This window comes from Streptomyces sp. NPDC048636, from assembly GCF_040650655.1.
Classification (GTDB): Bacteria; Actinomycetota; Actinomycetes; order Streptomycetales; family Streptomycetaceae; genus Streptomyces.
Map to the genome: position 1 here is coordinate 56,560 of NZ_JBEZHR010000003.1, position 55,469 is coordinate 112,028.

General features: G+C 71.3%; 51 protein-coding genes, 2 pseudogenes and 1 riboswitch (1 of these 54 running past the window's edge). Of the genes and pseudogenes, 19 read left to right on the top strand and 34 right to left on the bottom strand.

The features are described 5' to 3' along the window. The 4 genes from AB0C66_RS10845 to AB0C66_RS10860 form a co-directional block, all read right to left on the bottom strand. On the bottom strand, positions 1 to 905 hold the 5' portion of the coding sequence (locus AB0C66_RS10845) for a CoA transferase (protein ID WP_362435756.1). The gene continues 496 nt to the left of window position 1, outside the view; 905 of the gene's 1,401 nt are visible here — the first part of the coding sequence; it begins with the start codon at positions 903 to 905; its stop codon lies off the left edge, out of view. 120 nt (positions 906 to 1,025) lie between these two features. Next, positions 1,026 to 1,907, bottom strand: coding sequence for a D-alanyl-D-alanine carboxypeptidase (locus tag AB0C66_RS10850; protein WP_362435758.1), 882 nt, complete (start codon positions 1,905 to 1,907; stop codon positions 1,026 to 1,028). A 142-nt stretch (positions 1,908 to 2,049) separates the two neighbouring features. After that, a complete protein-coding gene (locus AB0C66_RS10855) occupies positions 2,050 to 3,447 on the bottom strand; it encodes a gluconate:H+ symporter (RefSeq protein WP_362435760.1) in 1,398 nt (465 codons plus the stop codon). Between the two features lie 23 nt (positions 3,448 to 3,470). After that, a complete protein-coding gene (locus AB0C66_RS10860; protein WP_362435762.1) occupies positions 3,471 to 3,986 on the bottom strand; it encodes a gluconokinase in 516 nt (171 codons plus the stop codon). Between the two features lie 133 nt (positions 3,987 to 4,119). Here AB0C66_RS10860 and AB0C66_RS10865 point away from each other — a divergent pair, with 133 nt between their 5' ends. From AB0C66_RS10865 to AB0C66_RS10880, 4 genes are all read left to right on the top strand, one after another. Continuing rightward, the gene (locus AB0C66_RS10865; RefSeq protein ID WP_362435764.1) at positions 4,120 to 4,845 is read left to right on the top strand and encodes an FCD domain-containing protein; all 726 of its coding nucleotides are present in this window, start codon (positions 4,120 to 4,122) and stop codon (positions 4,843 to 4,845) included. Between the two features lie 79 nt (positions 4,846 to 4,924). Next, complete coding sequence (locus AB0C66_RS10870) at positions 4,925 to 5,737, top strand: helix-turn-helix transcriptional regulator (RefSeq protein WP_362435766.1); 813 nt, start codon at positions 4,925 to 4,927, stop codon at positions 5,735 to 5,737. After that, positions 5,734 to 6,045, top strand: a complete 312-nt coding sequence (locus AB0C66_RS10875) for a DUF397 domain-containing protein (RefSeq protein ID WP_362435768.1) — start codon at positions 5,734 to 5,736, stop codon at positions 6,043 to 6,045. The genes AB0C66_RS10870 and AB0C66_RS10875 overlap by 4 nt, the downstream gene beginning before the upstream one ends. Further along, positions 6,038 to 6,793: a hypothetical protein gene (locus AB0C66_RS10880; protein ID WP_362435770.1), complete on the top strand. Its 756-nt coding sequence runs from the start codon at positions 6,038 to 6,040 to the stop codon at positions 6,791 to 6,793. Before AB0C66_RS10875 ends, AB0C66_RS10880 begins: the two co-directional genes overlap by 8 nt. 21 nt (positions 6,794 to 6,814) lie before the next feature. On the opposite strand, the gene AB0C66_RS10885 is transcribed toward AB0C66_RS10880, so the two are convergent. From AB0C66_RS10885 to AB0C66_RS10900, 4 genes are read right to left on the bottom strand one after another with little or no spacing between them, the layout of a single operon-like run. Then, positions 6,815 to 8,188: an LCP family protein gene (locus AB0C66_RS10885; protein ID WP_362435772.1), complete on the bottom strand. Its 1,374-nt coding sequence runs from the start codon at positions 8,186 to 8,188 to the stop codon at positions 6,815 to 6,817. A gap of 17 nt (positions 8,189 to 8,205) precedes the next feature. Then, a complete protein-coding gene (locus AB0C66_RS10890; protein WP_362435774.1) occupies positions 8,206 to 10,293 on the bottom strand; it encodes a bifunctional polysaccharide deacetylase/glycosyltransferase family 2 protein in 2,088 nt (695 codons plus the stop codon). Then, positions 10,290 to 10,613, bottom strand: coding sequence for a hypothetical protein (locus tag AB0C66_RS10895; RefSeq protein ID WP_362435776.1), 324 nt, complete (start codon positions 10,611 to 10,613; stop codon positions 10,290 to 10,292). Before AB0C66_RS10895 ends, AB0C66_RS10890 begins: the two co-directional genes overlap by 4 nt. Positions 10,614 to 10,673: 60 nt before the next feature. Further along, a complete protein-coding gene (locus AB0C66_RS10900) occupies positions 10,674 to 12,128 on the bottom strand; it encodes an amidase (RefSeq protein WP_362435778.1) in 1,455 nt (484 codons plus the stop codon). A gap of 180 nt (positions 12,129 to 12,308) precedes the next feature. Between AB0C66_RS10900 and AB0C66_RS10905 the strand changes: the two genes are divergently transcribed. After that, positions 12,309 to 12,455 (top strand): SCO1431 family membrane protein, encoded by a 147-nt coding sequence (locus AB0C66_RS10905; RefSeq protein ID WP_362435780.1) that lies wholly within the window; start codon positions 12,309 to 12,311, stop codon positions 12,453 to 12,455. On the opposite strand, the gene AB0C66_RS10910 is transcribed toward AB0C66_RS10905, so the two are convergent. Continuing rightward, complete coding sequence (locus tag AB0C66_RS10910; RefSeq protein WP_362435782.1) at positions 12,456 to 13,685, bottom strand: hydrolase; 1,230 nt, start codon at positions 13,683 to 13,685, stop codon at positions 12,456 to 12,458. Positions 13,686 to 13,851: 166 nt separating this feature from the next. On the opposite strand from AB0C66_RS10910, the gene AB0C66_RS10915 reads away from it, so the two are divergent. Continuing rightward, positions 13,852 to 14,565, top strand: coding sequence for a phenylalanine--tRNA ligase beta subunit-related protein (locus AB0C66_RS10915; protein WP_362435784.1), 714 nt, complete (start codon positions 13,852 to 13,854; stop codon positions 14,563 to 14,565). 24 nt (positions 14,566 to 14,589) lie between these two features. Here AB0C66_RS10915 and AB0C66_RS10920 read toward each other — a convergent pair whose 3' ends face one another. From AB0C66_RS10920 to AB0C66_RS10930, 3 genes are read right to left on the bottom strand one after another with little or no spacing between them, the layout of a single operon-like run. Continuing rightward, on the bottom strand, positions 14,590 to 14,802 hold the full coding sequence (locus tag AB0C66_RS10920) for a hypothetical protein (RefSeq protein ID WP_362435786.1): 213 nt from the start codon (positions 14,800 to 14,802) through the stop codon (positions 14,590 to 14,592). Positions 14,803 to 14,816: 14 nt separating this feature from the next. Further along, a complete protein-coding gene (locus AB0C66_RS10925; RefSeq protein ID WP_362435788.1) occupies positions 14,817 to 15,446 on the bottom strand; it encodes a hypothetical protein in 630 nt (209 codons plus the stop codon). A 47-nt stretch (positions 15,447 to 15,493) separates the two neighbouring features. Further along, the gene (locus AB0C66_RS10930) at positions 15,494 to 17,083 is read right to left on the bottom strand and encodes a methylmalonyl-CoA mutase family protein (protein ID WP_362435790.1); all 1,590 of its coding nucleotides are present in this window, start codon (positions 17,081 to 17,083) and stop codon (positions 15,494 to 15,496) included. Positions 17,084 to 17,210: 127 nt separating this feature from the next. Between AB0C66_RS10930 and AB0C66_RS10935 the strand changes: the two genes are divergently transcribed. Then, positions 17,211 to 18,125, top strand: a complete 915-nt coding sequence (locus tag AB0C66_RS10935; protein WP_362435792.1) for a peptidoglycan-binding protein — start codon at positions 17,211 to 17,213, stop codon at positions 18,123 to 18,125. A gap of 251 nt (positions 18,126 to 18,376) precedes the next feature. Here AB0C66_RS10935 and AB0C66_RS10940 read toward each other — a convergent pair whose 3' ends face one another. The 4 genes from AB0C66_RS10940 to AB0C66_RS10955 all read right to left on the bottom strand — a co-directional run bounded on the left by AB0C66_RS10940 (position 18,377) and on the right by AB0C66_RS10955 (position 23,159). Continuing rightward, a complete protein-coding gene (locus AB0C66_RS10940; RefSeq protein WP_362435794.1) occupies positions 18,377 to 19,501 on the bottom strand; it encodes a hypothetical protein in 1,125 nt (374 codons plus the stop codon). Continuing rightward, positions 19,501 to 20,184, bottom strand: coding sequence for an RNA polymerase sigma factor (locus AB0C66_RS10945; protein ID WP_362435796.1), 684 nt, complete (start codon positions 20,182 to 20,184; stop codon positions 19,501 to 19,503). Before AB0C66_RS10945 ends, AB0C66_RS10940 begins: the two co-directional genes overlap by 1 nt. 51 nt (positions 20,185 to 20,235) lie before the next feature. Next, positions 20,236 to 21,111 (bottom strand): DUF4328 domain-containing protein, encoded by an 876-nt coding sequence (locus tag AB0C66_RS10950; RefSeq protein WP_362435798.1) that lies wholly within the window; start codon positions 21,109 to 21,111, stop codon positions 20,236 to 20,238. A 437-nt stretch (positions 21,112 to 21,548) separates the two neighbouring features. Then, positions 21,549 to 23,159: a glycoside hydrolase family 20 protein gene (locus AB0C66_RS10955; protein ID WP_362435800.1), complete on the bottom strand. Its 1,611-nt coding sequence runs from the start codon at positions 23,157 to 23,159 to the stop codon at positions 21,549 to 21,551. A 265-nt stretch (positions 23,160 to 23,424) separates the two neighbouring features. On the opposite strand from AB0C66_RS10955, the gene AB0C66_RS10960 reads away from it, so the two are divergent. The 5 genes from AB0C66_RS10960 (at position 23,425) to AB0C66_RS10980 (ending at position 27,446) form a co-directional block, all read left to right on the top strand. Continuing rightward, positions 23,425 to 23,904, top strand: coding sequence for a 2-oxo-4-hydroxy-4-carboxy-5-ureidoimidazoline decarboxylase (locus AB0C66_RS10960; RefSeq protein WP_362436628.1), 480 nt, complete (start codon positions 23,425 to 23,427; stop codon positions 23,902 to 23,904). Between the two features lie 135 nt (positions 23,905 to 24,039). Then, positions 24,040 to 24,420 (top strand): succinate dehydrogenase, cytochrome b556 subunit, encoded by a 381-nt coding sequence (gene sdhC / locus AB0C66_RS10965; protein WP_176182458.1) that lies wholly within the window; start codon positions 24,040 to 24,042, stop codon positions 24,418 to 24,420. 3 nt (positions 24,421 to 24,423) lie between these two features. Next, a complete protein-coding gene (locus AB0C66_RS10970) occupies positions 24,424 to 24,894 on the top strand; it encodes a succinate dehydrogenase hydrophobic membrane anchor subunit (protein WP_362435802.1) in 471 nt (156 codons plus the stop codon). A gap of 24 nt (positions 24,895 to 24,918) precedes the next feature. Next, a complete protein-coding gene (sdhA, locus tag AB0C66_RS10975) occupies positions 24,919 to 26,673 on the top strand; it encodes a succinate dehydrogenase flavoprotein subunit (protein WP_362435804.1) in 1,755 nt (584 codons plus the stop codon). Then, a complete protein-coding gene (locus tag AB0C66_RS10980; RefSeq protein WP_362435806.1) occupies positions 26,673 to 27,446 on the top strand; it encodes a succinate dehydrogenase iron-sulfur subunit in 774 nt (257 codons plus the stop codon). Before sdhA ends, AB0C66_RS10980 begins: the two co-directional genes overlap by 1 nt. Before the next feature lie 90 nt (positions 27,447 to 27,536). Here the strand turns inward: AB0C66_RS10980 and AB0C66_RS10985 are convergent, their stop codons facing one another. From AB0C66_RS10985 to AB0C66_RS10995, 3 genes and pseudogenes are all read right to left on the bottom strand, one after another. Then, a complete protein-coding gene (locus AB0C66_RS10985) occupies positions 27,537 to 27,800 on the bottom strand; it encodes a TM2 domain-containing protein (RefSeq protein WP_362435808.1) in 264 nt (87 codons plus the stop codon). 128 nt (positions 27,801 to 27,928) lie between these two features. Then, positions 27,929 to 28,348 carry a DUF2752 domain-containing protein gene (locus tag AB0C66_RS10990; protein WP_362436630.1) on the bottom strand — a complete coding sequence of 140 codons (420 nt, stop codon included), beginning with the start codon at positions 28,346 to 28,348 and terminating at the stop codon, positions 27,929 to 27,931. Positions 28,349 to 28,364: 16 nt separating this feature from the next. After that, a pseudogene (locus AB0C66_RS10995) lies at positions 28,365 to 28,761 on the bottom strand (TM2 domain-containing protein). Positions 28,762 to 29,011: 250 nt separating this feature from the next. Here AB0C66_RS10995 and AB0C66_RS11000 point away from each other — a divergent pair. Continuing rightward, positions 29,012 to 30,400, top strand: a complete 1,389-nt coding sequence (locus tag AB0C66_RS11000; protein ID WP_362435810.1) for a serine/threonine protein kinase — start codon at positions 29,012 to 29,014, stop codon at positions 30,398 to 30,400. A gap of 77 nt (positions 30,401 to 30,477) precedes the next feature. Continuing rightward, the gene (locus tag AB0C66_RS11005) at positions 30,478 to 31,758 is read left to right on the top strand and encodes a VanZ family protein (RefSeq protein ID WP_362435812.1); all 1,281 of its coding nucleotides are present in this window, start codon (positions 30,478 to 30,480) and stop codon (positions 31,756 to 31,758) included. Here the strand turns inward: AB0C66_RS11005 and AB0C66_RS11010 are convergent. Together AB0C66_RS11010 and AB0C66_RS11015 are read right to left on the bottom strand one after the other, a co-directional pair. Further along, positions 31,724 to 33,550, bottom strand: coding sequence for a metallophosphoesterase (locus AB0C66_RS11010; RefSeq protein WP_362436632.1), 1,827 nt, complete (start codon positions 33,548 to 33,550; stop codon positions 31,724 to 31,726). The genes AB0C66_RS11005 and AB0C66_RS11010 overlap by 35 nt on opposite strands. A 111-nt stretch (positions 33,551 to 33,661) precedes the next feature. Next, positions 33,662 to 33,913, bottom strand: coding sequence for a hypothetical protein (locus tag AB0C66_RS11015; protein ID WP_362435814.1), 252 nt, complete (start codon positions 33,911 to 33,913; stop codon positions 33,662 to 33,664). Positions 33,914 to 34,163: 250 nt separating this feature from the next. Here AB0C66_RS11015 and AB0C66_RS11020 point away from each other — a divergent pair, with 250 nt between their 5' ends. Beyond that, on the top strand, positions 34,164 to 35,375 hold the full coding sequence (locus AB0C66_RS11020) for a D-alanyl-D-alanine carboxypeptidase (RefSeq protein ID WP_362436634.1): 1,212 nt from the start codon (positions 34,164 to 34,166) through the stop codon (positions 35,373 to 35,375). Between the two features lie 49 nt (positions 35,376 to 35,424). On the opposite strand, the gene AB0C66_RS11025 is transcribed toward AB0C66_RS11020, so the two are convergent. The 3 genes from AB0C66_RS11025 to trpS all read right to left on the bottom strand — a co-directional run bounded on the left by AB0C66_RS11025 (position 35,425) and on the right by trpS (position 38,528). Continuing rightward, complete coding sequence (locus AB0C66_RS11025; protein ID WP_362435816.1) at positions 35,425 to 36,396, bottom strand: YihY/virulence factor BrkB family protein; 972 nt, start codon at positions 36,394 to 36,396, stop codon at positions 35,425 to 35,427. Between the two features lie 324 nt (positions 36,397 to 36,720). Further along, entirely contained in the window at positions 36,721 to 37,320 is a 600-nt protein-coding gene (locus tag AB0C66_RS11030; RefSeq protein WP_362435818.1) for a 2'-5' RNA ligase family protein, read from the bottom strand. 194 nt (positions 37,321 to 37,514) lie between these two features. Beyond that, the gene (gene trpS / locus AB0C66_RS11035; RefSeq protein WP_362435820.1) at positions 37,515 to 38,528 is read right to left on the bottom strand and encodes a tryptophan--tRNA ligase; all 1,014 of its coding nucleotides are present in this window, start codon (positions 38,526 to 38,528) and stop codon (positions 37,515 to 37,517) included. Positions 38,529 to 38,574: 46 nt separating this feature from the next. On the opposite strand from trpS, the pseudogene AB0C66_RS11040 reads away from it, so the two are divergent. Continuing rightward, positions 38,575 to 39,159, top strand: a pseudogene (locus AB0C66_RS11040) (sigma-70 family RNA polymerase sigma factor); the annotation flags it as partial. Positions 39,160 to 39,752: 593 nt separating this feature from the next. Here AB0C66_RS11040 and glyA read toward each other — a convergent pair. Continuing rightward, complete coding sequence (glyA, locus tag AB0C66_RS11045) at positions 39,753 to 41,024, bottom strand: serine hydroxymethyltransferase (protein WP_362435822.1); 1,272 nt, start codon at positions 41,022 to 41,024, stop codon at positions 39,753 to 39,755. Between the two features lie 41 nt (positions 41,025 to 41,065). Next, positions 41,066 to 41,163: riboswitch (ZMP/ZTP riboswitch) on the bottom strand. A 144-nt stretch (positions 41,164 to 41,307) separates the two neighbouring features. Between glyA and rocD the strand changes: the two genes are divergently transcribed. Next, positions 41,308 to 42,525 carry an ornithine--oxo-acid transaminase gene (gene rocD, locus AB0C66_RS11050; RefSeq protein WP_362436636.1) on the top strand — a complete coding sequence of 406 codons (1,218 nt, stop codon included), beginning with the start codon at positions 41,308 to 41,310 and terminating at the stop codon, positions 42,523 to 42,525. Between the two features lie 11 nt (positions 42,526 to 42,536). Here the strand turns inward: rocD and AB0C66_RS11055 are convergent, their stop codons facing one another. The 3 genes from AB0C66_RS11055 to AB0C66_RS11065 all read right to left on the bottom strand — a co-directional run bounded on the left by AB0C66_RS11055 (position 42,537) and on the right by AB0C66_RS11065 (position 45,569). Beyond that, a complete protein-coding gene (locus AB0C66_RS11055) occupies positions 42,537 to 43,721 on the bottom strand; it encodes a glutathionylspermidine synthase family protein (RefSeq protein WP_362435824.1) in 1,185 nt (394 codons plus the stop codon). 3 nt (positions 43,722 to 43,724) lie between these two features. Next, on the bottom strand, positions 43,725 to 44,057 hold the full coding sequence (locus AB0C66_RS11060; protein ID WP_362435826.1) for a hypothetical protein: 333 nt from the start codon (positions 44,055 to 44,057) through the stop codon (positions 43,725 to 43,727). A 72-nt stretch (positions 44,058 to 44,129) separates the two neighbouring features. After that, entirely contained in the window at positions 44,130 to 45,569 is a 1,440-nt protein-coding gene (locus AB0C66_RS11065; RefSeq protein ID WP_362435828.1) for a PLP-dependent aminotransferase family protein, read from the bottom strand. 47 nt (positions 45,570 to 45,616) lie between these two features. Between AB0C66_RS11065 and AB0C66_RS11070 the strand changes: the two genes are divergently transcribed. Both AB0C66_RS11070 and AB0C66_RS11075 read left to right on the top strand, forming a co-directional pair. Continuing rightward, on the top strand, positions 45,617 to 46,093 hold the full coding sequence (locus AB0C66_RS11070; RefSeq protein WP_362435830.1) for a carboxymuconolactone decarboxylase family protein: 477 nt from the start codon (positions 45,617 to 45,619) through the stop codon (positions 46,091 to 46,093). After that, the gene (locus tag AB0C66_RS11075; protein ID WP_362435832.1) at positions 46,090 to 46,812 is read left to right on the top strand and encodes an isocitrate lyase/phosphoenolpyruvate mutase family protein; all 723 of its coding nucleotides are present in this window, start codon (positions 46,090 to 46,092) and stop codon (positions 46,810 to 46,812) included. Before AB0C66_RS11070 ends, AB0C66_RS11075 begins: the two co-directional genes overlap by 4 nt. An 86-nt stretch (positions 46,813 to 46,898) precedes the next feature. Here the strand turns inward: AB0C66_RS11075 and AB0C66_RS11080 are convergent, their stop codons facing one another. From AB0C66_RS11080 to AB0C66_RS11105, 6 genes are all read right to left on the bottom strand, one after another. Further along, entirely contained in the window at positions 46,899 to 47,876 is a 978-nt protein-coding gene (locus tag AB0C66_RS11080; RefSeq protein ID WP_362435834.1) for an ABC transporter substrate-binding protein, read from the bottom strand. Position 47,877: 1 nt separating this feature from the next. Beyond that, on the bottom strand, positions 47,878 to 49,890 hold the full coding sequence (locus AB0C66_RS11085; protein ID WP_362435836.1) for an ABC transporter permease subunit: 2,013 nt from the start codon (positions 49,888 to 49,890) through the stop codon (positions 47,878 to 47,880). Between the two features lie 49 nt (positions 49,891 to 49,939). Next, on the bottom strand, positions 49,940 to 51,049 hold the full coding sequence (locus AB0C66_RS11090) for a glycine betaine/L-proline ABC transporter ATP-binding protein (protein WP_362435838.1): 1,110 nt from the start codon (positions 51,047 to 51,049) through the stop codon (positions 49,940 to 49,942). Further along, entirely contained in the window at positions 51,049 to 52,623 is a 1,575-nt protein-coding gene (locus AB0C66_RS11095; RefSeq protein ID WP_362435840.1) for a GMC oxidoreductase, read from the bottom strand. Before AB0C66_RS11095 ends, AB0C66_RS11090 begins: the two co-directional genes overlap by 1 nt. Positions 52,624 to 52,810: 187 nt before the next feature. Next, the gene (locus tag AB0C66_RS11100; RefSeq protein WP_362435842.1) at positions 52,811 to 54,313 is read right to left on the bottom strand and encodes an aldehyde dehydrogenase family protein; all 1,503 of its coding nucleotides are present in this window, start codon (positions 54,311 to 54,313) and stop codon (positions 52,811 to 52,813) included. 137 nt (positions 54,314 to 54,450) lie between these two features. Next, positions 54,451 to 55,365: a serine/arginine repetitive matrix protein 2 gene (locus AB0C66_RS11105; protein WP_362435844.1), complete on the bottom strand. Its 915-nt coding sequence runs from the start codon at positions 55,363 to 55,365 to the stop codon at positions 54,451 to 54,453. Between the last annotated feature and the right edge of the window lie 104 nt (positions 55,366 to 55,469).

Sequence of the window (55,469 nt, forward strand, 5' to 3'; positions counted from 1 at the left end):
AAGCGGTCCAGCGCACCGGGGCGGTAGCCGCTCACCACCACATCGGCGCGGTCGAGGAGTTCGCCGACGGTCCGACGGTCCGCCGGGTCGGTGAGGTCCAGCCGGGTGGACCGCTTGCCGAACCCGGTGTCCGTATGGGTGTCCTGGTCCTCGGGCAGCTGTGGTGCGTCGACGCGCAGGACGTCGGCGCCCAGCGCGGCGAGGGTGCGGGTGGCCACCGGCCCGGCGAGGACCCGGGTCAGATCGAGCACCCGCACCCCCTCGGCAGGCAGCGGCGCGGCGGACAGCGGACGCGGTCCGGCCTCCGGTCCCGGCCGGGACTCGACCAGCGGCAGCCCGTCCAGCGGCATATCGGTGGCGCCGGGCTCCGCCATGGCCACGGCCAGGGCGCCCCTCGCGTACGCCGTCTCCTGCACCTCGCGCGCCGGACGGGCCGCCAGCTCGGTCCGCACCCGCTCCACCAGCTGCTCCGGGGTGCCGCGGGCGGGGATGCCGAGGGCGGCCAGCAGCCGGGCGCGGTGGTGCGGATAGTTGGCGTGGGTGCGGACCCAGCCGTCGGCCGTGCGCCAGAAGCCGGACAGCGGGGCGAACGCCGTCGGCTGCCGTCCGGCGATGCGCAGCTCCCGCTCGCTGTGGAAGGCGGTGCCCACCGCGGCCTCGGCCACCCGGATCCCGCCCCACTCGGCCACCGGACGGCCCGAGCGCCGGGCGGCCAGTTCGGCGGCGGCCAGCGAACACACCCCCACGGTGGCCCGCGCGAACTCCCGCACCGGCAGCCGGGCGGGCAGCACCCCGGCCGACGGCGCGTACGTCACCGTGGCGGCCGGCTCCGGCGCTCCGCCGAGGGCGGCCCAGGCGTGCGCGGTCGCGGGATCGGTCGCGGGATCGGTCTGCACGTCGTCCATGGGCTGATTCTGCGCCGGGGAGATCGCGTCCATGCGGCGGCCGGATGTGACGAAGGCCCGGGGCCCGCCCGCCGACCGGTGCGGTCGGCGAGCGGGCCCCGGGCCCGTACGGCGGAGGGACTACTTCTTGAAGCCGTAGTCCATCAGCTTCTTGGCGTCGGAGGTGCGGGCGTCCACCGAGGTGGAGGCGAGCACGGTGCCGATCATCGTCTTGCCGTTCCGGGTGGCGGCGAAGACCAGGCAGTACTTGGCCTCCGGACCGGAGCCGGTCTTGACGCCGATCGTGCCCGAGTAGCCGCTGAGCAGGTTGTTGGTGTTGCTCCACGACATGTAGCGGTAGCCACCGCTCTTCGTGGACACCTTCTGCTTGGTCGACTTGGTCTTCACGACCGACCGGAACGTCGAGTACTTCATCGCGTTACTGGCCAGCTTGGTCAGATCACGCGGAGTGGAGTAGTTCGCCCCGTGCCCGATGCCGTCGAACGAGTCGAAGTGGGTGTTGGACAGCCCCAGGCTCTTGGCGGTGCTGTTCATCTTGCCGATGAACGACTTCACCCGGGCGGACCGGGTGGATCCGCTGCCGAACTTGTCCGCGAGCGCGTACGCGGCGTCGCAGCCGGACGGCAGCATCAGCCCGTACAGCAGCTGGCGGACGGTGACCTTGTCACCGACGATCAGCCGCGCCGAGGAGGCGTAGTTGTTGTCGACGATGTAGTCGCTGTACGCCTTCTGGACCGTGACCTTGGCGTCAAGGTTGAGGTTCGGCTGGGCGAGCACCACCCGAGCCGTCATGATCTTGGTGGTGGAGCCGGTGGAACGACGGGTGTCCGCGGCCTTGGTGTAAAGGCTCTTCCCCGTGCCGTTGTTCATCACATAGCCGCCCTTGGCGGCGATCGAGGGCGTGGCGACCGCGGCTGCCTGCGCGGTGGCGGAGAACGCCCCCGCCGCCAGCACGGCTCCCGCGGTGACGACCGCCGCGGAGACGCGACGTACGCTCTTCATGCCGGTTTTCAAGATATATACTCCAAATGCCCCTGCCGTACGGCGGCATAACAATGCCGCTCCACTTGATGACGCGCGACAGGGGCCATTGGATGTGCTCCGTGCGGATATTTTTTCAGAACCTTCCGAACGCCCCGGCGCCTCAGAGCACCAGTGAGAGCAGCAGCACAAAGCCGAGCCCGGTCACCGAGATGATCGTCTCCATCACCGACCAGGTCCGCAGGGTCTGCCCCACGCTCATCCCGAAGTACTCCTTGACCAGCCAGAACCCCGCGTCGTTGACATGGCTGAAGAACAGCGAACCGGCGCCGATGGCCAGGACGAGCAGGGCCGTATGGGTGGTCGACATATCGGCGGCCAGCGGCGCGACAAGCCCCGCCGCGGAGATGGTGGCCACCGTCGCCGAACCGGTCGCCAGCCGGATGGCGACCGCGATCAGCCAGGCCAGCAACAGCGCGGAGATGTTCCAGTCCTTGGAGAAGTCCATGATCATCTGACCGACGCCGATGTCGACGAGGGTCTGCTTGAAGCCGCCGCCCGCGCCGACGATCAGCAGGATCCCGGCGATCGGGGCGAGCGAGCTCTCCACGGTCGAGGTGATCCGGCCCCGGGTGAAGCCCGCGGCCCGGCCGAGCGTGAACATCCCGACGATGACCGCCGCCAGCAGCGCGATCAGCGGCGAGCCGATGACGTCCATGGCCCGCTGGACCCCGGCCTCCGGGTCGTCCACCACGATGTCCGTGAGCGCCTTGCCCAGCATCAGCACCACCGGCAGCAGCACGGTGGCCACGGTGGCGCCGAAGCCCGGCCGCCGCTTCAGATCCTCCGAGGGGCGCTGCGGAATCATCCGGTCCGGCGGGGTGATGTCCACCCAGCGGGCGGCGTACCGGGCGAACAGCGGTCCGGCGATGACCACGGTGGGCAGCGCGATCAGCACCCCGAGCGCCAGGGTGACGCCCAGGTTGGCGTGGACGGCGTCGATCGCGGCCAGCGGGCCGGGGTGCGGCGGCACCAGACCGTGCATCACCGACAGCCCCGCGAGCGCCGGAATACCGATGCGCATCAGCGAGTAGTTGCCGCGCTTGGCGACCAGCAGCACCACCGGGATCAGCAGCACGATGCCGACCTCGAAGAACAGCGGAAGTCCGATCAGCCCGGCGATCAGCGCCATCGCCCAGGGCATCGTCCGGCCGCTGGCCCTGGCCAGGATGGTGTCCACGATCTGGTCGGCGCCGCCCGAGTCGGCGAGCAGCCTCCCCAATATCGCGCCCAGCGCGATCAGCACCCCGACGCCCGCGACCGTGGTCCCGAGCCCGGCCGTGAAACTGGCGATCGCCGCGTCCATCGGCGCCCCGGCGGCGGCGCCCAGCGCCAGCGAGCCGATGGTCAGCGCCAGAAAGGCGTGCAGCTTGAACGTGGTGATGAGCAGGACGATGACGGCGATACCGAGGAGGACGGCTATCCCCAGCTGCGCGTGACCTGCCGACGTGATCGGGTCGACGGTGTCCGCTGCCAGCAGCTCGACGCTGAGTCTGGTCACGGGTGGTTCCTTACGTAGCGGTGTCAGTTCTGCGCGATACGCCGCCGCAGCTCGGCGGCGGCCCGCGCGGCGATGGCCGCGGGATCCGGGGAGATGTCCACGGCCACGCCGTTCTCATCCGGCTCGAGCGGTTCGAGCGTGGCGAGCTGGGATTCCAGCAGCTCGCCGGAGAAGAAGTGGCCCTTACGGGCCTTCATCCGCTCGGCGATCCGTGCGCGATCGCCGGTCAGATGAACGAAGACGGCCTCGGGGTTGGCCGCGCGCAGCCGGTCCCGGTAGTCCCGCTTGAGGGCCGAGCAGCTGACCACACCACCGTGGTCCGCGTGGTCCCGGGCCCACGCCCCGATGGCGTCGAGCCAGGGCGCGCGGTCCGCGTCGTCCAGCGGGATCCCGGCCGACATCTTGGCGATGTTGGCGGGCGGGTGGAAGTCGTCGGCCTCGGCGTAGGCCACGCCGAGCAGGTCGGCCAGCAACGGCCCGACCGTGGTCTTGCCCGTTCCGGACACTCCCATGACGACAACTACCGGGGGGCTGTGCATCGCGGTGAAACCTCGCTGTCCTCGTCGACCTCGGCGCCGCGGCACACTCAACCTCACAGATACGACGTATTCAAGAGTCCGTGACTCAAAAGTCATACTTATTTGCTCCAGGCGTGGCACGTAGGCTGATCCCATGGACAACCAGGGGCCGGACGATCAGGGGTCCAAGGGGCGGGGGCCGCACGCCCGGGTGTTGCAGAGCCTCGGTCCCGCGATCACCGCGGGTGACTATCCACCGGGGACGGTGCTGCGCACCGATGAGCTGGAGCAGCGGTTCGAGGTGTCCCGCACGGTGGTCCGGGAGGCCGTACGGGTCCTGGAGTCCATGCACCTGGTGGAGTCCCGCCGCCGGGTCGGGGTGACGGTGCGCGCCGCCGAGGACTGGGACGTCTTCGATCCCCAGGTCATCCGCTGGCGGCTGGCCGGTCCCGACCGCCCCCGCCAGCTCCGCTCCCTCACCGCACTGCGCTCGGCCATCGAACCGGCCGCGGCGGCGCTGGCCGCCGAGCACGCCACCCCCGAGCAGTGCGCCGAGCTGACCGAGCACGCCCTCGGCATGGTGGCCACGTCACGGGGCCAGCAGCTCCCCGGCTACCTGGTGCACGACATCGCGTTCCACCGGGTGATCCTGCGCGCCTCGGGCAACGAGATGTTCGCGCGGCTCGGCGATGTGGTGGCCGAGGTGCTGACCGGCCGCACCGAGCACCAGGTGATGTTCACCGACCCCGATCCGGCGGCGGTCACGCTCCATGTACGGGTCGCCGAGGCGGTCCGGGAGCGGGACGCGGTACGGGCGGAGGCGTACACCCGCGAGATCACCGTGGGCGCGCTGCGCGAACTGGACATCCTGGCCCCGTAGATGAAACGGAAGTGCTGGTTCGGGTGATTTGCTGGCTCAGGTCACTCAGCGTGGCCGTCTGTGTCTAGGCTGTTCCGGTATGGAAGATGAGGAGAGCGCTGCCGTATTGAGGGCCGTCGGCCGTCAGATCAAGCTCTGGCGGGAGGCGGCGGGTCTGAAGCAGGCGGAGTTGGGGGCCGCGATCGGCTACGGGGAGGAACAGGTCTCGGCCGTCGAGCGGGCACGGCGGATTCCGAGTGTTGAGTTCCTGGACAAGGCGGACGAGGTTCTGGGGGCGAGCGGCAAGATCTCGGCGATGAAGACGGATGTCGCGGAGGCGCGGTATCCCAAGAAGGTCCGGGATCTCAAGAAGTTGGAGGACGAGGCGGTCGAACTGTCCGCGTATGACAACTCTGTGATCGATGGGTTGTTGCAGACCGAGGACTACGCACGAGCTGTCTTCAGTGAACGCCGTCCGGCCTTCACCGAGGAAGAGGTGGAGCGACGGGTAGCCGGTCGCATGGCTCGTCAGGGTCTGATCGACCCCACGAAGGCACAGCCGCTCTTCAACTTCGTCCAGTGCGAAGCGACACTGCGCCGCCCCCTCGGGGGCAGAATGGTGATGCGGAAGCAGCTCGAACGCCTTTTGGAGGTAAGCCAGTTGCGCAATGTGGACCTCCAGGTCCTGCCGCTGGCCCGACAGCACAACTCGGGTCTTGGCGGCTCGTTCCGGCTGCGGAAGCTCAAGGACGGCACCACGGTCGCGCACGCCGAGGTCCAACTCTTCAGCCGCCTGACCGTCGACATCAAAGAGATCCAGACCCTTGAGATGCGCTATGGAATCATTCGGGCACAAGCTCTGACGCCATGCGAGTCACTTGACCTCATCAAGAAAGTGCTGGGAGAGACATGACCCTCAAGCCCTCTGATTCCGCACCGGAGTGGATAAAGAGCAGCTACAGCACAGACGACGGCCCCGCCTGCGTCGAGGTCGCGTGGACCAAGAGCAGCTACAGCACCGCTGACGGCCCCTCGTGCGTCGAGGTCGGCTGGGCCAAGAGCAGCTACAGCACCAACGATGGCCCCGAGTGCGTCGAGGTCGCCGCCGACCCCTGCGGCACCATCCACATCCGCGACTCAAAGGTCCCCGACGGCCCCCAACTCGCCGTCGCCCCGGTCGCCTGGACCGCCTTCGTCTCATACGCCTCGACCATTGCCTGACCTCGCCCCCTACGCACAGAGCACCGCCCGGCTGCATCCGCGCCGGGGCCTCCCGGGCATCCGGGAGAGCCACATCGGCGGGCCTCTGTGGTGGCCCGCCGATGAGCCCTGGCCGGACTGCGCCGAGCACAAGGACATCAACGGCACGCCCCAGGGGCCGTACCCCCTGGTCGCGGTGGCGCAGTTGACCGCCGCCGACTTCCCCGAGGCCCCGTTCCCCGCCGGGACGGACCTCGTCCAGCTCCTCTGGTGTCCCGATTGGCATGACCAACCCCACCCCGAGGGATGGGGTCAGGCGTGCCAACTGGTCTGGCGGCGGGCCTCGGACATCACCGAACCCCTCGTCGGACAGCCCGACCCCGAGGACCACTGGGCGTACGACGAGGACATGCTTCCCCGGCCATGTGTGCTGCGGCCGGAGCGCGCGGTCGAGTACCCCTGGGTGGAGGAGCTGCCCGACGCGCTCCGGGAGCGACTGGACGAGGACCACTACCGCGAGAACTCCGTACTCACCGGCTGCAAGCTGGGCGGCAGCATGGGTTGGGCGACCACGGACATGCCGTCGTCACTGGAGTGCGGGGTCTGCGGGCAACCACTCGCGCTGTTCCTCCAGTTCGACACCTACGAGGACGACGCGGACGGCGAGGACCGCGAGCCGACCGGGATGACGGTGGGGCGGGGCAGCCACGCCGGGCTGTTCGTCTGCTCGGGCGACCCCACCCACCCGCCGTCCTTCTTCACCCAGTGAGGAGCGCTCGGCCGGTGGGCCTCATCCCACTGGCCGGTCGTTCCGCAACTGCTCGAACAGCCGCTTGGCCCGCGCGTCGTCCCATTTCACCGCGCTGCCCTTGGACGTCGGGAAACCGAGGCTCGCCACCGGCACGTTCAGCCGCTTGCCACCGCCGCCCGCGACACCCTGCATCGCCTGGAACATCGACTTGAGCGTCGGCAGGTCCATGTCCTTGTCCACGATGAGGGTGTCCAGACCGGCGCCCACGGTCGGGAAGACCTTCCACGGCACCAGGGCCTGACCCGGCTCCGCGGCCTTCTTCGCGAGGGCGGACAGGAACTTCTGCTGGTTCTCGCTCCGGCCGAGGTCGCCCTTGGCCTCCTGGTGGCGCTGGCGGACGAAGGCCAGCGCCTGGGCGCCGTTCAGGGTCTGGCATCCCGCCTTCAGATCGGCGCCCGACTTCTTGTCCTTGACGGGCCGGTCGAGGCACATCGGGACCCCGCCGACCGAGTTGACGACGTTCACGAACCCCGCGAAGCCGATCTCCGCGTAGTGGTCGATCCGCAGCCCGGTGTTGTGCTCGACGGTCCGTACCAGCAGCTCCGGACCGCCCAGCGAGAACGCGGCGTTGAGCTTGTTCTTCGACGCCGGGGGGCGTTTGCCGGTCATGGGGTAGGTGAACGGCGGGAGGGTCACCCAGGAGTCGCGCGGCAGGCTCATCAGCGTGGTGCCGTGGGCCCCGGTGTGCAGCACCATCATCGAGTCGGTGCGGCGGCCCTCGGCCGAGCCGGTGTGCAGGTCCTTCTTGTCCTTGCCGGAGAGACCGTCACGGCTGTCGGAGCCCACGATGAGGTAGTTGGTGCCCTTGCCCTCGGCGGGGCGGTCCTCGACCCGGCTCAGATCGACCTCGGTGTTGAGCTTGGACGTGGCCCAGCCGTAGGCGCTCCCGGCGCCGACGAGGGCGAGCGCGAGCACGACGGCGGCCGTCCGCCGCAGCCGCCGGGGCCAGCGGCGGCGGGGAGCGGCCCCGTCGGCCCCGTCGCCCCTGTTCTCCGTACGCGGCCGGTACGGGTCCGGCGGTATCTGCCGCAGCGGAACCGGTTCCGGCACCGGTTCCGGCTGCGGAAGGGGCATCTCCTGGTGGGGCGTCCGCCCGGGGTCGGTTCCGTCGTACGACCACTGGTCCGGCCACTGCTGCGGCGCTTGGTCCGGCCACTGCTGTGGCGCTTGGTCCGGCCACTGCTGTGGCGCTTGGTCCGGCCACTGCTGTGGCGCTTGGTGCGGCCCCTGGACCGGCCATTGATGCGGCCACTGCTGCGGCGAGGGGTGCGGTCCCTGCTGCGGCCACTGGTGGTGCGGTCCCTGCTGCGGCCACTGGTGGTGCGGTCCCTGCTCCGGCCACTGGTTCGACATGGATCTCCTCGCCCCGCTCATCGGGATGGCAGGCTTTCCTTGCGCGCGGCCGGGTCGGCCGTCAGCTCGTCGCCCGCCGACCCGGAGCGCTGGATGCGGTGCCAGCGCAGCCGGGTGCCGAACAGGGCGCTGACCACGGACTGGATGATCACCAGATACATCAACTGCCGGTAGACGAAGAGCTGGAAGGGCATCGCCCACAGCCCCGTCAGCCGCTCCTTGTCCAGCCGCAGCGCGTACGCGGCGCCGAGGAGCTGCACGATGAGGAAGGCGAACCACACGCCGATCGACTCCAGCGGATCGGCGAACAGCACGCCGTACAGCGCGAAGACGTCCACGATGGGCGCCATCAGCGGCAGTGCGACCTGGAAGAGGAAGAGATAGGGCAGCGCACGGCGGGCGAAGCGGCCGGCGGGGCCGACCTCGGTCAGTGCGCGCCGGTGTTTCCACATGGACTGGAGGGTGCCGTAGCACCAGCGGTAGCGCTGCCGCCACAGCTGACGCATCGAGGTGGGGACCTCGGTCCAGGCGATGGCGGACTCCTCGTAGACCACCCGCCAACCGGCCCGCCACAGGGCCATGGTGAGGTCGGTGTCCTCGGCGAGGGTGTCCTCGCTGACGCCGCCGACACCCAGCAGCGCGTCCCGCCGGAAGGCGCCGATCGCGCCGGGGACGGTGGGCATGCACTCCAGCACCTCGTACATCCGGCGGTCGAGGTTGAACCCGAAGACGTACTCCAGATGCTGCCAACGGCCGAGCAGCCGACGGCGGTTGCCGACCTTGGTGTTGCCGCTGACGGCGCCGATGGCCGGGTGGGCGAGCGGCTGGATGAGCTGGTGGATGGCCTCCGGTTCGAAGACGGTGTCACCGTCGATCATGACCACGATGTCGTGGTGGGCGTGGACCAGACCGGTGTTGAGGGCGGCCGCCTTGCCCTCGTTGGGCTGGCGGAGCAGCATCACCCGGGGGTCGTCGATGGAGGTGACGAGGTCGGCGGTGCGGTCGGTGGAACCGTCGTCGATCACGATGATCTGGAGCTGCCGGTGGGTGGAGGCGAGCAGCGACCGCACGGTGGACTCGATGCCCGCTTCCTCGTTGTACGCGGGGACCAGCACCGTCACCGGCTCGTTGACCTCGCGCAGCCAGGGCGAGCCGGGCCGGAAGCGGTTCAGCCGCCGGACGTGGGTCCTGGCGAGGAAGAGGAGGATCACCAGCCGCAGCAGGGCCAGCACCCCGGCGAGGCCGAGCACCCAGGTCATGGCGGTGACGAAAGTGTGCCCGATGCCCTGGACCTGCGTCAGCGCCTGGCCCTGCCAGTGGCCGAGGGTGGACGCCGGAGGGTTGGCCGTGGGCTGGCCGAGTCCCTCGGAGACCGTGGCGAACCTCTCGATCTTCCGGTTCCCGAGGAGCTTCTTCACCTGGCCGTAGGCGGTGTCGGTCTGGCTGTACTGGCGGACGACGCCCCGCTCCGGTTTGCGCAGCGGCCGGTCGGCCGCGACCACCAGGTAGCCCTGGGCGGCGGCGCGCCGGGCGGCCGTCCACTCGCCGCCGCAGAGGGTGTCCGCCTGGGTGGTGAGCGGCAGCCGCAGCAGTTTGGTGGTGACACCGGAGGAGCCCGCCAGCGCGGTCTGGGTCAGCGAGAGCTCCAGCCGGGTGCGCGGCCCGGAGGCCGCGCCGAGGTCGGATCCGGTGTAGGTGAGCGAGCCGAGCTCATGTCCCTCGGCGCGGATCCGCCGGACCAGCTCCGGGTGGCGGACGGCCTGGGCTCCGGAGACGAAGAAGGTGGCGTGTGCGCGGTGCTCGCGCAACAGATGCAGCAGGCGTGGGGTCCACACCGGGTCGGGGCCGCCGTCGAAGGTGAGGGCGACGGTGCGGGGCGGCATACCGGCGGTCTTCACCGTGTCGCCGGCGATGCGGAGCACCGGTCGGCCGGTGTCGGCCGCCTTCGGTATGGGTTGGGTGCAGGGCGTTCGCGTCGGTTCGGAGGCGACCTCGTGGGTGGTCCAGCCTTCGAAGACCAGCGCGGCGGCGACCGCGGAGACGACGATGATCAGCAGCAGCCAGTGGCCGCGCGGCTCCGGGCGGAGTGCGTGGCGCGGGCTCACCAGGGGCTGCCTCCGCCGGATGAGTCCGCGGCAAGGGGCGCGGTCACCCCGTAGCCGTAGCCCTTGTAGTCGGTGCCGACCCAGGACCCGGCGGGCGGGGCGCTGCCGGTGGTGGACAGCTCGGTGGTCCGGGGCGGCTCCTGCTCGTCCTGCCAGATCACCCCGGACAGGGCCGCGACCAGCAGCAGCAGATAGCCGAGGCAGACGCAGCCGACAGCCAGCGCGGCGAGTCTGAGCAGCTGCCGCCGACCGCCGGAGGCGTTGACGAATATCTGCCCGCTCTTCCTTCTGCGCCGCCGTCCGGCCACCGTCTTCACCATGTGGCGGGAGTGTAGTGATGATCTACCGCGGCCGTGACCACAACGGAGGAGATCGCTCCGTTACGTACAAGGGGCCGCGGGGTCCTCGGGTGCGGTGAATGTCCCGGCCATGCGGGGCCAGTGCTCGTACCAACGGGTGTCGGCCTCGAGCTGAGCGGCCAGTGAAATGAGACGGGGCTCACTGCTGGCCGGGCCGAGCAGCTGGGCCCCCAGCGGCAGGGTGCGGTCGGCGTCGGCGAACCCGGCCGGTACGTTCACCCCGGGCCAGCCCAGCACGTTCCACGGCCAGGCGTACGGGCAGGCCGCGATCATCGCCCGGTCGGTGCGCCAGCCGGAGAGACCGGACATCGCGCCGATCCGCAGCGGCGGGGTGGCGGTCGTGGGGGCCAGCACCACATCGAAGCCGCGCTGGTGGAAGATGGCGCCGACCCGGCGGTGCAGCCGCAGCTCGGCGGCGCGCGCCCAGCGCAGCGGACCGCCGCCCAGCAGCTGGCCGTGGCGGGCGGCGGCACGGGTGCGCACATCCAGCAGCGTCTGGTCCGGAACGCGGGCGGCCCATTCGCGGATCCCGGCGGTGGCGCGGGGCAGGAAGGCCAGCCCCACCATCCCGTAGCGCGGCTCGGCCTCCACCACATCATGGCCGAGAGCGGCCAGCCGCTCCGCGAGCCGCAGCACCGCGGCCTTGACCACCGGGTCCAGCTCCTTGGGCGTACCGGTGAACGCGGGCCTGAGCGAGAGCGCGATCCGCAGCCGCCCCGGGTCACGGCCCACCGCGGCCAGCACGTCCACCGGCTCGGGCCGGTGGAGATCGCTCTCGTGGTTGCCGCTGGCGGCGTGCAGCAGCAGCGCGGCGTCCGCGACGGTACGGGCCAGCGGGCCGTTGCAGGTGATGCCGTTGAACGCCTCGGCGTCCGGCCAGGTGGAGATCCGCCCGCGCTGCGGTTTGATGCCCACCAGGTGGGTCCACGCGGCGGGGATGCGCACCGAGCCCGCGCCGTCCGAGCCCAGCGCGCCGGAGACCAGCCCGGCGGCGACGGCGGCCGCGGCCCCGCCGGAGGAGCCGCCGGGGGTGTGCGCGGGGTTCCAGGGGTTGCGGGTCTCGCCGAAGGCCGGGCCCTCGGTGAAGGGCCACTGGCCCAGCTCGGGGGTGTTGGTCTTGCCGACGATCACCGCCCCGGCGGTCCGCAGCCGCCGTACGACCTCGCCGTCCTCGGTCTTGACCGGGAACTCCCCGGGGCAGCCGAACGCGGTCGGCTCGCCCGCCACGTCCGTATCGTCCTTGATCGCGATCGGCACGCCCAGCAGCGGCGCGCGCTCCCCGGCCGCCAGCCGCCGGTCCGCCTCCTCGGCCTCCAGCAGCGCGGCCTCGGCCCGGATCCGGCGGAAGGCGTTGAGGGTGCTCTGCGTCCCGGCGATGCGCTCCAGCGCCTCTTCGACCAGGGCGCGGGAGGTCACCTCACCACCGGCCAGCGCTCGGGCCTGTTCGCCCAGACCCTTGGGAATGACGCTGGTCACCCTGGACCTCCTCGATTCGCACGGATTCGCACGGTGAACGGCGTGACGGTACACGGCCTACGGGTGAGTTCGGCCACTCCCCCTTTACCCCGGGTGGGTCGTCCCGCACCCTTGGGTGGCGTGGGGGGACCGATTTCACCCCGTTCGTCACGATCATCTCCGAGCACCGAGGACACCCGCATGACCGACATCGCGGCGCGCCGCATCGGCCTCCGAGCCCGCACCGGCGGCCCCAAGGACGACGACCAGTTCAAGGAGCACATCGCGGGCTGGGCCCTCGCGATCGTGATCGCGATGCTCACCGTCCAACTCGGGCTCTTCTTCTAGTCACCACCTATCGTCACCACCCCCGCCGGGGCGGCTGTCGCGGCCGCGCAGGTGGGTGTCGAAGAAGGCGCGGACGCGGGTCCGCTGGGTGGTGATCGCCCGGTGCGGGGCGACCGTGCCCACCACATCGGTGACGGTCTTCTCCGGCAGTCCGAGCCGCCGGGCGATCCGCGGCAGCAGCGCGATGGCGTCGGTGTACGCCCCATGGCGCGAACCGCGCAGCGTCAGGTCGCGCCGGGGGCCCGTGCTGTGGTCCCACAGCGCCCCCCACGACGGCACCGTGCGGTGATCGTTGCCCTCCATGCCCATCAGCAGCACCGGCCGGTCCACCCCGTCCTCGGCGACCGTCGAGAAATGGCCCGGCTCATGGTCCTGCCTGACGTAGGCCAGCACTCCGTCCAGATTCGCGGCCGCCGCGATCCGCCGGTCGTCATGCATGCCCTGGACGGCCGCGAAGCCGCCCGCGGACTGTCCGAACATCCCGACCCCCGACAGGTCGGAGCCCATCGGAACCAGCGCCTCCAGCCGGTCGAGGACGAAGCGGGTATCGGCCACCCGCACGGCGCAGGTCTTCCTCAGCAGCTCGACGAACGTCCCCTCCCGCTCGGCCCGTTCGTACTCCTCCGGCAGTCGGCTGGTCTCCACCCGGCCGTCCGGGAACTCGACCGCCGAGGTGTCGAAGGTGTGGTCGACGCAGACCACGACGTATCCGTACGAGGCCAGCTCGTCGGTGAGGGTGGTGCCCATGGAGCGCGGATCGCCGACGCCGGGCGAGTAGAGCACCACGGGGCGCCGGGCGGCGCCGCACCGCGCGGCCGGGGCGCCCCGGTGCGCGAAGGTCCGGGTCGCCGCCCAGTCCACGCGCCCCTTCGGCAGGTCCCCGAGGTTGTTCAGCCGGTCGAATCCGGCCGCCTCGCCCGGCAGAAGCTGCGGTGCGCGCGGATACCCCTCGACGTCCCGGGCGGGATAGCGGACGCTGACCATCAGTTCGCGTGACGGCCCGGACGCCACCCAGGGGTCGGGCCGGTCGTGATCGACGAGATGGTGGGAGACCGTGCCGACGGGGTACGGCCCGGTGGGGGTGGGCAGCGTCAGCCTGGCCCGCCCGCGCGGGCCACGCGGTGAGGCCGTCGCGGCGGGCGTGGCCATCGCCGCCCCCAGAGCGGCGAACGCCGCCGCGGCCAGTACTCCCCTGCGATCCGGCACGCGGCCGGAGTGGTGTGCGTCCATACGCAGAGACTTCCGTCCGCACCGGCCGCGGCACCATCGGGCCATCCACCGTCCCGGGGGTGGGGCCTGCCCCCTGGCACCCCCTGCGGTCCAGCACGCTGCACCGCGCCGTATGCCATAGTGGACCGGCCGACATCGCGCGACAGCACCACCGCAGGGAGAGTCCATGATCACCGACGTAGCGGGCTGGCTGGCCTCCGCCGCCATCGACCCGGCCGTCCACGCGCTGCGCCCCGACTACCGCGCGCTGCTCATCACCGCGGAGGGACTGCGCCCCGGGCCGAGCGACGCGCTCAGCGAACAGCTGCTGGCGGCGGCCGAGTCGGCCGCCCGCGAGCGGTTCGGGGACCGGCCGGTGGAGGAGGATCCGCATCTGGCCGCCTGGCGGGAGGCGTTCCGCGGCTTCGGGGCCAAACCGCAGCGCACCCGGCCCAGCGCGGAGGCCCTGCTGCGGCGGGTGGGCGCCGGACTGCCGCGGGTGGACCGGCTGACCGACCTCTACAACGCGGTCTCGGTCGCCCACGCGCTCCCGCTGGGCGGTGAGGACCTCGACCACTACAGCGGTCCCGCGCGGCTGGTCCGGGCCACCGGCGAGGAGACCTTCGAGACCTCGGCCGGGGGCGAGGCCGCCGTGGAACACCCGGCGCCGGGCGAGGTGGTGTGGCGGGACGACGCGGGCGTCACCTGCCGCCGCTGGAACTGGCGCCAGTGCACCCGCACCCGGCTCACCCACACCACCACCCGCGCCTTCTTCGTCCTGGACGCGCTCGGTCCGCTGGACGACATCGCGCTGAAGGCCGCGGGTGACCAGCTGACCGGGGCGCTGGCCGAGAGCAGCCCCGGGGTGCGGCTCGCCTCCCGGCTGGTCACGGGCGGCTGACCGCGCTCCGGCGCGCGCACCTGCTCAGAACAGGGCCTGCTGGCCCGATGACGGTGGCTCGTCCTCGCCGAACAGCTTCGGCGGAGTGCCGAGCAGCGGCGCGATCCGCCGCGACCCGGGGCAGGAGACCAGTTCATAGTCCGAGCGGCGGCCCGGCGGATCGTGGCGGGCGAACCTCCCGCCCACGACCGCGATCTCTCGGGTACAGACCGGACAGGCGCGGCGGGGAGCAGACATGGCTCCAGTGTCGCTCAACCGCCGCCGAGGTCGTGGGCGAGCTGTCGCGCGGAGTCCCGGGTGAAGCTCCCGGAGATGACGACCGTGCCCCCGGTGATGGCGGTGGCCACCGAGGGCGCGGACAGCACCCGGCCGTCGCGCACGATCGCGAGCCCGTTCTCCGGGGGCTGCCGGGTGGCCAGTTCCCGGGTGAGCCGCGCGAACCGGGCGGCGTCACGGCTGTTGAAGGTGACGGTGACGATATGGCCCCCGCCGTTCGCGGCGTCGTCACCGGCCTTGGCGGAGCGGGGCTCGACGACGCTCATCCCGTCGTCCGGCCGGACGACGTAGCAGACCCCCTCCCGGTCCCGGTACGTCGCGTACGCCTCCGGGTCCTTGGTGGACGGCGCGGTGGGGCAGGTCCCGGGGGCCGAGGTCACCACGGGCAGCAGCCGCAGCGGCTTCGTCAGCGGAGTGGGCGCGCGGGACGCGAGCGTGCTCGGCGGGGCGCTCACACCGGGCACGGAGCCGCCGCGCGAATCCTCACCACCCCCGCTTCCCCCGCCGTCCCCGTCGCCGCCGCACCCCGCGAGCGCCGCCATCACCAGCGCCAGCCCCACGGCCGCCGTGCCCCGTATCCGTACCCGTACCCGTCCGGCCCTCATCGGCCCGCCCCCTTGTCGTCCTGCTGTCCCCTGGACTTCCCGCCCGCTCAGAATGCATCAGCGGGCACATACGTGCCCCACACCTCGCGCAACGCGTCGCACACCTCGCCCACCGTGGCCCGCGCCGCCAGCGCGTCCTTCATCGGGTAGAGCACATTGGCCGTGCCCGGCTCGCTCCCGGCCGCCTTCCTCAGCGCCGCCAGCGCCGTACGGACCGCCTGTCCGTCGCGCCCGGCGCGCAGCGCGGCCAGCCGCTCCCGCTGGCGGTCCTCGATGGCCGGGTCCACCCGCAGCGGCTGGTAGGGCTCTTCCTCCTCCAGCCGGAAGCGGTTGACGCCGACCACCACCCGCTCACCCGCGTCCTGCTCCTGGGCGATGCGATAGGCGTTGCGCTCGATCTCCTCCTTCTGGAAGCCCTGTTCGATGGCGGCCACGGCGCCGCCGCGGTCCTCCACCCGCCGCATCAGGTCCAGGGCCGCGGCCTCGACGGCGTCGGTCAGCGACTCGACGGCGTACGAGCCCGCGAACGGATCGACGGTGGCCGTCACATCCGTCTCGTACGCCAGCACCTGCTGGGTGCGCAGCGCCAGCCGGGCGGACTTGTCGGTGGGCAGTGCGATGGCCTCGTCGAAGGCGTTGGTGTGCAGCGACTGGGTGCCGCCGAGGACGGCCGCGAGCCCCTGCACCGCCACCCGCACCAGATTGACCTCGGGCTGCTGGGCGGTGAGTTGGACGCCCGCGGTCTGGGTGTGGAAGCGCAGCATCTGCGACTTGGGGTCACGGGCGCCGAACTCCTCACGCATCACCCGGGCCCAGATCCGGCGCGCGGCGCGGAACTTGGCGACCTCCTCCAGCAGGGTGGTGCGGGAGACGAAGAAGAACGACAGTCGCGGCGCGAAGTCGTCGATGTCCATGCCCGCCGCGACCGCCGTCCGTACGTAGGCGATGCCGTCGGCCAGGGTGAAGGCGATCTCCTGCGCGGGTGAGGCCCCGGCCTCCGCCATGTGGTAGCCGGAGATCGAGATCGTGTTCCACCTCGGCAGCTCGGCCCCGCAGTACTTGAACGTATCGGCGACCAGCCGCAGCGAGGGCACCGGCGGGAAGATATAGGTGCCGCGCGCGATGTACTCCTTCAGGACGTCGTTCTGGATGGTGCCGGTCAGCCGGTCGCCCGGCACCCCCTGTTCCTCGGCCACGAGTTGGTAGAGGAGCAGCAGCAGCGCGGCGGGCGCGTTGATGGTCATGGAGGTCGAGACCCGGTCCAGCGGGATGCCGTCGAACAGCACCCGCATGTCCTCGACCGAGTCGATGGCCACGCCCACCTTGCCGACCTCGCCGTGGGCCAGCTCCGCGTCCGAGTCGTAGCCCATCTGGGTCGGCAGGTCGAAGGCGACCGAGAGCCCGGTGGTGCCGTGGTCGATCAACTGCCGGTAGCGGGCGTTGGACTCGGTGGCGGTGCCGAACCCCGCGTACTGGCGCATCGTCCAGGGGCGGCCGGTGTACATCGTCGGATAGACCCCGCGGGTGAACGGGTACGCCCCGGGCTCGCCCAGCAGCGCGCCCGGGTCGCGGCCGGTGAGCGCGCCGGGCCCGTACACCGGCTCGACGGGGAAGCCCGACTCCGACTCGCGCGCCATGGGTCCACGCCTTCCTGGTGGCTGATACCGGCTGTTGTCCTGGTACGGGGCCTCTCTCACAGCATGCGTCGATGTTCGCCGAACGGCAGCCCCGGGAAACATCCAGGGCGAAATATCAGTGGACCGGGTGGACTGGGGGGATGAGATGCACCGGATGCCGGTGATCCGCGCCGCGCTCGCCACGGCCACGGCCGCGGCGCTCATCGCGGGATGCCGGGCGGGGTCGGTGACCACGGACGGACGGAGCCAGGACAGACCGCAGGCGCGGACGAGTACGAGCGCCCCCGCGCGGGACGCGCCACGGCCGCACCGCACCTTCACCCACACGCCCCGGCCCCGGGCCGAGCACACCCGGGCCCGTCCGGCGCGGCCCAGAGCTCAGGTGCCGCGGCGCGGCACCGCGCCCCGGACCGCCCCGGCGGTGATCGCGGTGGGCACCAGCGGTGAGCGGGTGCGCGAGTTACAGGCGCGGCTGCGCCAGCTGGGTCTGTTCGGCCGCAATCCCACCGGGTATTACGGCTCGGTCACCCGGGCGTCGGTCCTCTCCTACCAGCGCGGCCATGGCCTGGTGGCCACCGGTTCGGTGGACCGGCGCACCTGGAGCTCGCTGCGCTCCCGCAGCCGGCCGCCCGCGCGGGACGAGCTGTATCCGCCGACCACCCTGCCGCTGGCCAAGCCCGACCGGCGCTGTCTGACCGGGCGGGTGCTGTGCATCAGCAAGAGCAGCCGCACCCTGGCCTGGATGGTGGGCGGGCGGGTGGTCTCGGCGATGGATGTGCGCTTCGGCTCGCAGTACACCCCGACCCGGGAGGGTCTGTTCCAGGTCAACTTCAAGAGCCGGGACCATGTCTCGACGATCTACCACACCCCGATGCCGTACGCGATGTTCTTCAGCGGCGGCCAGGCGGTGCACTACTCGGCGGACTTCGCGGCCCGCGGCTATGCCGGTGCCTCGCACGGCTGTGTCAACGTCCGGGACAAGAAGAAGATCGCCTCGGTGTTCGGCAAGGTGCGGGCCGGGGACAAGGTGGTGGTCTTCTGAGGTCGTCGTCTCTATCGCGGCTTCTGAGGTCGCGGGCCTCCGCGGAAGACATCCGGCGAAGGTGCTGCGAAGACGAAGACAGCGGGAAGAGAGCGGCGCGGGCAGGGCCGGGGGAACGTGCCCTGCCCGCGCCGGATGCGCGGAGCCGTCGGTACGGGGGGAACCTCGGCTCTCGCGCGGCCGATGACCAGTCGGCCCGTTTCTTACAGCGTCACCCCTGAAAAAAACGTCACACCTAAGACCTTGAGCGCTCAACCTGCGGCCGGATCGACGGTCGGCGCCGGGTCATCGGCCGGTGTGGACGGGGCCGGGGGCGGCTGGTGGTCGCCGTCGCCGTCCCCACCCGAACCGCCGTTCCCGTCCGAGCCACCGGAGCCACCGTCGTCATGGCCGCCGCCGTGGTCGCCGTCCTGGCCGCCGTCGTGATCTCCGCCGTGGTCGCCGTCGTCCGAACCGTCGTCGCCCTTGCCGCCGTCGGAACCGGGGCGCGGCAGATCCACCCCGTTCGCCAGGAGGAGCTGGGCGCAGTACCCATGGAGGGTGGTCCGGCCCGCGGACCGCTTCAGCTTGTACAGCGCCCCGCGGTCCAGTCCGCTGCCACCGCCGTACTCCGCGGCCAGATAGCGGCGGCAGGCGCCCAGCGCCCACGGTCCGCCGCGCCGTCCGTCGCCGTGGGAGCCGGTCGAGGGGTGGTCCTTGTCACCCTTGTCCCGGCCCTTGCCATGGCCGTTGTTCTTGTCGTCCGGCGCGGAAGGCCCGTCCCCGCCCTTGGTGGGCGGATCGCTGGCATCGTTGTCCGTGGAGGCGCTGGGGCCGGGCTCCGGAGGAGTGCCCTCCCGGGAGATCTCCGGACGGACCGGATCGCCGTCCGAGTGGCCGTCACCCGGCATGCTCACCGAGGGCGCCGGGCCGCCGCTCTCGCCGAACGGGGTGGGCAGCACACCCGCCGCGGCCGCGACCGCGAACCCGCTGAGCGCACAGCCCGCCAGCGCGGCCACCATGCCCACGCGCAGCTGCCGCCGGACGGCGAACCGGCCGCCGCGCAGCGCGCGCACGACCCCACCGCCCCGGGCGGTCGGCCCGGTGGCGGGCAGCGCGGAGTCGACGGCCAGCGCGGTGAACTCCTCGCGGGCCGCCATGAAGGCGGACACGGCCGCCTCCTCACCAGGAAGCGGAGCTGCGGCATCCGTGGGTCCGGCCGCCGGGCGGGTCGCCTCGGCGACGGCGGAGAGCACGGCGGCCAACCGTTCCGCTTCGGCACACGACTGGTCGTACCGGTCATCGGGGACACCGTGCTGCCCCTCGACCGGTTCACCGCGAAGCAACCGTTCCGCGGCACTGTCATCCAGCCAGCTGTAGCGGTGGTCTTCGGCCATCACATGTCCTTCTGCGTTGGCGCGCACGAATCCGTCACACCCGCAGACTTCGCCACCCCCGAGTTGGTTGCGTTCCCAGACGACTCACGTTGCACGGGAACCCCGTCCAGGACGGCCGGATCACCCCCCACCCGGGGGTCGATCAGATCGGCCAGCCGCCGCAGTCCGCGGTGGGCGGCGGTGCGTACCGCGCCGGGCCGCTTGCCGAGCACCGTGGCCGCGCTCTTCGCGTCGAGGCCGAGGACCACCCGCAACACCACGGCCTCGGCCTGGTCCTGCGGCAGCTGTGCGATCAGCCCGAGCGCGCGGCCGGTGCCCAGGGCCTCCAGCGCCTCGCCCGCGGTGTCCGCCTCCGAGGCCCGGGTCTCCAGCTCCGTCTCGTCGCCGCCGATGGCCGGGCGCCGACCGCGCATCCGTATGTGGTCCAGTGCGCGATTACGGGCTATCCGGGCCGCCCAGCCCCGGAACCGGTCCGCGTCTCCACTGAAGCGTTGCAGGTCACGAGCTATCTGGAGCCACGCCTCCGAGGTGATGTCCTCCGCGTCGGCCTCCCCGACCAGGGTGCGTACGTAGCCGAGGAGACGAGGGTGCACGGACCGGTACACGGCCCGGAAGGCGGTCTCGTCCCCGTCCTGCGCCGCACGCACCGCGGCGGTCAGTTCCGCGTCGTCCCCCTGCTGCACGCTCTCTTCCTGCCCTCGGAGGTTCTGAGGTCCGCGATGGCCCGCGATGGACTAGCCGTGGCCGTAGGGCGGGTACTGCTGGCCGGGCTGACCGGGCGGGGCCGGCGGCATCTGCGGGGCACCGTACGGCGGCTGCCCCTGTGGCGGGACACCATACGGCGACGGAGCACCCGTCCCATACGACGGGGCGCCCGTCCCATAGGGTGCCGGACCGCCCATCGGCGCCGCCTGCGGGGGCAGCGCCGCGCGCTGCTCCTGCATGGTGGTGATCTGGCGGACCAGCAGCAGGGCCAGGATCGCCGCCGCCATCAGGACCACGATGGCGAACATGTCGAAGGCGAGGATGTCATGGAGGCTTTCGATGTCCTCCCTCACCTCGGACAGCGAAGGGCGGTAGCTGTCGCTCTCCATCTTGCCGCGGAGCGTGCTGTAGCGGAGGCTGCCGATGAAGTTGGTGGCCATGGCGACGATCCAGATGACCCACCAGGCGTTGAGCATCCCGCGGTTGGCCGCGTGGGGGCCCTGCGGGGAGCTGGCGCGCCAGATGTCATTGGCGATCTGCTTGGGGAACCACAGGCTCACCACCGGGGTGAACCAGGCACCCGCGGCCCAGCCGCTGCTCATGCGGTGGCTGCCGGGGGCGAAGACCTCGGCGTTCAGCCGCAGCTTCCGGAACCAGACCGCCCAGACCGTCGCGATCGCGGCGGTGAGCAGCAGGTAGATCACCCAGGCGCCGAGGAAGAAGTCGTCCGCGTCGTCCAGGTCCTGCTGGGTGACCGAGGTGGGGTCGTCGAGCATGTCGCCGATGACGTCCCATTGACCGGCCCGGCCCACCAGCACCAGGATCAGCGCGGGAAGGGCCACGGCGAACAGCACGGTGAGCGTGGTCGCGAGCCCGCGGCGCAGATCCACGCCTCCGGTCGGCATTCCCATCGACGGTGCGACGGGATACCCTCCGGGCGCCTGCGGCTGCTGATACTGCTGCTGGAACGTTCCGCATGCGGCACAGCGCCCGTCGGGCCCGACGGCGACAGCGCGGCAGTTCCCGCACGGATACATTTTGAGTCCCCCTGGGGACGTGGCCCGCACCAGGCCACGCGTGAAGATAAGCAATTGACCGCGCCCACAGCGCGGACCTGCACGTTACGGGCATCCGCCCGGTCGCGTCCAGAGCCGAATGGGCCCCCGGACGCGCTCCGGGTCCCGCAGGTTTCATCCCGGTCACGGGTGTGACGTATTCGAGGCATGCGACGCTGTAGGGAGTAAGGGCTCCACGCGGGCCCACGCTGGACGGCGGCCGGGGCCTCTCCTGTGGGGGGTGGCGGCCCCGGCCGTCCTTCCTCTTCCCGCCTTTTCCCGCGCCATCAGACGCCCAGCCGGTCCGCGAGCGCGCGGAAGTCGGCCCAGCTCAGCGTGGGCTTCCCGGGATCCCACAGCCGTTGGGCGAGCGCCGCGAGCGGCAGCCGGACGCCCCGGGCGACCTGGGCCTGTGTCTGGGCCTCCGGATGGTCGGACCAGATCGCGAAGCGCGCGCCGAGCACCCGGCCGGGACCGGTCAGATTCTTGTCGGCGACCGGCTTGGTGCCGCGCAGAGTGCCGGGCGTCCACTGTTCGTAGATACGTTCGCCCGTCGGGTAGCGGAAGCCGTTGGGCTCGCCGAGTACGTAATAGAGGTACTCGGAGTTGAGATTGACCAGGTCGCGGCCCTCGCGCAGATACGGCTCCGGTGGCCGGGCGGCCTCCTTCAGCCTGCCCGTCCAGTATTCGACCTGAATGTTGCGGTCGGGGGTGACCACACCCCCGGGGAGGAAGCCGTCGTTCCACGCCTTGGGCTGCTTGCCCAGCTCCCGGGCGACCGCCGCCCGGTCGTTCAGCCAGCCGGTGGCCAGGTCCTGGACCGTCGCCCGGGATCCGTACTTCCGCTTGGCGGCGGCGGCCAGCTGCGGGAACGACGCCTGGGGGTCCTTCACGGTGAGTGCCAGATACTCATCGGCGCCCAGATGCCAGTAGCGGCCGGGGAACAGCGGTGCGTACTCGCGCATCAGCTCGTCCACGATCCGCGCCGCGGCCGGATCGGAGATGTCCACCGCCCCGATGAACCGGGTCCCGGAGGCGTTGCGCAGCTGGAGCCCGGGGTGGGCGTCGATCACCGCGCCGAGGTGGCCGGGTGAGTCGATCTCGGGGATGACGGTGATGTGCAGCCGCTGGGCGAGGGCGACGATCCGCCGGACCTCGGACTTGGTGAGGTGCTGCTGGGAGACGATCTCGGGGTGGCTGCTGCTCTGGATGCGGAACCCCTGGTCGTCCGAGAAGTGCAGACCGAGCTGGTTGAGCTTGAGGTCGGCCATCTCGCGCAGCCGTGCCTCGATCCAGGAGGCCGTGTAGAACTTGCGGGCGATGTCGAGGTTGAGGCCGCGCTGGGCGCGGGCGGGCCGGTCGTGGATCACACCCGCGGGGACCCGGCCGCCGGAGCGCAGCGCCTGCTTGACGGTGCGGGTGCCGTAGAACACACCGGTGTCGGTGGCGCCGGTGATCCGGGCCCGGCCGTCCTTGACGGTCAGGGCATAGCCCTCGCGGCCACCGCTCTGCCCGGGTTTCAGCGCCAGGGAGAGATCACCGCCGTGGGCCTTGCCGGAGACGGCCTTGATCCCGAGCTCGTCGGCGATCATCCGGGCCTCGTCGGCCAGCGGGCCCTTGAGGTCGGCCACCACCCGGCTGTTGTCGCCGGGCCGCCAGCTGGATCCGGTCCCGGGCTCGAAGGAGCGGACCGAGGGGATGGTGCGGGGCGGGGTGGCCGGCGCCTTGGCGGGCGCCGAGGCCGAGGGGGACGCCGAGGGGGATGTGGCCGGGGTATCGCCCGGGGAGGACTCCGTGGGCTGCTGACAGCCGAGCGCTATCAGGACGAAGGTCGCGGCGGCACCGGCGACGGTGCCGCGGACGCATGCGGCCCTGTTCACTCTCCGGGGCATTCCCATGGCGCAAACCTCCAGTTTCAGGCGAAATCCGCCCCGCGCCTCGACATGCCGTCCACTCCTCACAACAAAACGTCCCCGTACGGGTGAATTTACGCTCTCTGCGCCACACCGGCCTGTTCACATCGTTAACGTGTATCACTCACGCCCCGACGCGCCCCCGCGATGCGCGTCCAAGGAGCCCACCCTGTCCAGGTCCCGGTCCCGCGACGCAGTCCAGAGCCTCGACCGGCTCAACGCCGCCACCGCCGCGGCGGCCGAGGAGGCACTGCTCGGGTGCTGCGGCAGCCGCCGCTGGGCACGGCTGATCGTGGCCCACCGCCCGTACCCCGACCTGGAGGCGCTGCTCGCCGCCGGGGACGAGGCCAGCTACGACCTGACCGCCGCCGACCTGGACGAGGCGCTGGCCGACGAGTCGATGGTCGGCCACCCCCTCCCTGCCGCCGACAGCCTGGGCGCCCTCGCCGCTCACACCGCGCTACGGGCCGCGCACGCGGAGTATGAGCGCCAGTTCGGCCATGCCTTCGTGATCTGTCTGGACGGCCTCGGCCCGGACGCGATGCTGGACCAGCTGCTCACCGGCATCCGCACCCGGCTCGGCAATGAGCAGGAGGAGGAGCGGACGAACGCGGCGGAGGAGCTCCGGCGGATCGCCCGTGGACGGCTGGCCCGGTTGACCCGGAATGACCCGGTTTGCCGTGAATCATGCGGTTCCGGCCCCCCTGATCGGCCGTACGTGCCTCTTTGATCACACCTGACCACCCCCGGGCGGAGGAACCGACAACACGTCGCTACGATGGCCAGGGCCGGTGGACCGTACCCGGCCGGGCCAGACCGACAGTCAAGCCGGCAGGCCCCAATCCCCGCTTCCGGAGGGTTTTCCGTGCCGGCTGGAACGCTGTATCGCGGCCGGGAAGGTATGTGGTCCTGGGTGGCTCATCGAGTCACCGGCGTCCTCATCTTCTTCTTCCTGTTCGTACACGTCCTGGACACCTCGCTCGTCCGCGTCTCCCCCGAGGCCTACGACGATGTGGTCGCGACGTACAAGAATCCCATCGTGAACCTGATGGAGTACGGCCTCGTCGCCGCCATCCTGTTCCACGCCCTCAACGGTCTGCGCGTCATCGCCGTGGACTTCTGGTCGAAGGGCCCGAAGTACCAGCGTCAGATGCTCTGGTCCGTCGTCGGTATCTGGGTCGTGCTGATGGCCGGGGCCTTCTACCCGATCCTCCAGCACACGCTGCGCGAACTGTTCGGGAGCTGACGCATGTCCGCCGAGACCACCACCCCCGCCAAGGACGCGGTCAGCGCGTACGACGTGGACCACCCCGCGCCGGTCATCGAGCCGCCGAGGGCCCGTACCCGTAAGACGCCCAAGGCGACCCGCACCAACTTCGAGATGTACGGCTGGCTCTTCATGCGCCTGTCCGGCATCGTGCTGGTCGTCCTGGTCCTGGGCCATCTGCTGATCCAGCTGGTCCTCGACGGCGGTGTCTCCAAGATCGGCTTCGCCTTCGTGGCGGGCCGCTGGGCCTCGCCGTTCTGGCAGGCATGGGACCTGATCATGCTCTGGCTCGCCACGCTGCACGGCGCGAACGGTCTGCGCACGGTCATCAACGACTACGCCGAGCGGGACAACACCCGCCTGTGGCTGAAGGCGCTGCTCTACACGGCGGCAGGATTCACCATCGTGCTCGGCACTCTGGTGATCTTCACCTTCGACCCGAACATCCGCTAGGCCACGGGGCTGAGGTATCCACTCATGAAGATCCACAAGTACGACACCGTCATCGTGGGCGCCGGTGGCGCCGGTATGCGCGCGGCCATCGAGTCGACGAAGCGCAGCCGTACGGCGGTGCTCACCAAGCTGTACCCGACCCGCTCCCACACCGGCGCCGCCCAGGGCGGTATGGCAGCCGCCCTCGCCAACGTCGAGGAGGACAACTGGGAGTGGCACACCTTCGACACGATCAAGGGCGGTGACTACCTGGTCGACCAGGACGCCGCCGAGATCCTGGCGAAGGAGGCCATCGACTCGGTCCTGGACCTGGAGAAGATGGGGCTGCCGTTCAACCGGACCCCGGACGGCACCATCGACCAGCGCCGCTTCGGCGGCCACAGCCGTAACCACGGCGAGGCCCCGGTCCGCCGGTCCTGCTACGCCTCGGACCGCACCGGCCACATGATCCTCCAGACGCTGTACCAGAACTGCGTCAAGGAGGGCGTGGAGTTCTTCAACGAGTTCTACGTCCTGGACCTGCTGATGACCGAGGTCGACGGGGTCAAGCGCACCGCCGGTGTGGTCGCCTACGAGCTGGCCACCGGCGAGCTGCACGTCTTCCAGGCCAAGGCCGTGGTCTTCGCCTCCGGCGGCTGCGGCAAGTTCTTCAAGGTGACCTCCAACGCCCACACCCTCACCGGTGACGGCCAGGCGGTCGCCTACCGGCGCGGGCTGCCGCTGGAGGACATGGAGTTCTTCCAGTTCCACCCGACCGGCATCTGGCGGATGGGCATCCTGCTGACGGAGGGCGCCCGCGGTGAGGGCGGCATCCTCCGCAACAAGGACGGCGAGCGCTTCATGGAGAAGTACGCGCCGGTCATGAAGGACCTCGCCTCGCGTGACGTGGTCTCGCGCTCCATCTACACCGAGATCCGTGAGGGCCGCGGCTGCGGTCCCGAGGGTGACCACGTCTATCTGGACCTCACCCACCTGCCGCCGGAGCAGCTGGACGCCAAGCTGCCGGACATCACCGAGTTCGCGCGCACCTACCTGGGCATCGAGCCGTACACCGACCCGATCCCGATCCAGCCGACCGCGCACTACACGATGGGCGGCATCCCCACCAACGTCGAGGGCGAGGTGCTGTCGGACAACGACACCGTCGTCCCCGGTCTCTACGCCGCGGGCGAGGTGGCCTGCGTCTCCGTGCACGGCGCCAACCGTCTGGGCACCAACTCGCTGCTCGACATCAACGTCTTCGGCCGCCGCGCGGGCATCGCCGCCGCGGAGTACGCCGCCAAGGCCGACTTCGTCGAGCTGCCGGAGAACCCGGCCGAGCTGGTCCGCGACCAGGTGGAGAATCTGCGCGACGCCACCGGCACCGAGCGGATCACCGAGATCCGCAAGGCGCTCCAGGAGACCATGGACAAGAACGTCATGGTCTTCCGCACCGAGCAGACGCTCAAGGAGGCCGTCGAGGAGATCGGCCACCTCCGCGAGCGCTACAAGAATTGCAGCGTCCAGGACAAGGGCAAGCGGTTCAACACCGACCTGCTGGAGGCCATCGAGCTGGGCAACCTGCTCGACCTGGCCGAGGTCATGGCGATCTCCGCACTGGCCCGCAAGGAGTCGCGCGGCGGTCACTACCGCGAGGACTACCCGAACCGCGACGACGTCAACTTCATGCGTCACACCATGGCCTACCGCGAGGTGGGCGCGGACGGTTCGGAGTCCATCCGCCTCGACTACAAGCCGGTCGTGCAGACCCGCTACCAGCCGATGGAGCGTAAGTACTGATGAGCACCCCCACGCTGGAGAAGAACCCGGAGTCCCCGGAGGCGACCGACGCCACCGCCTCGCACCTGGTCACGGTCACCTTCCGGATCCGGCGCTTCAACCCGGAGATCTCGGACCAGGCGGTCTGGGAGGACTTCCGGTTCGAGATCGATCCCAAGGAGCGCGTCCTCGACGGCCTCCACAAGATCAAGTGGGACATGGACGGCACGCTGACGTTCCGCCGTTCCTGCGCCCACGGCATCTGTGGCTCCGACGCCATGCGGATCAACGGCCGTAACCGGCTGGCCTGTAAGACGCTGATCAAGGACATCAGCCCGGAGAAGCCCATCACGATCGAGGCCATCAAGGGCCTGACGGTCCTCAAGGACCTGGTCGTGGACATGGAGCCGTTCTTCCAGGCGTACCGCGATGTGATGCCCTTCCTGATCACGACGGGCAATGAGCCGACGCGGGAGCGCCGTCAGTCCGCCGAGGACCGCGAGCGGTTCGACGACACCACCAAGTGCATCCTGTGCGCCGCGTGCACCTCCTCGTGCCCGGTGTTCTGGAACGACGGCCAGTACTTCGGCCCGGCGGCGATCGTCAACGCGCACCGCTTCATCTTCGACTCGCGCGACGAGGGCGGTGAGCAGCGGCTGGAGATCCTCAACGACAAGGACGGTGTCTGGCGCTGCCGCACCACCTTCAACTGCACGGAGGCCTGCCCGCGTGGCATCGAGGTCACCAAGGCCATCCAGGAGGTGAAGCGCGCGCTGATCACGCGTCGCTTCTGACCTCAGCGGTCGCGCACCACCCTTACGGCGAGGGCCCCGCACTCCGACAAGGAGCGCGGGGCCCTCGCCGTCCCGGGAGGCCGGGAAACGTCAGCCGCGGAGGACGCGGCCCCGGCTGTCGGTGCGGTCGTTGCTCGTCAGGAACAGGATGTCGTCGATCAGGGCCCAGATGCCCAGACCGCCGCAGGTGAGGAGCTGGGCGACGGCCACACCGGTGGAGCCGGTGTAGAAGCGGCCGAGGCCGATGAAGCCCAGGAAGAGCTGGAGCACGCCCGCGACGATCTTGGACTTGTCGGAGTACGGACGGCCCTGCGGATCGAAGCCGTAGGGAGCGTCAGGGGTAGGGACGGACATGGATGTTTCTCCTGCCGGACAGCGGGGTGCGGAGTGCCCCCGTCGGGGGTGTCAGAGAGGGAGGTGACATACCGCCGGAGCGGAGGCCGGGGTGGGTCACCCCGGTCACCGGAGGGGGCGGACCGTGCTCACACCAGATTGCGGAGCACGGTCCAGCCCACGGCCGCGAGCAGCATCAGCGCCCGGGACCGCGCGCTGAACGAAGGGCGCCAGCGGCGCCCGCGCAGGCCCTCCAGTAACCAGCGCGCCAGCAGGGCCAGCGCGAAGGGGGCGGCGAGCAGCAGGGCCCGGTTGTCGGACCAGGCCATGGCGAGATGACCGTGCATCAGGTCGTACACCATGCGAGTGCCGCCGCAGGCCGGGCAGAGCAACCCCGTGACCAGGTGGAACGGACAGCGGGGCAGCAGCCGGCCGGGCTGGTGCGGATCCGTGGCATAGACGTATGCCGCACCGGCCAGCCCTGCGACCAGCACTGTCAGGGGTGCCGTCGCCGGGTGCCATAGGAGCTGTGGGAGCCGTGGCCGCCGTGAGAGCTTCTGGACGGGCAGCCGCGCTAACCGGGGCTCAGTCACGCAGGATGCGCCCTTGCCCGTCGGTGGTGTTGTTGCCCACCAGCAGGATGATCCCGTCGATCAGGGCCCAGATGCCCAGACCGCCGCAGGTGAAGAGCTGCGCGAGCCCCATACCGACATGGCCGATGTAGAAGCGCCCGACGCCGAAGGGCCCCAGGACCAGCTGGAACGCTCCTGCGGCGATCTTCGACTTATCCGAGTACGGACGGCCGTAGGGGTCGTAGCCGTACGGGGCATGGGGGTTGGGCGGATGGCCACCGGGCGGTGCGGGGCCCGTGGGATATCCGGGGCGGTGCGGCGGCCGCGTACGGTCCGGGCTGCCCGTAGCCGTAGGGGCCGGGCTGCTGGGCGTACGGCCCTGTCGGCTGCTGGCTCAAGGGGAAGTGCACTCCATCGGTGTGCACGGTCGAACGCGACCGCGCCTCACACGCCAGGAGCGGGGTGGGTGCCGGGGCTTCAGTGTTCTTCCCCAGTCGTACCCCAGTTCTGAGGGAAGGTTTGAGCAGCGTTCGGGCGGGGACGAGTGCCCCGCTTTCGGGCACCAACCCCATTTCTCCCGCGCCCCATTGAGCACATGCCGATCTCCAGGCGTACCTCCTAGGGGAAAGCCGTTGGGCGTGTGGAGCAAGGGGTGAGACCATGACCGGCGCGAACCAGCCCGCTCAGGGGGCGCAGGCCGTCCGGCCCGATACCGACCGCCGTCCGCTCAGTGAACTGCTGGACCGCGAGGGCCGTTTGGAGATCCACCGGGCGGCCGGGATCGGTCTGCGGCTGCTCGACGTCCTCAACGCCGCCCACGTCAAGGGCATCACCCATGGCGATCTCAATCCGGCGCGGCTCATGCTGCTGTCTGACGGTGAGATCGTTCTCAGCGGCTTCGGCACCACCGGTACGGATCACTCCCGGGTCACCGACCCCGCGTTCGCCGCCCCCGAGCAGGTGCGGGGAGGTCCCGCGACTCCGGCGTCCGATCTGTGGTCCCTGGGCGCGATCCTCTTCGCCATGGTCGAGGGCCATCCGCCGCACCCCGACTGGAGCGGGCTCGACACGACCAAGGCCGGGCCGCTCACCCAGGTGATCCATGGGCTGCTGCGCCCCGAGTCCACCTCGCGGCTGACCGAACCCCTGGTCCGCCAGGCCCTGGAGCGGGTCCTCTACCAGCCCCCGCCCGAGGAGACGCGGCCCACGGCGCGGCTCCCCTGGCTGCACGGCACCTGTGAGGCGCTGTGGCCGAGGGGCCATCGGCGCGAGGGGCGGAACGTCCGGCGCGGGGTGGTGGTAGCGGCCGGAATCGCCCTGGCGACGGTCGCCTCGATGGTGGCGCTCGCCTCGACCGGCGCCCTGTCCGGGGGCAACAGCGCCGGCTCCGCCCCCACCCGTACCGCGCGCCCGCCGGATGTGGCGCAGCCGAGCCTGCCGCGCGAGCCCACCCCCTCGAAGACCACACCGCCCCCCTCCCCCTCCTCGCCCGCCGCACCCTCCGATCCGTCCGGCCCGCCCGCGTCGGCCACCCCCTCCGATCCGCCCAGCAGCGGCGGGAGCGGCGGGGGCGGCGACGACGAGGCCGGGGACTTCGTCCGCTTCACCGCCGAGAAGGAGGGGTTCTCCATCGATGTGCCCAAGGGCTGGAAGCGGGTGGAGAGCGGTTCGCCCTTCCATGTGAAGTTCGCCCCCACGGACGAGGACGACGACCGGAATCTGGTCGTCACCTTCGGCCAGGGCTCCGAGGACGACGACCCCGTGGAGGTCTGGGAGAGCCTGGTGCCGTCGCTGGAGAAGTACTCGCCGGGCTTCCAGCGGGTCGACGACATCCGCAGAGTCGAGTACCGCGACTGGAAGGCGGCGGACATGATCTGGTCCTCGGCCGTCGGCGACGACTCCTTCCTCACCTTCGGCCGCGGCTTCCTCGTCGGCGGCGGCCGGGGCTTCTCCATCCGCTGGACGGTCCCGGCGGACGACACGGCCTCCCCGGAGAACCAGAAGGCGCTCAATACCTTCCTCACGTCCTTCGAGGAGACCGAGGACTGAGCCCCACCGCCGTACCGCGGCGATGAGCCATGGGCCGCTATACACGCGGTGTATACACATCGCGTATAGTGCCGCGCATGCCACAAGCGCACCTCATGCCGATCACCACGGCCGCCGCTGTCTTCCCGCTGCTCGCCCTGGTGCTCCTGCTGCCGACCGCCGTTGTCCTCTACCGGCGTCACGGCGTCATGTCCCACGGCAGAACGCTGTCGCTGTGCGGCTTCCTGTACTACGCGCTGACCGCGTTCTGCATGACGGTCGTTCCGCTGCCGCGGCGGACGGCCAACATGTGCACGGGGTTCAGCGCCTTCGCCCGGCCCCAGGCGATCCCGGGCAACACCTTCGGCGACATCTGGAAGGAGGCCCACCACAAGGTCACCCCCGGGGCGCTGGTCCTCCAGAACCCCGCCGTCGCCGGAGCGCTGCTCAATCTGCTGCTCCTGGTGCCGCTCGGCGTCTTCCTGCGCTACCACGTCCGCTGTGGACTGCGGGCCGCCACCGCCGTCGGACTGGTGTCCTCGCTCTTCTTCGAGCTGACCCAGTGGTCCGGGGTGTGGGGGCTCTACGACTGCCCGTACCGGCTCTTCGACGTGGACGACCTGCTCATCAACACGGCGGGCGCGGCCGCCGGTTGGCTGCTCGCCGGGCCGCTGGTCCGCGTACTGCCCACCCTGGAGACCCTGGATGGCCGGGCGCTGGCGGCGCGCCCGGTGCCGTTCGGGCGGCGGCTGGTGGCACTGATCGTCGATCTGGCCGGGTTCCTGGTGGTCGCGGGCGCGGCGGGCGGGGCACTCGCCGACGGGGATACGGAAGGCGGACTGTGGGTGCCTGCGGGGGTGTTCCTGCTGTGGTTCGTCGTCCTCCCGCTGCGGACCGGCGCGACACCGGGGAAGCGGCTGTTGCTGCTGCGGCTGGAATCCGCCGACGGCGGCCCGCTCAACCCCGGACGCCTGGCCCTCCGCGCGGTGATCCTCACCGCGGCGGCGCTGCCACTGCTGGCGGCGATGGCGGTGGCCGCCGCGGTGGTGCCGTCGCTGTCCTCGGCTCCTGAAGTGGCCGCGCTGACCGGCCTGTTCGCCGGTGTCGACCCGTCGGCCGGCCGCGACGCGGCCCTTACGGCCCTCACCATCCCCCCGAGCGACCTCCTGATCCCCCTGACGACGCTCGCCCTGGCCCTGCGCTACGGTCTGCGCACCCTGCGGCATCCGCGGGGACTGGCCCCGCACGAGCGGCTTTCGGGGGTGCGGACGACGGCGCTGCCGCATACGCGGGCGGTGGGGGCGAAGGCATCCGCGGGGCCGTCGCCCCGCCGCCCCCTCCCCGTCAGGCCCGGAGCGATGCCAGTTCCACGACTGTGACGTCCGGCGGCGCCCCGACCCGTACCGGCGGCCCCCAGGCCCCGGCACCGCGGGTGACATACAACTGGGTGTCGCCGTACCGCTCGAGCCCGGCGACGGTCGGATTGGCCAGCGCCGCGACCAGATTGCCGGGCCACATCTGCCCGCCGTGGGTATGGCCGGAGAGCTGGAGATCCACCCCGTGGTCCACCGCGTCATGGATCACCACGGGCTGATGCGCGAGCAGCACCGACGCACGCGACCGGTCGCGGTCGCCGAGCGCCCGCCCGAAGTCCGGCCCCTCGCCCTCGTCCTCCCCCGCCACGTCGTTCACCCCGGCGAGATCGAAGCCGGGCAGCTCGGTCCGCTCGTTCTCCAACGGCCGCAGCCCCAGCTCCCGTACGTGATCGACCCATTGGCGGGCACCGGAGAAGTACTCGTGGTTACCGGTGACGAAGAACGAGCCATGACGGGCCCGCAGCCCTCGCAACGGCTCGGCGGCGGGCCCCAGATCCGCCACGCTGCCGTCCACCAGATCGCCGACGACGGCGATGAGGTCGGGGTTGGTGCGGTTGATCGTCGCGACGATCCGCCGGGTGTGGGCGCGCCCCAGGATCGGCCCGAGGTGAATATCGCTGACGACCGCGATCCGGAACCCGTGCGCGCCGCGTGGCAACTTGGCCAGCGGCACGGTCACCCGTTTCACCCGTGGCCCCCGCAGCACGGTGGCCGTCCCGTACCCCACGGTCCCCGCCGCCACGGCCGTGGCCCCCAAGGCGATCCCCCGCGCAACAACCACCCGCCGCCCGGGGCGCCCCCCGGACCCCCGCGAACCATCGGCGCCACCGGGCGCGTCGGCCGTGCCGGGCGCTTCCGGGCCACCGGGGGTGCGGGTGCTCTGCGGCCCACCGGAGTCACTGGAGACTCCGGCAGCCGCCAGCGGGCCAGGGGCCCCGGGCCCACCCGACATCGCCGAGGCGCCGGAGTCACCGGCGGCGCGGGGCACCCCCGGCCCCCCGGGCGCACCGGGGCTCTGCGGGCCGCCGGAATCGCCGGAGACTCCGGCAGCCGCCAGCTGGCCAAGTTCCCCGGGCTCGCCGGACGCCCCGGACGCCGCCGGGGCCACGGGCGTACCGGCACTCTGCGAGGCGCCCGAATCGCCAGGACCCGCAGCCGCCGCCAGCGGACCAAGATCCCCGGCCCCACCGGCAGCCCCGGACGCCGCCGGGGCGATGTCGGCACCAGCGGCGCGGGGCACCCCCGGCCCACCAGGCTCGGCGGTGCTCTGCGGGCCGCCGGAATCGCCGGAGACTCCGGCAGCCGCCAGCTGGCCAAGATCCCCGGCCCCACCGGACGCCCCGGACGCCGCCGGGGCGACGTCGGCACCGGAGTCACCGGGGGCACCGGCCGTTGCGGCCGGAACTCCGGGGCCTTCCGGGCTGCCGGGCCCACCGGGCGCTTCCGGTGCGACCGGGAGCCCGGAGGAGCCCTCGGCGGCGGCGGGCGCTTGCGGCGCGAGCGGGACGTCGGAGGCGGTACGCCCATCCCGCGAGGCGCCGAGCCGGAGCAGTAGGGGGCGCAGGGCTTCGCCCAGGAGGAGGGCGAGGGTCAGATACAGGAGCAGCGCCAGCCAGAGGTAGCCGGGCCAGGCCAATACGCGCTGGAGCGCGAAGGGCGCTCCGGCGCGGCCCGCGACCAGCGCCCCGACCGTGGTCAGTGGTAGTACGAAGGCCGCCACCGTGCCCGCGCGGCGGGCGAGGCCGCCGGGGGCCGTCGTATCGCGGATCAGCCGCAGCCACAGGTACCGGTGCACCCCCGCGAGCAGCCCGACAACGGCCAGTGCGATCAGCACGAAAAGCACGACCATCCCCGGTCTCTCCCCTTTTGTCCGCCCGTTATCCGTCCGGAACGACTAGCGAAACGACTACTCGGAGGTGTCATTCCTGCGCAGAGCGCGCAGACCACGCAACCCGATCGCCCCAATCGCCGTCCCCAAGAGAAACGAGGTGATCGCGAGCAGCAGATGCACCCAAAAGTACGCGGTGGGGTCGCCGGAGTCGTCGAAGGCCAGACCGCTGCTGTCCTTCCACAGGTTTTTGACAAAGGTGAACCAGATGACCCAGCTCCAGACCCCGAAGGCGAGCAGGAACCAGGACACGGGGCGGCTGAGCTTCATGGTCTCCAGTATGGGCGCAGCCTCGGGTACCTCCACGCGGGGGTCTGACGCCCATACGACGGCGGTCCTGTCGCCGACCACAGCAACGACGGGTACGTTCGCCAACGTGCTGACATGTTCATATGCCCCCACGGATGCCACGGACGCCACGGCCTCCACTGGCACCACCGGCGCCCCGGACGCCACGGCCCCCCGGGCCGCGACCGCCACCCGCCGCCATATCGCCGTATCGCTGACCGCCACGGCCGTCATGGTGCTGTCCGGCCTGCTGCCCGCCGCCCCCGCGTTCGCCGATGACGTGTCCGGCAGCAAGGACGGCCCCGACGCCGTGCAGCCCCCGGCCCAGATGTCCACGATCGGCGGGAAGCGGCTCGGCCGCCCCGGCACCCAGGTGGACCCGAAGGCGGGCGCGCCGCGGCTGCCGAAGGGGCTCAGCGGACGGTCGTGGCTGGTGTCGGACGCCGAGTCGGGCGAGGTGCTGGCGTCGCACAACGCCCACTGGCAGCTGCCGCCCGCGAGCACCCTGAAGATGCTGTTCGCCGACACCGTGCTGCCCAAGCTGCCCAAGGACCAGATGCACAAGGTGCTGCCGTCGGACCTCGCGGGAATGGGCGAGGGCAGCAGCCTGGTCGGGGTCAAGGAGAACTACAGCTACTCGGTCCACGACCTCTGGCTCGGAGTCTTCCTGCGCTCCGGCAACGACGCGGTGCATGTGCTCTCCGCGATGAACGGCGGCAAGCCGAAGACCGTGCAGGAGATGCAGGCGCACGCCCGCCAGCTGAACGCCCACGACACCCATGTGGTCACCCCGGACGGTTACGACGAGAAGGGCCAGGTCAGCAGCGCGTACGACCTCACGCTCTTCGCCCGCTCCGGACTCCAGAAGGCGGACTTCCGGGAGTACGCCTCGACGGCGAACGCGAAGTTCCCCGGGGAGTTCAAGAAGGGCAAGGACGGCAAGAAGACCCGCGAGAGCTTCGAGATCCAGAACACCAACCGGCTGCTGACCGGTTTCGGCATCCCGACTTACAAGGGCATCGCCGGGGTCAAGAACGGCTACACGACCAACGCGGGCTCCACCTTCACCGGGGTCGCCCAGCGCGGTAAGCGGGTGTTGCTGGTCACCGTGATGAACCCGCAGAAGTCCGAGCCGAACGAGGTCTACAAGGAGACCGCGAAGCTCTTCGACTGGGGCTTCAAGGCATCCGGCTCGGTGAACCCGGTCGGCACCCTCGTCCGGCCGGGCGCGGCGGGCGCCAACCAGAACCGGACGACCGCGCACGGCAAGGGTACGGACGAGCACACCCAGGCGTCGGTCTCGTCGGATGACGACGGTTCGGGCAAGTGGACGGCGATCGGCATCACGGGCGGCACGCTGGCGCTGCTGGCCGCGGTGGCCTACGCGGTGCACCGCCGCTGGCCGCTGCCGGAGCTGGTGCGGCGGCGCGGCGGCCGGGGCTGAGCCCGGCCCCCTCCGCTCCACCGAACAGGACCAGAGCTCAGTCGAGGGCTCAGTCGAAGGGATTGGCGGGACCGGCGGCTTCGGGCTTGGGCTTCGGCTTGGGCGTCGCGTCGGACCCGCCGCTCCCGCCCGCGCCGCCCGTCCCGCCCTCCTCGACGTTCTCCACGCTCTCCCCGGCGGACCCGGTGGCGGTCCAGGAGGCGCAGTACAGCGTCAGCTTGGCGGTGAAGTTGATCCACAGCAGCAGTGCGATGGGGACGCCGAACGCGCCGTACATGCTCTTGGCCGCCACGTCCCGCAAGTAGCTGCTCAGCAGCAGCTTGAGCAGTTCGAAGCCGATCGCGCCGATGAGCGCGGCGACCACGACGCGGCGGCGCGGCGGTTCGACCCCGGGCAGCCAGGTCAGTACGTAGCACAGCAACAGCAGGTCGGCGGCGACGGCGACCGCGAAGGCGGCGATCCACAGCAGCCAGCCGCCGATGCCGTCCTCGGGGATGCCGAGCGCCCGCGCGATCCCGCCGACGGCGGTGCCCGCGAGCGTCGAGACGGCGAGCGAGACGAGGGCGACGCCGCCGAGGCCGACCAGGACGACCGCGTCCTTGAGCTTGCGGACCACCGGATTGCCGGGGTCCTCCTCCAGCTCCCAGACGGCGCGCAGGCACTCGCGCAGCGAACCCACCCAGCCGATACCGGTGAACAGCAGCAGCGCGCCCGCGACGACCCCGATCGTGCCCGCGTTCTCGACCAGACCGCCCAGGTCGAGCTGACCGGAGATACCGGGGATCTGCTGGGCCAGCTTCGTCTGGAGCTGGTGCATCCGGGACTCGCTGAGCGTCGCGGCGCCGATCGCCGCACCGACGGCGATGAGCGGGAAGAAGGCGAGAAAGCTGATGAAGGTGATCGCGGCGGCGAGCCGGGTCCAGTGGACGCGGTCCAGCCGCTCGTAGGAACGCCAGGCGTGGGTGCGCATCAGCTGGGTGATCGCGGGGCCGACGACTGGCAGCCGGGTCAACCATTCCATGATCAGCAAGTACCCTTCTGCGCGGTTTCACCCCCCGGCACACGGTGAGCTGCACGGAAGGCCGGAGTCCGGGTTCCCCGGAACGCGTACGCATAGCGCGGCAGGCCCGTCTGATCATGACTCTCGCCGCCGACGGGACGTCAGCGGGCACACGGGCTTCCAACACACCGCCCATCACTCGTTCCGGTGAACGTGCCTGACGCGGTGTCGGGCCGTGGGCGTAGGCGTATGTGCGCGGGGGCGTACCTGCCTGGGGGGGGCGTACGAGCCTGGGGGGCGTACGTGCCTGGGGGGCGTACGGAAGAGGGCCCGGCGCGAAGGGGCCTAGCGCGAAGGGGCGGCCGGGCGGGAGAGAGCGGCCTGACGGGGCACCATCGGCGTATCTCCGTCCGTCGGCTCACCCGCCCCGAAGGGGTACTCACGGTCCAGCCGCCACACCCCGTCGGCACCCTGCTCGTAGAGGGCGAAGCCGGTGATCGTCCAGGCCGCCTCGTACTCCTTGAGCTCCGCGAACGCCCGGTCCATGGCCTCCTCGTCGATGCCGTGGGCGACCGTGACATGCGGATGGTACGGGAACTGGAGCTCACGGGCGCACGGTCCGGACGCCGCCCGGATCCGCTCCTGGAGCGCGGCGCACTCCTCCACACCCTCCACGATCTTGACGAAGACGACCGGTGAGAGCGGCCGGAAGGTGCCCGTCCCGTCCAGCCGCATCGGGAAGGGCCGCCCCTCGGCGGCCACTCCGGCCAGATGGTCCTCGATGGCGGGGAGTGCCGCGGCGTCCACCTCGGTGGGCGGCAGCAGGGTGACATGAGTGGGGATGCCATGGGCGGCAGGGTCCCCGAAGCCTGCGCGCCGCCCCTGGAGGTAGCTGCCGTACGGCTCCGGGACCGCGATCGAAACGCCGAGCGTTACGGTCCCCACTGCGTTCTCCCTCCTGGCCCTCCCGGGCTGCTGGGCTCGATGCCGCTGCACCGGTGTCAGTGTGGCGGCTGTGCCGCCTTCGCGGCTAGGTGCCTCGGTCCTTCGGCACACGGGTCCTAGGACCCCCTGGTGGGGGCCCGGCCCCGGGTGTTCGCGCTCGTCTCGCGCAGGCTGCCGGTGCCTCGTACCCGCTGTCAGTGCCTGGCGGGCAGGAAGCCCACCTTGTCGTAGGTGACGGCCAGCGTCTCGGCGGCGACGGCCCGGGCCTTCTCCGCCCCCTTGGCAAGGATCTTGTCCAACGTCCCGGGGTCCGCCAGGTATTCCTGCGTCCGCTCGCGGAACGGTGTCACCCACTCGACCAGGACCTCGGCGAGGTCGGTCTTGAGCGCGCCGTAGCCCTTGCCCTCGTAACGCCGCTCCAACTCCGGGATGGCGGCGCCGGTCAGGGTCGAGTAGATGGTCAGCAGATTGCTGACGCCGGGCTTCTTCTCCTCGTCGAAGCGGATCTCGGTCTCCAGGTCGGTGACCGCGCTCTTGATCTTCTTCGCGGAGACCTTGGGCTCGTCGAGGAGGTTGACGATGCCCTTCGGGGTGGACGCCGACTTGCTCATCTTGATCGTCGGGTCCTGGAGGTCGTAGATCTTCCCGGTCTCCTTGACGATGTACGGCGCCGGGACGGTGAAGGTCTCCCCGAAGCGGCCGTTGAACCGGTCGGCGAGGTCGCGGGTGAGCTCGATGTGCTGACGCTGGTCCTCGCCGACGGGGACGTGGTTGGCCTGGTAGAGCAGGATGTCGGCGACCTGGAGGATCGGGTACGTGAACAGGCCGACGGTCGCCCGGTCGGCGCCCTGCTTGGCCGACTTGTCCTTGAACTGGGTCATCCGCGACGCCTCGCCGAAGCCGGTGAGACAGTTCATCACCCATCCGAGCTGCGCGTGCTCGGGCACATGGCTCTGGATGAAGAGGGTGCAGCGGTCCGGGTCGAGACCGGAGGCCAGCAGCTGGGCGGCGGCGAGACGCGAGTTGGCGCGCAGTTCGGCCGGATCCTGGGGGACGGTGATCGCGTGCAGGTCGACCACGGTGTAGAACGCGTCGTGGGTCTCCTGGAGCGCGACGTACTGCCGGATCGCACCGAGGTAGTTCCCGAGGTGGAAGGAGCCTGCGGTGGGCTGGATACCGGAGAGCGCACGGGGACGATCGAGGACCATGGCACCCATTCTCTCAGGTGTGGAACCCGACTCCGTCCGCCGGTGTATGAAAGGTGTGAGGACGACACGGAGGGCGCGGGAGGGGGACCTCGTCGCGCGGGACGAAGCGGGGATCATCGCGCGGGTGCGCGCCGGGGAGACCGAGGCGTACGCGGAGCTGATGCGGGCGTACGCACCGGTGGCGCATCGCACGGCGGTGCTGCTCGGGGCGGGTGCCGATGCCGAGGACGTGGTGCAGGACGCCTTTGTGAAGGCGTATCTGGCGCTGGGCGGCTTCCGCGGCGGGGCGGCGTTCCGGCCGTGGCTGCTGCGGATCGTCGCCCGGGAGACCAGCAATGCGATCCGCTCGGCGCGTCGGCTGCGGTCGGCGGTCGACCGGGAGGGGGCGCTGGCCGGGGCCGCGACCATACCGGAATCGGACGACCCGGCCGCGATGGCGATGGCGGGTGAGCGGCGGACCCGGCTGATGGCCGCCCTGGACCAGCTGAGCGCGCCACAGCGGCGGGTGGTGATCTACCGCTATCTGCTGGATCTGGACGAGGCGGAGACGGCGGAGGCGCTGGGCTGGCCGCGGGGCACGGTGAAGTCCCGGCTGAGCCGTGCGCTGAGACGGCTGGAGTTGCTGCTCGGTCCGGAGACGGAGGAGTCGGAGCGGGACCGGAGCGACCAGGGCGCGTGTGGTGCGCGTGCCGGGCGGAGTGCGCGGGGCGGGCGGGATGCCCGTGCCGCGCGGGGAGGCGGACCATATGGCCGGAATACGGGAGGCGGGGCCGGGCGGCGGCCCGGCCGGGCTGCCGGAGGAGTTGCGGGCGCTGGGGCGCGCGCTGGACGGGCCGCCGGGCGTGTCGCCCCGGGGCGAGCCGGATGAGCCGGACGGGCCGGGTGAATCGCATGGGGGCGAGACGGTGGTGGAGCGGGTGATGGCCCGGATCATGGGCCTGCCGGTGCCGGTGCCGCCGGATCGCGGGCGGATCCGGGAGGAGCAGTGGTGGCGGGCCATACCCGGCCTGTCGGCCGGGCAGGGCACCGTCAACGCTGTGAGCTCCGTGAGCGGTTCCGGGACTTCCGGGAGCCCTGGCGGCCCCGGGAGCTCCGGCGGCCCCAGCAGCCCCGGGAGTTCCGGCGACCCTCGGAGCCCTGGGAGCCCTGGGAGCCCTGGGAGCTCCGGCGGCTCTGCGAGCTCCCTGGGCTCCGGTGGGTCAGCGGGTGACTCAGGGGGCGAGGTCAGTCGGTCGGCAGACCCGGGGCCGGGTGGGCCGCCATCAGCTCGGCGACCTCGCTCCTGATCTTGGCGAGACCGGCCGTGTCACCGCTCCTGGCGGCGGTCACCCCGCGGTCGATCCAGTCGGCCACGGCGGTCATCTGCGCGGTGCCCAGTCCGCGAGAGGTCAGGGAGGGGGTGCCGATGCGGATCCCGGACGGGTCGAAGGGCTTGCGCGGGTCGAAGGGCACGGTGTTGTAGTTCACCACGATCCCGGCCTCGTCCAGGGCCTTGGCCGCCACCTTGCCCGGCACCTCCTTGGGGGTGAGGTCCATCAGGATCAGATGGTTGTCGGTGCCACCGGAGACCAGGTCGAATCCGCGGGCGAGCAGCGCCTCGGCCAGGGCCTTGGCGTTGGCGACCACGGCGTGGGCGTAGTCCCGGAAGGCGGGCTGGGCGGCCTCGTGGAGGGCCACGGCGATGGCGGCGGTGGTCTGGTTGTGCGGACCGCCCTGGAGCCCTGGGAAGACGGCCTTGTCGATGGCCTTGGCATGGGTCTCGCGGGCCATCAGCATCGCGCCGCGCGGGCCGCGCAGGGTCTTGTGGGTGGTGGTGGAGACGACGTCGACATGCGGCACCGGGGAGGGGTGGGCCCCACCCGCGACCAGTCCGGCGATATGCGCGATATCGGCCACCAGCACGGCGTCCACCTCGCGGGCGATCTCCGCGAAGGCGGCGAAGTCGATCGTGCGGGGCACGGCGGTGCCACCGCAGAAGATCAGCTTGGGCCGCTCCTTGCGGGCCAGATCCCGCACCTCATCGAAGTCGATCATGCCGGTGTCCTGGCGCACCCCGTACTGGACACCGCGGAACCAGGAGCCGGTGGCGGAGACGCCCCAGCCATGGGTGAGATGGCCGCCCATCGGCAGGGACATACCCATCACGGTGTCGCCGGGCTCGGCGAAGGCGAGATAGACGGCGAGGTTGGCGGGTGAGCCGGAGTAGGGCTGGACGTTGGCGTGGTCCGCGCCGAAGACGGCCTTGGCGCGGTCGACCGCCAGGGTCTCCACCTGGTCGATGACCTGCTGGCCCTCGTAGTAGCGGCGGCCAGGGTAGCCCTCGCTGTACTTGTTCTGGAGCACCGTGCCCGACGCCTCAAGTACGGCCCCGGAGACGTAGTTCTCGCTGGGGATCAGCCGCAGGGTCTCGGACTGGAGCAGTTCCTCGGCGCCGACGAGGGCGGCGAGTTCGGGGTCGGACGCGGAGAGGGCGGGATGGGAAAGGGGCAGGCTCATGGCGATCCTCCGGGGCGATCGGTGGTGATCCGGTCGTGCTCCCGGGGTGCCCAGGCGGGCGGCACCTCGTGGCGCTGGGGCCGCACACCGCTTCCTCGTGGTCGCTTCCACGCTCGGCTCGCCAGTCACGGTGCGCACCCCCACTCTAGTAGGCAGCCCCTCCCTCGCGGACTGCCGGCCCGAGCCGACCCGCCGTCCCGGCCGAGACATGGCCCGGCCCCGAAGGGAGTACGCGTTGTCCAGCCCCGACCCCAGCACCCCCCGCACGCCCGGCACCGCCCGCATCACCCCGCGCACCCGGCGCGCCCTGGCGGCGGCGGAGGCCCATAGCGCGCACAACTACCACCCGCTGCCGGTGGTGATCGCGTCGGCGGAGGGCGCGTGGATGACCGATATCGAGGGCCGCCGCTATCTCGATCTGCTCGCCGGGTACTCCGCGCTCAACTTCGGGCATGGCAACCACCGGTTGATCGAGGCGGCCAAGGCGCAGCTGGAGCGGGTCACGCTCACCTCGCGCGCCTTCCATCACGACCGCTTCGGGGCGTTCTGCGCGGAGCTGGCGCGGCTGTGCGGGATGGAGATGGTACTGCCGATGAACACCGGGGCGGAGGCGGTCGAGACGGCGGTGAAGACCGCCCGGAAGTGGGGTTACCGGATCAAGGGCGTCCAGGACGGCCGGGCAAGGATCATCGTCGCGGAGAACAACTTCCACGGCCGGACGACCACCCTCATCAGCTTCTCCACCGATCCGGAGGCCCGGGCCGGCTACGGCCCCTACACCCCCGGCTTCGAGATCGTTCCGTACGGCGATCTGACGGCGATGGAGGCCGCGATCGACATGGCCCCGGCGGACACCGTGGCCGTGCTGCTGGAGCCCATCCAGGGCGAGGCGGGGGTGCTGGTGCCGCCGCCCGGCTATCTGGCCGGGGTCCGGGAGCTGACCCGGTCGCGGAAGGTGCTGTTCATCGCGGACGAGATCCAGTCCGGGCTGGGGCGCACCGGGGCGACCTTCGCCTGTGAGCAGGAGGGGGTGGTCCCGGATGTCTATGTGCTGGGCAAGGCGCTGGGCGGCGGGGTGGTGCCGGTGTCGGCGGTGGTGTCCTCCGCCGAGGTGCTCGGGGTCCACCGGCCCGGGGAGCACGGTTCGACCTTCGGCGGCAATCCGCTGGCCTGCGCGGTCGCCCTGGAGGTGATCGCCCTGCTGCGGACCGGGGAGATCCAGCGGCGGTCGGCGGAGCTGGGTGAGCGGCTCCACCACGAGCTGGGGCTGCTGAAGGCGGCGGGGCGGGTGGACGAGGTGCGCGGCCGGGGGCTGTGGGCGGGGGTGGACATCCCCGCCGCCCTGGGCACCGGGCGGCAGGTTTCCGAGCGGCTGATGGAGCGCGGCGTTCTGGTCAAGGACACCCGTGGCGCCACGATCCGGATCGCCCCGCCGCTGGTGATCGACGAGGAGGATCTGCTGTGGGGTCTGGAGCAGCTCAGGGCGGTGCTGTCGGCGTGAGAGGACGCGGATCAGAGGATCACATGCGGCAGGAAGCGCGCGTACTCATCGGTGATCAGCCCCGCCGACTCCCGGATGCCGAGCCCGGCCGCCTCGTCCTCCACGACCCAGGCGCCGAGCACCACCCGGTTGCCGTCGATATCCGGCAGCGGGGCCAACTCCTGGTAGCAGCACGGCTCCTCGCGGACCACGGGCTCCTCCCCCGGCCGGTGCACGGTGACCCCCGCGCCCTCCCGGCCGAGCAGCGGCTTGGCCACATAGCCCGTCGTCCGGGCCAGTTCACGGGGGCCGTCGAGATAGGAGGGCAGCAGATTCGGATGACCGGGGTAGAGCTCCCAGACCACGGCCAGCAGGGCCTTGTTGGAGAGCAGCATCTTCCAGGCGGGTTCGATCCACAGGGTGGATCCGGTGCCGCCGCCGTTGTCCAGCGTGTCCAGCACATGCGAGCCGAAGCGGTCGGTGACCAGCCACTCCCAGGGGTAGAGCTTGAAACAGGCGCGGATGAAGCCGAGTTTGCGGTCCACGAAGCGGCCGGAGAGCCCCTGCCAGCCGATGTCCTCCACGGAGATCGCCTCGGTGGCCAGCCCCGCCTGTTCGGCCGTCTCCCGCAGATAGGCGACCGTCATCAGGTCCTCGCCCAGTTCATCCCCGGCCGAGTGCGCGAAGTACAGGGGGGTGCCGGGCGGCAGCAGCGCGGCCTGTCCGCGCCAGGCGTCCACCAGCCGTTCGTGCAGCGAGTTCCACTGGTCGGCGCCGGGGAAGCGGTCCTCCATCCAGAACCACTGCGCACTGGCCGCCTCCACCAGCGAGGTCGGGGTGTCGGCGTTGTACTCCAGCAGTTTGGGGGCGGAACCACCGTCGTAGCGGAGGTCGAACCGGCCGTAGACGCTGGGCTGTTCGGCCCGGCGGTACCAGGACTCGGCGATCAGTCCGGCCAGCCGGGGATCGTCGATGCCCAGCTCCCCGAAGCGGTCGCGCTCCACGATGTGCCCGGCGGCCGCCAGACACATTCGGTGCAGCTCCTCCACCACCTCCTCCAGCGCCTCGACCTCGGACAGCGAGAAGGAGTAGTAGGCGCTCTCGTCCCAGTAGGGGCGCAGCGAGCCGTCCGGGTAGCGGGTCAGCGGATAGATGACCCCCTGTTCCTCGACCGTGGCCTGCCAGCCGGGGCGGGGGTCGATCGTATGGCGCTTCATGGCTCAGCCGCCGCCCGAGCCGGAGCAGCCGAAGCCGCCCCGGTCGGCGGCCTGGCTCTTGTCGAAGGTGCCGTAGTCGGCCCAGCGGCCGGTCACATCGGCGTCGTAGTACCAGTCGCCGTCGATGCCCTTCTTGCCGCGCTTCGTGGCGGTCGAGGAGCCCTTGCAGGCGCTGGAGTCCACGATGCGGTAGCCGTTCAGCGCGTCGTAACTGTCGCGGTCCACACAGCGTTTGTCCGGTTCGGAGCCGCAGGAGGTCAGGGCCGCCGCCAGCGCGCCCATACTGCCCAGGATCACCGTGCTCGACCGCAGTCGGCGTGGAATTGCGCGCGCCATCGAATGTCCTCCCCCGTGGTGTGGACCGTCCACCCTAGAGGGGTTGATCATCCATCCGTGCGCCGGGGTCGCTCAGGGCAGGACCCGGCACAGCGCCTCGATCGCACCCGAGAAGGCGTGGTCAGGAGGGGTTCCGTAGGCGAAGACCAGCGCGTCCCGCAGCTCCTCTCCGGCCTCCGGATGCCGGAAGCGGGCCAGACCGTGCAGGGCCAGCCCCTGCCAGGCCGCGCCCTGGACGACCGATCGCTCGGTGCCCGGCGGGAGTTCGAGCACCGCGTGCAGCCCGGCCGCGATCCCGGTGACCTCCACCTCCGGGGCCCGGTCGGCAAGCGCCGCCACCAACTGGTCGCGGCGGCGCCGGTAGCGCAGCCGCATCCCGCGCAGATGGCGGTCGTAGCCGCCGGAGTCCATGAACTCCGCGAGGGTCAGCTGGTCCAGGGCGCCCGACTGCCACTCCCCCGTCCCCTTCAGCGCCAGCAGCGCGTCCATGAGATGGTCGGGCACCACCATCCAGGCGATCCGCAGCCCGGGCGCCAGGCTCTTGCTCGCCGTGCCCAGATAGACCACCCGCTCCGGGTCGAGCCCCTGGAGCGCCCCGACCGGCTGGCGGTCGTAGCGGAACTCCCCGTCGTAGTCGTCCTCCAGCACCAGTCCGCCGGTCCGCGCGGCCCAGTCCACCACCGCCGCCCGGCGGTCGGGGTCGAGCGAGACCCCGGTGGGGAACTGGTGCGCCGGGGTCAGCAGCGCGGCCCGTACCCCGCTCCGCCGGTCCAGCTCCGCCACGTCCGCGCCGTGGCCGTCCACCGGCAGCGGCACGGTGTCCAGTCCGGCCCGGCGCATCACGTTCCAGTGGAGGTCCAGCCCGTACGACTCGACCGCCACCGCCCGGTGTCCGGCCTGCCGCAGCACCCGGCTGAGCACCGCGAGCCCCTGGATGAACCCCGCGCAGACCACGATCCGTTCGGGCGCGGCCCGTACCCCACGGGCCCGCGCCAGATAGTCGGCCAGTACCCGGCGCAGCTCGATCCGGCCGCGCGGCTGCCCGTAGCCGAAGGCCTCGCTCGGCGCGGCGGTGAGCGCGCGCCGGGCGGCGGAGAGCCAGGCCGACCGGGGGAAGGAGGCGACATCCGGCGACCCGGGCGTCAGGTCGTAGCGGGGCCGGGCGGCGGCCCGGGGTGTGCGCGGCGGTGCGGGCTCCGCCGGCACCACCCGCCGTGCCACCCGGGTGCCCGAGCCCTGGCGGGCGGTCAGCCAGCCCTCGGCCACCAGTTCCCCGTAGGCGTCGGCCACCGTGTTGCGGGCGATGCCGAGGTCCACCGCGAGCGAGCGGGAGGAGGGCAGCCGGGTGCCGGGCGCGAGCCGCCCCTCGCGTACCGCATCGCGCAGCGAGCGGACCAGCGCCGCCCGCACCCCCGCTCCGCCGCCCCGGTCCAGTTCCAGATGCAGATCCGCGCCCGCCACATGGGCGCCCCTCGCAGGTGCCGAGGAGCGATTGGCCCAGGAATCCTCCATGGGAATGGACCATACCGCTGGGCTACTGGAGCTCTAGCGTGGAGGTCATGACGACGCACAAAAGCACCGAAAGCACACCCCGGATGCACTTCGCGCAGGCCGCGCCCGAGGTCTACAAGGCCATGGTCCAGCTCGACGCGGCGGCGCGTAAGGGCCTGGACCCGGAGCTGGTCGAGCTGGTCAAGATCCGTGCCTCCCAGATCAACCACTGCGCGTTCTGCATCGATATGCACATCAAGGACGCCCGCGCCGCGGGGGAGTCCGAGGAGCGGATCTATCTGCTCAACGCCTGGGAGGAGGCCGGGGAGACCTACACCCCCAAGGAGCGGGCGGCGCTCGCCCTGACCGAGGCGGTCACCGTCCTGACCGACGGCTTCGTCCCGGACGAGGTCTATGACCCCGCCGCCACCCACTTCGAGGGCCAGGAGCTGGCCCAGCTGATCGCGATGATCCTCACCATCAACGCCTGGAACCGGATCGGCGTGACCACCCGCATGGCCCCCGGCGCCTACACACCCGGATGACAATGGACTTCCGCACGCTCCACCACCATGCGACCACCGAAGCACCGCTGGTCCTCCCGGGCCCGTGGGACGCCGCCTCGGCCCGCGTCTTCGCCGACACGGGCTTCCCCGCCCTGGCGACGCCGAGCGCGGGGGTCTCGGCGGCCCTCGGCCATGACGACGGCGGCACCCCACCGCAGGAGATGTTCGACGCGGTGGCCCGTATCGTGCGCGCCGTGGACGTACCGGTCTCGGCGGATATCGAGAGCGGCTATCGGCTCGCCCCGCCCGAACTGGTCGAACGGCTCCTGGAGACGGGCGCCGTGGGCTGCAATCTGGAGGACTCCGAGGCGGGCCAGCTCCTCGATCCGGTGTACCAGGCGGACCGGCTGGCGGCGGTACGGGCCGCGGCGGGACCGGAGTTGTTCCTCAACGCCCGCGTCGACACCTTCGTCCACGGCCGGGGCGACATCGACGACGCCCTCGCCCGCGCCCGGCTCTACGTCGAGGCGGGCGCGGACGGTATCTACCCGATCATGGCGCCGCCGGAGCTGCTGCCCCGGCTGGCCGCCGCGATCGATGTCCCGCTCAACGCGGCGGCGTTCCGCCCGGACGGCCCCTCCCCCGCGGAGCTGGGCCGGCTCGGCGCGACCCGTGTCACCTTCGGCCCCCGGCTCCTCCGCGAAACGATGGCCCACACCGCGCGGTTGGCCCGATCCCTGCGGAGCCGACCGGACTGACGGACTGACCGGGGAGAGCGCGGCGCCCCCGCCGGTCATCGACCGGCGGGGGCGCGCAGCATGGAAACCGGGTCACCGCGACTGCGTCACGGCAGCCACTTCTTCCACACCTCCGGGTGTTTCTTGACCCACTTCTCGGCCGCGTCCTGCGCGGAGAGACCGTCCGAAGCCACCATCTCCGAGACCTCGTTCTGGTCGTCCTTCGTCCAGTGGAACTTCTTCAGGAACGCCGCCGCCTTGCCGCCCTCCTTCGCGAAGTCAGCGTTGAGGTACTTCTGAAGCGGCGTGGTCGGGTACGCGCAGTCGAAGCTCTTCGGATCCTCGGCGCCCTTCTCGGCGCACTTGTCCGTGTACTTCGGCAGCTTCACCTCGACCATCGGCACCTGGTTGAACAGCCACTGCGGCTCGTACCAGTAGGTCAGGAACGGCTTCTTCGCCTTGGCGAACTGCTTTATCTGGGTGATCTGCGCCGCTTCCGAACCCGCGAAGATCACCTGGTAGTTCAGCTTCAGGTTCTCCACCAGCGCCTTGTCATTGGTGACATAGGACGGCGAACCGTCCAGGAGCTGGCCCTTGCCGCCGCTCTCCGCGGTGCGGAAGGTCTTCGCGTACTTGTTGAGGTTCCTCCAGTCCAGGACGTCCGGATGCTTGTCGGCGAAGTACTTCGGCACGAACCAGCCGATATGGCCGGTGACACCGAGACCTCTGCCCTTCGCGATCGTCTTCTTGTCCTTGACGTAGCGCTGTTCCTGCTCCGGGTGGCCCCAGTCCTCCAGGATGGCGTCCACCCGGCCCTGGCTCAGCGCGTCCCACGCCGGAATCTCGTCCACCTGGACGGTGTCGACGTGGTAGCCCAGCTCATGCTCCAGCAGATACTGGGCGACGGCCACGTTGGCCTGTGCCCCGACCCAGGACTGGACGGAGAGCGTCACGCTCTTCGCGCCGCCCACATTGGCGTACGGCGAGGACTGCTTGCTCATGTCCGCCGCGCCGCAGCCGGTCGCGGTGAGCAGGACCGAGGTCCCGAGGGCGGCCATCAGCACCTTGTTCCGTGTGCGTGCCATGTCAGGACCCCTTCTTCTCACGCCGGGAGGTCGGCTGTGTCACCCGGTCCAGCATCAGACCGAGGCAGACGATCGCCGCACCCGCGACCAGACCGGTGGCCAGATCGCCCTGCGCCAGGCCGAACAGCACGTCGTAGCCGAGCGCGCCCGAGCCGACCAGGCTGCCGATGACGACCACGGCCAGCACCAGCACCACACCCTGGTTGACGGCGAGCAGCAGTGCCGGGCGGGCCAGCGGCAACTGGACCTGGCGCAACTGCTGCCCCCGGGTGGCGCCGAGCGAGCGCGCCGCCTCCAGCGCGGCCGGGTCGACGTTCCGGAGCCCCTGGGTGGTGATGCGGATGACGGCGGGCAGCGCGTAGACGATGGCCGCTGCCGCCGCCGGGGCGCGGCCGACGTCGAACAGCGCGACCACGGGGATCAGATACACAAACTGCGGCATCGTCTGGCACACGTCCAACACCGGTCGCAGCAGCCGCTCCAGCCGCGCGCTGCGCGCGGCCCAGATGCCGATCGCGAAACCGAGGATCAGCGTGACGACGACGGCCGCCAGCACCTGGGACAGGGTGTCCAAGGACGACTGCCACACGCCGAGCACGCCGATCGCGGCCATGGCGCCGGTGGCGGTCAGCGCGGTGGCCCAGGTGCCGACCAGCCAGGCCAGTGCCGCGACGATCAGCAGGACTCCGTACCACGGGATGCCCTGAAGCCCCTCGCGCAGCGGGTTGAGGACCCACTTGAGGTAGTCCCCGGCCCAGTCGGCGGTGCCGCCGATGACCGGCACTCCGGTGTAGAGGTGGTCGACTATCCATTCCTTGAACCGGTTGACGGGCTCCTCGATGGCGACGGTCCAGCCGCCCGGCCAGGTCTGGGAGCCGATCAGCCGTCCGGCGACGGTGATGACAGCGGTGATCACCGCGACGCCCGCCCACGCGGGCCAGCCGCGCAGCAGCCGGGGTCCGCCCTCGGCCGGGGGCGCGCCGAGCCGCTCGCCAGCCGATCCGACGGTGCGGTCCATCACGACGGCGAGCAGGACGATCGGGATGCCGGCGGCGAGCGCCTTTCCGACATCGACGGTCGACAGCGCCTGGTAGACGCGGTCACCGAGACCGCCACCACCGATCACGGACGCGATCACGGCCATGGACAGCGCCATCATGATCGTCTGGTTGACGCCCAGCAGCAGTTCCTTGCGGGCCAGCGGTAGCCGGGCCGACATCAGTCGCTGCCGCCAGGTCGCGCCGAGCGAGGCCACGGCCTCCAGCACCCCGGCGTCCGCGCCGCGCAGGCCGAGGGCGGTGAGCCGGGCCATGGGCGGAGCCGCGTAGATCACGGTGGCCAGCACCGCGCCGGGCACACCGTTGCCGAAGATCATCACGACCGGCAGCAGATACGCGAACGCGGGCAGCACCTGCATGGTGTCGAGCACCGGCCGTTGCGCCCGGTACGCCCATTCCGAGAGGCCGCCGGCCAGGCCCAGCAGCCCGCCGATGACGACGGACGCGGTGACGGCGACGGCCATCAGCGCGAGCGTCTGCATCGTCGGCACCCACATGCCCAGCAGTCCGCAGACGGCGAAGGACACGAGGGTCGTCACCGCGACCCGCACCCCGGCGACCCGCCAGGCGACCAGGGTCAGACCGGCGGTGACACCGGCCCAGCCGAGGGCCAGCAGGGCGACGTAGACGGCGCGGACGCCGATGATGATGGCCTGGCTGATGTGGCCGAAGAAGTAGAGGAAGATCCAGTGGCTGTCGCGGTTGTCGAGGATCCAGTCGCTGGCCTTCTCCAGCGGACCGGAGACATCGACGGTCAGCGCGCCCGGCCAGCTTCCGCTGTGCCACGTGGCGTGTGCGAGCGGCACCAGCACGGCGGCCAGCACCAGCAGCAGCGCCAGCTTGCGGACGGCGTGATGACCGGCGGCCAACCGCCACAGGCTCGGCCGCTCCTCGGTCTCAGGGGTCTGCGGGGCCGCGGTCTTCTCGGCGGCCGGGGACGTGGTCGTGGCGGTCATACACACCTCCCGGTGTCAGCACGCCCCCCGGCGGCCCGATGCGCTCTTCTCATGCGGCACCCGCCTTGGCACGGCCGTCCTCGCGGTCCAGTCCGGCGACCACGTCGAGCAGACAGGCGTGGTCGACGACGCCCAGGCAGCGGCCGTCCTCGACGACGCGGGCCGGTCCGCCGGTCCTGGCCACGGCCTCGATCGCGTCGGCCACGGTGGTGGTGGGCGCCAGCGCGGGGCCGTCCTCGGCCTCCCCGCCGACCGCGGGGCGCATCGCCCGTCGCACGGTCAGCACCTGCTCACGCGGCACATCGCGGACGAAGTCCCGTACGTAGTCGTCGGCCGGGGAGCCGACGATCTCCTCGGGGGTGCCGAGCTGGACGATCCCGCCGTCGCGCATCAGCGCGATCCGGTCGCCGAGCCGCAGCGCCTCGCTGAGGTCGTGGGTGATGAAGACCATCGTGCGGCCCTCTTCGTGGTGCAGGCGGATGACCTCTTCCTGCATATCCCGGCGGATGAGCGGGTCCAGCGCGCTGAACGGCTCGTCGAACAGCAGCACCTCGGGGTCGACCGCGAGGGCGCGGGCGAGTCCGACACGCTGCTGCTGACCGCCGGAGAGCTGGCCGGGGCGGCGCCGCTCGAGACCGGTGAGACCGACCTTCTCCACCACCTCGGCGGCCTTGGCGCGGCGTTCGGCCTTGCCCACGCCCTGGATCTCCAGACCGTAGGCGACGTTGTCCAGCACCGAGCGGTGCGGCAGCAGTCCGAAGTGCTGGAAGACCATGGCGGCCCGGTGGCGGCGCAGATCGCGCAGCCGGTTCTTGTCCATGGCGAGCACATCCTCGCCGTCGATGCTCAGCTCACCGGCGGTGGGCTCGATCAGCCGGGTCAGACAGCGCACCAGGGTGGACTTACCGGAGCCGGACAGCCCCATGACCACGAAGACCTCGCCCGGCTGGACGTCGAAGGAGACGTCCCGGACGGCGGCGGTGCAGCCGGTGCGGTCACGCAGCTCCGCCGCGGAAAGCTCGGCCTCCGCCGAGCCGGGTATCCGGTCGGCCTTGGGTCCGAAGACCTTCCACAGGCCACGGACGGAGAACACGGGCTTGCCGTTGTTCTCGGACTTCTCAGGGGTTTCGGGGGTCTCGGGGACCAGGGTCGCGGACATCAGGCGTCACCTCCGGGAGCGGGTTGCGGGGCTCGGTCCCGGGATCGGTGCCGGTCCTGGGTGAGCAGTTCTGCGCACTTCTCGCCCACCATCAGAACGCCGATCATCGGGTTCACCGCGGGCATGGTGGGGAACACGGACGCGTCGGCGATACGTACGCCGTCCAGTCCGCGAATCCTCAGGTCGGGGCCGACCACGGCCTGCTCGTCCGTGGTGGCGCCCATCCGGCAGGTGCCCGCCGGGTGGTACACGGTGTGCGCGACCTTACGGGCGTACTCGCTGATCTCCTCGTCCGAGGTGATCTCCGGCCCGGGGCACACTTCGCGCTTCAGCCAGCCCGCGAGCGGTTCGGCCTTGGCGATCTCCCGGGCGATCCGGATGCCGTCGACCAGGGTGCGGCCGTCGTAGTCCTCCTCGTCCGTGAAGTAGCGGAAGTCCAGGGCGGGCTTCACGGCCGGGTCGGCGCTGGTGAGGTAGAGCCGGCCGCGGCTGCGCGGCTTGGGGATGTTGGGGGTCATCGACACACCGTGCTCGGGCTTCTCGTAGCCCAGCCGCTCGGGGTTGTCGGTGAACGGGATCTGGTAGAAGTGGAACATCAGGTCCGGACCCCGGGATTCGGGGTCGCGCCGGATGAACAGACCCGCGTCGGAATCCATCGCGGAGTTGTCCGGGATCGGGCCGTCCGTCTCCCACACGATCACCGACTCGGGGTGGTCGAGCAGATTCTCGCCGACGCCCGGCAGATCGTGGACGACCGGGATGCCCAGCGCCTCCAGATCGGCCTTGGGGCCGATACCGGAGTGCATCAGCAGCCGCGGGGTGTCCACCGCGCCCGCGCAGACCAGCACTTCGCGCGCCGCCTCGACCAGGAGTTCCTCGCCGTCCTTGGTGCGCACCCGCACCCCGGTGGCACGGCCGGTCTCGTCCAGCTCCAGCCGGTACGCCCAGGTCTCCAGCATCAGATGGAGATTGGGCCGGTCCAGGAAGGGGTGGAGATAGGCGACCGACGCCGAGGAGCGCTTGTTGTCCTCCGGGTGGTAGGCGAGGTCGAAGAAGCCGACGCCCTCGTGGAACGGCTTCTTGTTGAAGCCCTCCACCCGCGGCACCCCGGCGGCGACCTGGGCGGCCTCGACGAAGTCACGCGCGATGGCGTTCCGGTCCTTCTCGTCGACCGCCACGATGTTGTTGCGCAGCCGGTCGAAGTACGGGTCCATGGCCGTGGCGTCCCAGCCTTCGGCACCGGCCTCGGCCCACTCGTCCCAGTCGCCCGGCAGCGGCTTGAAGGAGATCAGGGTGTTGTGCGAGGAGCATCCGCCGAGCACCCGCGCCCGGCTGTGCCGGATGTGGGAGTTGCCGCGCGGCTGCTCGGTGGTGGGGTAGTCGTAATCCAGGTCGCCACCGAGCAGACCGAGCCAGCGGCGCAGGGTGAGGACATCGGGGCGGTCCGTGTCGGTCGGCCCACCCTCGATGACGGCGACGCGGATGTCCGGGTCCTCCGTGAGCCGGGAGGCGATCACCGACCCGGCGGTGCCGCCGCCGATCACGACGTAGTCGTAGCCTTCAGGTACGGACATGGTGGGGGTTACTCCTCGCGGTCTTGCAGGGGCCCGCGACAGCGCGGGCCGTGGGGCCGACGCCCCTGGGGGTGGGGGTGGATCTCGGTGCGGAACCGCCGGACGCCCTCACCGGACGCGGCCGGACCCTGGTCCTCGGGGCGGACCGGGCCCGGCGCTGCCCGGAAGGGGCGTCGGCGATGACGTGTCAGCCGCCGAACCAGCGCACCGGGCTGGGCCGCAGGTTCTCGTAGACATGCTTGGACTCCCGGTATTCGGCCAGCCCGGACGGGCCGAGCTCACGCCCCACCCCGGACTTACCGAATCCGCCCCATTCGGCCTGCGGCAGATACGGGTGGTAATCGTTGATCCACACGGTGCCGTGCCGCAGCCGCGCGGCGACGCGGCGGGCCCGTGCGGTGTCGGCGGACCAGACGGCGCCGGCGAGTCCGTACTCCGTGTCATTGGCGAGTGTGACGGCCTCGTCCTCGGTCTGGAAGGACTCGACCGTCAAAATCGGCCCAAACGTCTCCTCGCGCACCACCCGCATCTCGCGGTGGCACTGATCGAGGATGGTCGGCAGGTAGAAGTAGCCGGTGGCGGGACGGACCGAGGACGCCTCGGGCTGCTTGCCGCCGCAGCGCAGCAGCGCGCCCTCCTCCAGCGCGGAGGCGACATACGCCTCGGTCTTGTCCAGCTGCTGGGCGGAGACCAGGGGGCCGCATTCGACGCCCTCCTCGGTGCCGCGGCCCAGCTTGATCTTCTCGGCGCGACGGGCCAGCTCGGCCACGAAGCGCTCCCGCACCGACTCCTCGATGATCAGGCGGGCACCGGCGGAGCAGACCTGGCCGCTGTGGATGAACGCGGCGTTCAGCGCCTGGTCGACGGCGGTGTCAAAGCCCTCGGCGGTGGCGCAGGCATCGGCGAAGACCACATTGGGGTTCTTGCCCCCGAGCTCGAGGGCGACCTTCTTCACGGTCGGCGCGGCGGCCTGGGCCACCTTGGTCCCGCTGACCAGGCCACCGGTGAAGGACACCAGGTCCACATCCGGGTGCTCGGACATCCGGGCGCCGACGGGGTCGCCCGCACCGGTCACCACATTGGCCACACCGTCCGGAAGCCCGGCCTCGGCCAGCAGCTTCACCAGGTGGACGGTGGACAGCGGGGTCACTTCACTGGGCTTGATCACGAAGGTGTTGCCCGCCGCCAGCGCGGGGGCCACCTTCCAGCTGGCCTGGAGCAGCGGATAGTTCCAGGGGGTGATCATCGCGCAGACGCCGACCGGCTCATGGACCACGACGCTGTGCACATCGGGGGTGCCCGCGTCCACCACACGCCCGGCGGATTCGCCCATGACCAGCTCGGCGAAGTAGCGGAAGGCGTTGGTCACGTCATCGACGTCGACCCGGCCCTCCTCCAGGGTCTTACCGGTGTCCCGGCTCTCGATGAGCGCGATGGTCTCCCGGTCGCGCTGGAGCAGATCGGCCACGCGTCGCAGCAGCGCGGCCCGCTCGGCCACCGGGGTACCGGGCCAGGGGCCCTGGTCGAAGGCGCGCCGCGCGGCGGCGATGGCCGCGTCGGTGTCTTCGGCGCCACCCTCGGCTACCACGGCGAGGGTCTTGGCGTCCGCGGGGTCGAGGACCTCCCGCTGCGCGCCGGATGCGGCCGCCCGCCACACCCCGTCCACATGAATGGTCTCGACTGCCGACACGTCGTTCTGCCTTCCGGTTCTGCGGTCTTTCCCACTGGCCACGCCAGCAACAAGGACCCCTAACCCAAAGGGGCGAACGTATGCGTACTTCATCAGGAAAAGTGGCCGGGCTCACGTCACGGGGGGTTGCGGTCCGGTCACGAAGCTGTGCAGTAGGCCGTGGGGCAGAAGGTGTCCAGGGCCGCCTGGTGGACCTCCTGCTCACTCGCCCGGTCCCCGGAAGCACCGATGACCAGCACCGCGTACATCGTGCCGCCGGGTGCGGAGAAGCGCCGGTCCATGATCCGGCGGTGGCCGTCGCTGGTGCTCCGGTACGTGTACTCCAGCTCGGCGGGGTCCATCGCGGCGGTGCCGAGCGGAGCCAGGGTGACCTGCTCATAGTCGCGGTGGCGGGAGGCCAGCCGCTCGGCCTCCCGGGCCGACTCGTACGGGGTGGCCTCGGGGCCGTGCAGCTCGAAGACCTGGATCTTGGTGCTGCCGTCGGACGAGGTGTAGAAGACGCTGGGGCCCTCGACGGTGCGCTCCCAGCCGTCCGGGACAGCGAGGTGGAACCCGGCCGGATCGCTCTGGGTGCTGTACCCCGCGGGCGGATCGCCTCCGGTGAACGACGGCGAGGAGGAGGACGGGGAGGACGGCGTCCCGAACGGGGTGGCCGACGGCGAGGGCACCCCCGGCAGATCCGTGGGCACATCCGTGGGCGCCCCGGTCTCGGGGGCGGGTGTGGGCAGGCTGTCCGGCGACGGGACGTCCGGGGCCGCGGTCGGCGAGGGGCTCTCGGTCACCCCCGGCAGCGGACCGGCCCGGTATCCGGTGTCCCCGTCATCCCCGAACGCCACCCAGCCGGAGAACGCGGCCCCCACGGACAGGAAGACCGCGACGGCCAGCGCCTGGAGGACCCGACGGGCGTCGGCACCCGCCACCGGCGGAGGCGGTGGCGGCTCCCACTGCGGCGCACCGGCCGGCGGGGGCTCCTCCCACTGCCATGCGGCGTCCGGCCGCTGTCCCTCACCGTCCGGCCCCTGCTGCCGGTCCCCCGGCCCCCCGTGCTCCATGAACGCCCCCCATAGCGGAACTCTTCTGCCGATAAGGCGAGTTAGCCGACATACGGAGAACCCAGTATGAGGGACATCGCCCGCTCTGCCACCGTCTCGATACC

Bases quoted from the DNA above. Each gene is read 5' to 3' on its own strand.
- AB0C66_RS10940 (WP_362435794.1), bottom strand. From the start codon at position 19,501: ATGGCCGAAGACCACCGCTACAGCTGGCTGGATGACAGTGCCGCGGAA.
- AB0C66_RS10895 (WP_362435776.1), bottom strand. From the start codon at position 10,613: ATGGTGAAGACGGTGGCCGGACGGCGGCGCAGAAGGAAGAGCGGGCAG.
- AB0C66_RS11025 (WP_362435816.1), bottom strand. From the start codon at position 36,396: ATGGAATGGTTGACCCGGCTGCCAGTCGTCGGCCCCGCGATCACCCAG.
- AB0C66_RS11095 (WP_362435840.1), bottom strand. From the start codon at position 52,623: ATGTCCGTACCTGAAGGCTACGACTACGTCGTGATCGGCGGCGGCACC.
- AB0C66_RS10865 (WP_362435764.1), top strand. From the start codon at position 4,120: ATGGACAACCAGGGGCCGGACGATCAGGGGTCCAAGGGGCGGGGGCCG.
- AB0C66_RS11090 (WP_362435838.1), bottom strand. From the start codon at position 51,049: ATGTCCGCGACCCTGGTCCCCGAGACCCCCGAAACCCCTGAGAAGTCC.
- AB0C66_RS11065 (WP_362435828.1), bottom strand. From the start codon at position 45,569: ATGGAGGATTCCTGGGCCAATCGCTCCTCGGCACCTGCGAGGGGCGCC.
- AB0C66_RS10870 (WP_362435766.1), top strand. From the start codon at position 4,925: ATGGAAGATGAGGAGAGCGCTGCCGTATTGAGGGCCGTCGGCCGTCAG.
- AB0C66_RS11055 (WP_362435824.1), bottom strand. From the start codon at position 43,721: ATGAAGCGCCATACGATCGACCCCCGCCCCGGCTGGCAGGCCACGGTC.
- AB0C66_RS10970 (WP_362435802.1), top strand. From the start codon at position 24,424: ATGTCCGCCGAGACCACCACCCCCGCCAAGGACGCGGTCAGCGCGTAC.
- AB0C66_RS11005 (WP_362435812.1), top strand. From the start codon at position 30,478: ATGCCACAAGCGCACCTCATGCCGATCACCACGGCCGCCGCTGTCTTC.
- AB0C66_RS10950 (WP_362435798.1), bottom strand. From the start codon at position 21,111: ATGCCGACCGGAGGCGTGGATCTGCGCCGCGGGCTCGCGACCACGCTC.
- AB0C66_RS10875 (WP_362435768.1), top strand. From the start codon at position 5,734: ATGACCCTCAAGCCCTCTGATTCCGCACCGGAGTGGATAAAGAGCAGC.
- AB0C66_RS10860 (WP_362435762.1), bottom strand. From the start codon at position 3,986: ATGCACAGCCCCCCGGTAGTTGTCGTCATGGGAGTGTCCGGAACGGGC.
- AB0C66_RS10985 (WP_362435808.1), bottom strand. From the start codon at position 27,800: ATGTCCGTCCCTACCCCTGACGCTCCCTACGGCTTCGATCCGCAGGGC.
- trpS (WP_362435820.1), bottom strand. From the start codon at position 38,528: ATGGTCCTCGATCGTCCCCGTGCGCTCTCCGGTATCCAGCCCACCGCA.
- AB0C66_RS10955 (WP_362435800.1), bottom strand. From the start codon at position 23,159: ATGGGAATGCCCCGGAGAGTGAACAGGGCCGCATGCGTCCGCGGCACC.
- AB0C66_RS11070 (WP_362435830.1), top strand. From the start codon at position 45,617: ATGACGACGCACAAAAGCACCGAAAGCACACCCCGGATGCACTTCGCG.
- AB0C66_RS10980 (WP_362435806.1), top strand. From the start codon at position 26,673: ATGAGCACCCCCACGCTGGAGAAGAACCCGGAGTCCCCGGAGGCGACC.
- AB0C66_RS11075 (WP_362435832.1), top strand. From the start codon at position 46,090: ATGACAATGGACTTCCGCACGCTCCACCACCATGCGACCACCGAAGCA.
- AB0C66_RS11085 (WP_362435836.1), bottom strand. From the start codon at position 49,890: ATGACCGCCACGACCACGTCCCCGGCCGCCGAGAAGACCGCGGCCCCG.
- AB0C66_RS10910 (WP_362435782.1), bottom strand. From the start codon at position 13,685: ATGGACGCACACCACTCCGGCCGCGTGCCGGATCGCAGGGGAGTACTG.
- AB0C66_RS11060 (WP_362435826.1), bottom strand. From the start codon at position 44,057: ATGGCGCGCGCAATTCCACGCCGACTGCGGTCGAGCACGGTGATCCTG.
- AB0C66_RS11080 (WP_362435834.1), bottom strand. From the start codon at position 47,876: ATGGCACGCACACGGAACAAGGTGCTGATGGCCGCCCTCGGGACCTCG.
- AB0C66_RS10920 (WP_362435786.1), bottom strand. From the start codon at position 14,802: ATGTCTGCTCCCCGCCGCGCCTGTCCGGTCTGTACCCGAGAGATCGCG.
- AB0C66_RS11015 (WP_362435814.1), bottom strand. From the start codon at position 33,913: ATGAAGCTCAGCCGCCCCGTGTCCTGGTTCCTGCTCGCCTTCGGGGTC.
- AB0C66_RS10905 (WP_362435780.1), top strand. From the start codon at position 12,309: ATGACCGACATCGCGGCGCGCCGCATCGGCCTCCGAGCCCGCACCGGC.
- AB0C66_RS10885 (WP_362435772.1), bottom strand. From the start codon at position 8,188: ATGTCGAACCAGTGGCCGGAGCAGGGACCGCACCACCAGTGGCCGCAG.
- AB0C66_RS10925 (WP_362435788.1), bottom strand. From the start codon at position 15,446: ATGAGGGCCGGACGGGTACGGGTACGGATACGGGGCACGGCGGCCGTG.
- AB0C66_RS10915 (WP_362435784.1), top strand. From the start codon at position 13,852: ATGATCACCGACGTAGCGGGCTGGCTGGCCTCCGCCGCCATCGACCCG.
- AB0C66_RS11020 (WP_362436634.1), top strand. From the start codon at position 34,164: ATGGTGCTGTCCGGCCTGCTGCCCGCCGCCCCCGCGTTCGCCGATGAC.
- sdhA (WP_362435804.1), top strand. From the start codon at position 24,919: ATGAAGATCCACAAGTACGACACCGTCATCGTGGGCGCCGGTGGCGCC.
- AB0C66_RS10930 (WP_362435790.1), bottom strand. From the start codon at position 17,083: ATGGCGCGCGAGTCGGAGTCGGGCTTCCCCGTCGAGCCGGTGTACGGG.
- AB0C66_RS11000 (WP_362435810.1), top strand. From the start codon at position 29,012: ATGACCGGCGCGAACCAGCCCGCTCAGGGGGCGCAGGCCGTCCGGCCC.
- AB0C66_RS11105 (WP_362435844.1), bottom strand. From the start codon at position 55,365: ATGGAGCACGGGGGGCCGGGGGACCGGCAGCAGGGGCCGGACGGTGAG.
- AB0C66_RS10850 (WP_362435758.1), bottom strand. From the start codon at position 1,907: ATGAAGAGCGTACGTCGCGTCTCCGCGGCGGTCGTCACCGCGGGAGCC.
- glyA (WP_362435822.1), bottom strand. From the start codon at position 41,024: ATGAGCCTGCCCCTTTCCCATCCCGCCCTCTCCGCGTCCGACCCCGAA.